The sequence below is a fragment of the Ewingella allii genome (genome assembly GCF_044430645.1).
GTDB classification, from domain to species: domain Bacteria; phylum Pseudomonadota; class Gammaproteobacteria; order Enterobacterales; family Enterobacteriaceae; genus Ewingella; species Ewingella allii.
In genome coordinates this window covers 57672-115342 of the sequence record NZ_JAWUDN010000009.1, presented here as the reverse complement: position 1 = coordinate 115342, position 57671 = coordinate 57672, and the positions used below count along the sequence as shown (strand labels likewise).

At 54.7% G+C, this 57671-nt stretch carries 52 protein-coding genes and 1 other RNA gene (2 of these 53 cut by a window edge); 12 read left to right on the top strand and 41 right to left on the bottom strand.

Features of this window, described 5'->3' with window-relative positions:
- Together nrdB and yfaE are read left to right on the top strand one after the other, a co-directional pair.
- Positions 1-801: the 3' portion of a class Ia ribonucleoside-diphosphate reductase subunit beta gene (nrdB, locus tag SBO83_RS17915; RefSeq protein WP_034791704.1), read on the top strand. It extends 330 nt beyond the left edge of the window; the window shows 801 of its 1131 coding nt (coding positions 331-1131); its start codon lies beyond the left edge, outside the window; the stop codon is at positions 799-801.
- A 1-nt stretch (position 802) separates the two neighbouring features.
- Entirely contained in the window at positions 803-1063 is a 261-nt protein-coding gene (gene yfaE, locus SBO83_RS17910; protein ID WP_353502753.1) for a class I ribonucleotide reductase maintenance protein YfaE, read from the top strand.
- Between the two features lie 249 nt (positions 1064-1312).
- Here yfaE and SBO83_RS17905 read toward each other — a convergent pair whose 3' ends face one another.
- Positions 1313-2518, bottom strand: coding sequence for a nicotinamide mononucleotide deamidase-related protein YfaY (locus tag SBO83_RS17905; RefSeq protein WP_396132425.1), 1206 nt, complete (start codon positions 2516-2518; stop codon positions 1313-1315).
- Between the two features lie 377 nt (positions 2519-2895).
- Complete coding sequence (locus tag SBO83_RS17900; RefSeq protein WP_353502755.1) at positions 2896-3441, bottom strand: YfaZ family outer membrane protein; 546 nt, start codon at positions 3439-3441, stop codon at positions 2896-2898.
- A 346-nt stretch (positions 3442-3787) separates the two neighbouring features.
- Here SBO83_RS17900 and SBO83_RS17895 point away from each other — a divergent pair, with 346 nt between their 5' ends.
- Positions 3788-5221, top strand: a complete 1434-nt coding sequence (locus tag SBO83_RS17895) for a catalase (RefSeq protein WP_396132424.1) — start codon at positions 3788-3790, stop codon at positions 5219-5221.
- A gap of 94 nt (positions 5222-5315) precedes the next feature.
- On the opposite strand, the gene menE is transcribed toward SBO83_RS17895, so the two are convergent.
- The 22 genes from menE to lrhA all read right to left on the bottom strand — a co-directional run bounded on the left by menE (position 5316) and on the right by lrhA (position 30502).
- Positions 5316-6686: an o-succinylbenzoate--CoA ligase gene (gene menE, locus SBO83_RS17890; protein WP_396132423.1), complete on the bottom strand. Its 1371-nt coding sequence runs from the start codon at positions 6684-6686 to the stop codon at positions 5316-5318.
- Complete coding sequence (gene menC / locus SBO83_RS17885; RefSeq protein ID WP_396132422.1) at positions 6674-7651, bottom strand: o-succinylbenzoate synthase; 978 nt, start codon at positions 7649-7651, stop codon at positions 6674-6676. Before menC ends, menE begins: the two co-directional genes overlap by 13 nt.
- A complete protein-coding gene (gene menB / locus SBO83_RS17880) occupies positions 7651-8508 on the bottom strand; it encodes a 1,4-dihydroxy-2-naphthoyl-CoA synthase (protein WP_396132421.1) in 858 nt (285 codons plus the stop codon). The genes menC and menB overlap by 1 nt, the downstream gene beginning before the upstream one ends.
- Positions 8495-9289, bottom strand: a complete 795-nt coding sequence (menH, locus tag SBO83_RS17875) for a 2-succinyl-6-hydroxy-2,4-cyclohexadiene-1-carboxylate synthase (protein ID WP_396132420.1) — start codon at positions 9287-9289, stop codon at positions 8495-8497. Before menH ends, menB begins: the two co-directional genes overlap by 14 nt.
- Positions 9289-10974, bottom strand: coding sequence for a 2-succinyl-5-enolpyruvyl-6-hydroxy-3-cyclohexene-1-carboxylic-acid synthase (menD, locus tag SBO83_RS17870; RefSeq protein ID WP_396132419.1), 1686 nt, complete (start codon positions 10972-10974; stop codon positions 9289-9291). The genes menH and menD overlap by 1 nt, the downstream gene beginning before the upstream one ends.
- Positions 10975-10997: 23 nt before the next feature.
- Positions 10998-12371: an isochorismate synthase MenF gene (gene menF / locus SBO83_RS17865; protein ID WP_396132418.1), complete on the bottom strand. Its 1374-nt coding sequence runs from the start codon at positions 12369-12371 to the stop codon at positions 10998-11000.
- A 241-nt stretch (positions 12372-12612) separates the two neighbouring features.
- The gene (elaB, locus tag SBO83_RS17860) at positions 12613-12921 is read right to left on the bottom strand and encodes a stress response protein ElaB (protein WP_034791744.1); all 309 of its coding nucleotides are present in this window, start codon (positions 12919-12921) and stop codon (positions 12613-12615) included.
- A 103-nt stretch (positions 12922-13024) separates the two neighbouring features.
- Complete coding sequence (locus SBO83_RS17855; protein WP_396132417.1) at positions 13025-13552, bottom strand: DUF1097 family protein; 528 nt, start codon at positions 13550-13552, stop codon at positions 13025-13027.
- A gap of 217 nt (positions 13553-13769) precedes the next feature.
- Complete coding sequence (nuoN, locus tag SBO83_RS17850; RefSeq protein WP_396132416.1) at positions 13770-15230, bottom strand: NADH-quinone oxidoreductase subunit NuoN; 1461 nt, start codon at positions 15228-15230, stop codon at positions 13770-13772.
- Between the two features lie 6 nt (positions 15231-15236).
- The gene (nuoM, locus tag SBO83_RS17845; protein ID WP_353502764.1) at positions 15237-16766 is read right to left on the bottom strand and encodes an NADH-quinone oxidoreductase subunit M; all 1530 of its coding nucleotides are present in this window, start codon (positions 16764-16766) and stop codon (positions 15237-15239) included.
- A gap of 37 nt (positions 16767-16803) precedes the next feature.
- Positions 16804-18651, bottom strand: coding sequence for an NADH-quinone oxidoreductase subunit L (gene nuoL, locus SBO83_RS17840; RefSeq protein ID WP_154146993.1), 1848 nt, complete (start codon positions 18649-18651; stop codon positions 16804-16806).
- Positions 18648-18950, bottom strand: coding sequence for an NADH-quinone oxidoreductase subunit NuoK (gene nuoK / locus SBO83_RS17835; protein WP_004936014.1), 303 nt, complete (start codon positions 18948-18950; stop codon positions 18648-18650). Before nuoK ends, nuoL begins: the two co-directional genes overlap by 4 nt.
- On the bottom strand, positions 18947-19504 hold the full coding sequence (nuoJ, locus tag SBO83_RS17830; protein ID WP_353502765.1) for an NADH-quinone oxidoreductase subunit J: 558 nt from the start codon (positions 19502-19504) through the stop codon (positions 18947-18949). Before nuoJ ends, nuoK begins: the two co-directional genes overlap by 4 nt.
- Before the next feature lie 12 nt (positions 19505-19516).
- Positions 19517-20059: an NADH-quinone oxidoreductase subunit NuoI gene (gene nuoI / locus SBO83_RS17825; protein WP_034791754.1), complete on the bottom strand. Its 543-nt coding sequence runs from the start codon at positions 20057-20059 to the stop codon at positions 19517-19519.
- A gap of 14 nt (positions 20060-20073) precedes the next feature.
- Complete coding sequence (gene nuoH, locus SBO83_RS17820) at positions 20074-21051, bottom strand: NADH-quinone oxidoreductase subunit NuoH (RefSeq protein ID WP_396132415.1); 978 nt, start codon at positions 21049-21051, stop codon at positions 20074-20076.
- Positions 21048-23774 (bottom strand): NADH-quinone oxidoreductase subunit NuoG, encoded by a 2727-nt coding sequence (gene nuoG / locus SBO83_RS17815; RefSeq protein ID WP_353502766.1) that lies wholly within the window; start codon positions 23772-23774, stop codon positions 21048-21050. Before nuoG ends, nuoH begins: the two co-directional genes overlap by 4 nt.
- 143 nt (positions 23775-23917) lie before the next feature.
- Positions 23918-25288 carry an NADH-quinone oxidoreductase subunit NuoF gene (gene nuoF, locus SBO83_RS17810; RefSeq protein ID WP_396132414.1) on the bottom strand — a complete coding sequence of 457 codons (1371 nt, stop codon included), beginning with the start codon at positions 25286-25288 and terminating at the stop codon, positions 23918-23920.
- Positions 25285-25824, bottom strand: coding sequence for an NADH-quinone oxidoreductase subunit NuoE (gene nuoE, locus SBO83_RS17805; protein ID WP_154146995.1), 540 nt, complete (start codon positions 25822-25824; stop codon positions 25285-25287). The genes nuoF and nuoE overlap by 4 nt, the downstream gene beginning before the upstream one ends.
- Positions 25825-25826: 2 nt before the next feature.
- Entirely contained in the window at positions 25827-27626 is a 1800-nt protein-coding gene (gene nuoC, locus SBO83_RS17800) for an NADH-quinone oxidoreductase subunit C/D (RefSeq protein ID WP_396132413.1), read from the bottom strand.
- A 90-nt stretch (positions 27627-27716) separates the two neighbouring features.
- A complete protein-coding gene (locus SBO83_RS17795) occupies positions 27717-28391 on the bottom strand; it encodes a NuoB/complex I 20 kDa subunit family protein (protein WP_140470293.1) in 675 nt (224 codons plus the stop codon).
- A gap of 19 nt (positions 28392-28410) precedes the next feature.
- Complete coding sequence (locus tag SBO83_RS17790; RefSeq protein WP_396132412.1) at positions 28411-28848, bottom strand: NADH-quinone oxidoreductase subunit A; 438 nt, start codon at positions 28846-28848, stop codon at positions 28411-28413.
- Positions 28849-29557: 709 nt separating this feature from the next.
- On the bottom strand, positions 29558-30502 hold the full coding sequence (lrhA, locus tag SBO83_RS17785; protein WP_353502768.1) for a transcriptional regulator LrhA: 945 nt from the start codon (positions 30500-30502) through the stop codon (positions 29558-29560).
- Between the two features lie 981 nt (positions 30503-31483).
- Here lrhA and SBO83_RS17780 point away from each other — a divergent pair.
- Both SBO83_RS17780 and yfbR read left to right on the top strand, forming a co-directional pair.
- Positions 31484-32698: a pyridoxal phosphate-dependent aminotransferase gene (locus tag SBO83_RS17780; protein WP_353502769.1), complete on the top strand. Its 1215-nt coding sequence runs from the start codon at positions 31484-31486 to the stop codon at positions 32696-32698.
- Between the two features lie 130 nt (positions 32699-32828).
- Positions 32829-33428 carry a 5'-deoxynucleotidase gene (gene yfbR, locus SBO83_RS17775; RefSeq protein WP_353502770.1) on the top strand — a complete coding sequence of 200 codons (600 nt, stop codon included), beginning with the start codon at positions 32829-32831 and terminating at the stop codon, positions 33426-33428.
- 4 nt (positions 33429-33432) lie between these two features.
- Here the strand turns inward: yfbR and SBO83_RS17770 are convergent, their stop codons facing one another.
- The 4 genes from SBO83_RS17770 to yfbV form a co-directional block, all read right to left on the bottom strand.
- The gene (locus SBO83_RS17770; protein WP_353502771.1) at positions 33433-35265 is read right to left on the bottom strand and encodes an SLC13 family permease; all 1833 of its coding nucleotides are present in this window, start codon (positions 35263-35265) and stop codon (positions 33433-33435) included.
- 133 nt (positions 35266-35398) lie between these two features.
- Entirely contained in the window at positions 35399-36052 is a 654-nt protein-coding gene (locus tag SBO83_RS17765) for a sugar phosphatase (protein ID WP_396132411.1), read from the bottom strand.
- Positions 36053-36125: 73 nt separating this feature from the next.
- The gene (locus SBO83_RS17760; RefSeq protein ID WP_396132410.1) at positions 36126-36620 is read right to left on the bottom strand and encodes a YfbU family protein; all 495 of its coding nucleotides are present in this window, start codon (positions 36618-36620) and stop codon (positions 36126-36128) included.
- Positions 36621-36815: 195 nt separating this feature from the next.
- On the bottom strand, positions 36816-37271 hold the full coding sequence (yfbV, locus tag SBO83_RS17755; RefSeq protein ID WP_353502774.1) for a terminus macrodomain insulation protein YfbV: 456 nt from the start codon (positions 37269-37271) through the stop codon (positions 36816-36818).
- A 471-nt stretch (positions 37272-37742) separates the two neighbouring features.
- Here yfbV and ackA point away from each other — a divergent pair, with 471 nt between their 5' ends.
- Complete coding sequence (gene ackA, locus SBO83_RS17750; RefSeq protein WP_396132409.1) at positions 37743-38945, top strand: acetate kinase; 1203 nt, start codon at positions 37743-37745, stop codon at positions 38943-38945.
- A 157-nt stretch (positions 38946-39102) separates the two neighbouring features.
- Complete coding sequence (pta, locus tag SBO83_RS17745) at positions 39103-41244, top strand: phosphate acetyltransferase (RefSeq protein ID WP_353504000.1); 2142 nt, start codon at positions 39103-39105, stop codon at positions 41242-41244.
- A 64-nt stretch (positions 41245-41308) separates the two neighbouring features.
- Here pta and SBO83_RS17740 read toward each other — a convergent pair whose 3' ends face one another.
- From SBO83_RS17740 to SBO83_RS17720, 5 genes are all read right to left on the bottom strand, one after another.
- On the bottom strand, positions 41309-42262 hold the full coding sequence (locus tag SBO83_RS17740; protein ID WP_396132408.1) for a transketolase C-terminal domain-containing protein: 954 nt from the start codon (positions 42260-42262) through the stop codon (positions 41309-41311).
- Complete coding sequence (locus SBO83_RS17735) at positions 42255-43088, bottom strand: 1-deoxy-D-xylulose-5-phosphate synthase N-terminal domain-containing protein (protein ID WP_396132407.1); 834 nt, start codon at positions 43086-43088, stop codon at positions 42255-42257. Before SBO83_RS17735 ends, SBO83_RS17740 begins: the two co-directional genes overlap by 8 nt.
- 101 nt (positions 43089-43189) lie before the next feature.
- Positions 43190-44566: a PTS ascorbate transporter subunit IIC gene (locus SBO83_RS17730; protein ID WP_034791785.1), complete on the bottom strand. Its 1377-nt coding sequence runs from the start codon at positions 44564-44566 to the stop codon at positions 43190-43192.
- A gap of 33 nt (positions 44567-44599) precedes the next feature.
- Complete coding sequence (locus tag SBO83_RS17725) at positions 44600-44878, bottom strand: PTS sugar transporter subunit IIB (RefSeq protein WP_034791787.1); 279 nt, start codon at positions 44876-44878, stop codon at positions 44600-44602.
- A gap of 108 nt (positions 44879-44986) precedes the next feature.
- The gene (locus SBO83_RS17720) at positions 44987-45430 is read right to left on the bottom strand and encodes a PTS sugar transporter subunit IIA (RefSeq protein WP_353502778.1); all 444 of its coding nucleotides are present in this window, start codon (positions 45428-45430) and stop codon (positions 44987-44989) included.
- 395 nt (positions 45431-45825) lie between these two features.
- Between SBO83_RS17720 and SBO83_RS17715 the strand changes: the two genes are divergently transcribed.
- A complete protein-coding gene (locus SBO83_RS17715; protein ID WP_353502779.1) occupies positions 45826-46842 on the top strand; it encodes a LacI family DNA-binding transcriptional regulator in 1017 nt (338 codons plus the stop codon).
- 70 nt (positions 46843-46912) lie between these two features.
- On the opposite strand, the gene yfcD is transcribed toward SBO83_RS17715, so the two are convergent.
- Positions 46913-47554 (bottom strand): NUDIX hydrolase YfcD, encoded by a 642-nt coding sequence (gene yfcD / locus SBO83_RS17710; RefSeq protein ID WP_396132406.1) that lies wholly within the window; start codon positions 47552-47554, stop codon positions 46913-46915.
- 292 nt (positions 47555-47846) lie between these two features.
- On the opposite strand from yfcD, the gene yfcG reads away from it, so the two are divergent.
- The 3 genes from yfcG to SBO83_RS17695 all read left to right on the top strand — a co-directional run bounded on the left by yfcG (position 47847) and on the right by SBO83_RS17695 (position 50068).
- Positions 47847-48476 carry a GSH-dependent disulfide bond oxidoreductase gene (yfcG, locus tag SBO83_RS17705; protein WP_396132405.1) on the top strand — a complete coding sequence of 210 codons (630 nt, stop codon included), beginning with the start codon at positions 47847-47849 and terminating at the stop codon, positions 48474-48476.
- Between the two features lie 184 nt (positions 48477-48660).
- The gene (locus SBO83_RS17700) at positions 48661-49560 is read left to right on the top strand and encodes a TIGR01777 family oxidoreductase (RefSeq protein ID WP_353502782.1); all 900 of its coding nucleotides are present in this window, start codon (positions 48661-48663) and stop codon (positions 49558-49560) included.
- A 378-nt stretch (positions 49561-49938) separates the two neighbouring features.
- A non-coding RNA gene (locus SBO83_RS17695) (RtT sRNA) lies at positions 49939-50068 on the top strand.
- A 242-nt stretch (positions 50069-50310) separates the two neighbouring features.
- Here SBO83_RS17695 and SBO83_RS17690 read toward each other — a convergent pair.
- Positions 50311-51906 (bottom strand): ABC transporter substrate-binding protein, encoded by a 1596-nt coding sequence (locus tag SBO83_RS17690; RefSeq protein ID WP_353502783.1) that lies wholly within the window; start codon positions 51904-51906, stop codon positions 50311-50313.
- A 137-nt stretch (positions 51907-52043) separates the two neighbouring features.
- Between SBO83_RS17690 and pepT the strand changes: the two genes are divergently transcribed.
- A complete protein-coding gene (pepT, locus tag SBO83_RS17685) occupies positions 52044-53276 on the top strand; it encodes a peptidase T (protein WP_396132404.1) in 1233 nt (410 codons plus the stop codon).
- An 82-nt stretch (positions 53277-53358) separates the two neighbouring features.
- Here the strand turns inward: pepT and hisP are convergent, their stop codons facing one another.
- From hisP to purF, 6 genes are all read right to left on the bottom strand, one after another.
- Positions 53359-54132 (bottom strand): histidine ABC transporter ATP-binding protein HisP, encoded by a 774-nt coding sequence (hisP, locus tag SBO83_RS17680; protein WP_353502784.1) that lies wholly within the window; start codon positions 54130-54132, stop codon positions 53359-53361.
- 27 nt (positions 54133-54159) lie between these two features.
- The gene (locus tag SBO83_RS17675) at positions 54160-54873 is read right to left on the bottom strand and encodes an ABC transporter permease (RefSeq protein WP_034791809.1); all 714 of its coding nucleotides are present in this window, start codon (positions 54871-54873) and stop codon (positions 54160-54162) included.
- Entirely contained in the window at positions 54870-55556 is a 687-nt protein-coding gene (locus tag SBO83_RS17670) for a histidine ABC transporter permease HisQ (protein WP_034791811.1), read from the bottom strand. Before SBO83_RS17670 ends, SBO83_RS17675 begins: the two co-directional genes overlap by 4 nt.
- Before the next feature lie 166 nt (positions 55557-55722).
- Positions 55723-56505, bottom strand: coding sequence for a lysine/arginine/ornithine ABC transporter substrate-binding protein ArgT (argT, locus tag SBO83_RS17665; protein WP_034791813.1), 783 nt, complete (start codon positions 56503-56505; stop codon positions 55723-55725).
- A 339-nt stretch (positions 56506-56844) separates the two neighbouring features.
- The gene (locus SBO83_RS17660; RefSeq protein ID WP_353502786.1) at positions 56845-57417 is read right to left on the bottom strand and encodes a UbiX family flavin prenyltransferase; all 573 of its coding nucleotides are present in this window, start codon (positions 57415-57417) and stop codon (positions 56845-56847) included.
- A 139-nt stretch (positions 57418-57556) separates the two neighbouring features.
- Positions 57557-57671, bottom strand: the end of a protein-coding gene (gene purF / locus SBO83_RS17655; protein ID WP_034791819.1) for an amidophosphoribosyltransferase. The gene runs 1403 nt beyond the window's last position; only the last 115 of its 1518 coding nucleotides appear in the window; its start codon lies off the right edge, out of view; its stop codon occupies positions 57557-57559.

Sequence of the window (57671 nt, the reverse complement as noted above, 5' to 3'; positions counted from 1 at the left end):
ACCTGGGCGTTCTCTGAAACCATCCACTCACGCTCTTACACCCACATCATCCGTAACATCGTGAATGATCCGGCGCTGGTGTTTGACGACATCGTCACCAACGAAGAGATCCTCAAGCGCGCCAAAGACATCTCTGGCTACTACGACACGCTGATTGAAATGACCAGCTACTACCACCTGCTGGGCGAAGGTACGCATCAGGTTAACGGTAAAACCGTGGTCGTAAACCTGCGTGAGTTGAAGAAGAAACTCTACGTCTGCCTGATGAGCGTCAACGCGCTGGAAGCCGTGCGTTTCTACGTCAGCTTCGCCTGCTCCTTCGCCTTCGCCGAGCGCGAACTGATGGAAGGTAACGCGAAAATCATCAAGATGATCGCCCGTGACGAAGCCCTGCACCTGACCGGCACCCAGCACGCGCTGAACCTGCTGCGCTCTGGATCTGATGATCCAGAAATGGCGGAAATCGCCAAAGAGTGCGAGCAAGAGTGCCACGACCTGTTCGTGCTGGCCGCGCAACAAGAGAAAGATTGGGCAGAATACCTGTTCCGCGACGGCTCTATGATTGGCCTGAACAAAGACATTCTGTGCCAGTACGTCGAGTACATCACCAACATCCGTATGCAAGCGGTTGGCCTGACTGCGCCATTCAAAACGCGCACTAACCCAATCCCATGGATCAACGCATGGCTGGTGTCTGACAACGTGCAGGTTGCGCCACAAGAAGTGGAAGTTAGCTCTTACCTGGTCGGTCAGATTGATTCAGAAATGAATGCTGACGATTTGAGCGATTTCGAGTTCTAAGATGAGTCAGCCAACCGTAACGCTTTCAGCCAACGGTAAGCGGCTGGCCTGTCTGGCCGGCCACAAAAACCTGCTGGAAGTGTTCGAGCATCACGAAGTGCAAGTGGAATACCAATGCAGGGAAGGCTACTGCGGCTCCTGCCGCATGCGCCTGGTCAGCGGTGAAGTCACCTACAGTGAGAAACCTCTGGCATTCCTGCTGGAAGGCGACGTCCTGCCCTGTTGTTGCCTGCCGGTGGGGGACGTCGAACTGGAGTTTTGATGTGGGGGTGTGCGGCCCCCACTTGGCCGCTTTAAATTCAACTTCAACTTCAACTTCAACTTCAACTTCAACTTCAACTTCAAGACCTTGCGTTGCCACGCAAACTGGCCTTTAAGGTCAAAACCGTGCGCTGCCGCCACACCGGCCTTAAGGGGCGCCTATCGCCGCCCCCTTGCCGGTGTGGGCCGGTACCCACGGTTTTGAATTTAAAGATTTAAAAGCGGGCCTTGGGCAACCCGCCCCAAAAAACTACGCCTTAGCCACACGCTCCAACCACGGGTAGTCCGCCACCGGATCCCAGCCATTCAGATACCGCCGCAGCATATCCATTGCGACCATCGCGATAGTCTCTTGGCGCAGTGCTAAAGCATGGCGGCTGGCGGTATAGCGGATGGTGAGGCCACTGGTGCCAGCCGGTGTGTGCAGCGCGAGGCTCAGCTCCTCGCCGGACATGGCGCCGACGGCTAAAGCCAGCTGGACCTGATTCTTCTCGGCCAGTTGCTGGGCGCGGGCCAGAATGCTCTGCAGCGATTTCTCCGGGGCCGGTTCGGCATCATCAGGCAACAACTCACCCGCCGCCAGTGGCACATCGGCGCTTTGCAGACGCCAGTTGAGCAGGCCGCCGGTGAAGCTCTCGCTGACCGAAAGACGCAAGCCCTGATCCAGCAAATGCTCGGCAAGACGCGCCGGCAGGCCGCCAAAACCTTCGAAAATAGTGCTTTCACCCGCCACTTCGCGCACGCGCTCAAACGCCTTATGCATCGCCGCTTCTTGCGAACGCGGGCCGGTGACTTTCAGCTCGATGATTGGCGAAGAAGAGCGATAGCCCAGGGTGACACCCTCAGGCAGCACCATCTGATCTAGCTCATTGGCAAGGTCACTTTCACCACGGCCAAAGGTGGTCAAACGCAGACACAGCGGGGCTTCCAGCGATGGGTGCTTCTTGTGTAAACGCGGAACGATTTGCTGCTCCACCATCACTTTGAATTCGGAGGGTACGCCGGGGGTGAAGAAAATCTGACAGCGGTTCAACGTCAGGCTGAATCCACAGGCGGTGCCTACGGGGTTATCCAGCACTTCGGCGTTGGCAGGAATTTGCGCCTGCTTGCGGTTGGACACCGCCATTGGGCGGCCGCGCTGCGCGAAGAAAGCTTCCATGGTGGCAATCCAGTCGGCATCCTCCACCAGCTCGCCCCCACAGGCGATAGCCGCCGCCTGTGCGCTTAAATCATCACTGGTCGGCCCTAGACCACCGTTGACGATCAGCACGTCGGCGATGTAGCTGCGCTCTTTCAACACGCTCACCAGCTCATCCAGACTATCGCCGACCGTTTCGCGACTGGTCATCGGCAACCCCTGCTCGAACAGATAGTTCGCCAGCCACGCCGCGTTGCTATCTACTATTTGCCCATGCAGCACTTCTTCGCCCGTACTGAGCATCTCGACCCTAAGCATTCTTTTCTCCTCTTATTTGTCCTTCCACTGTAGAAAGCCTGAAGCCGAAAAACAATTGCCGGGGCACAAAGTGATATTCCAAACGAAAAAAGCCTGCTATATGCAGGCTTTTAAATTTAAAGCTGGATATCCCTAAAGATTTCGCTCTGTAACAAGGCGGCAACTGAGCAAATCCCCAGAAGCTTACATCAGTAAGTGACTGGGGTGCGCGAAGGCAGCCAACACAGCTACAGCATGAAAGATGACGGGATATATCCCTAAAGATTTCGCTCTGTAACAAGGCGGCAACTGAGCAAATCCCCAGGAGCTTACATCAGTAAGTGACTGGGGTGCGCGAAGGCAGCCAACGCAGTTACAGTGCGAAAGATGACGGGATATTAGAAGTTAACAGCACCGCCGAGATATGCCCCATCCGCCAGGATGTTGTCACGCTTACCGTCTTTATTATCCAGCGCCAGATAGCGGTAACCCACGCTTACCGTCACCAGAGGGATGGCGGTCAAACGAATACCGGCGTCGCCTTCTTTGTAGTTAGAGATGCCGCTAGACAGGGAATCTGGAGAGTAGTAGTAGCTGCCGTACAGGCTGAACAGGCTACCTACTGGCAGCTGCAAGCCACCGCCGACTGCCGCCGCGTAACCTTCGTCGCCCTGTTTAGGATTGGTATACAAACCTTTGCCGCCAACGGTCGCCATGAATGGACCCAGTGGGATGTTGTAACCCAGACCCAGACCAGCTACGTCGCCGTCATCGTCGTTGTGGGTCCAATCGCCGCTCAGCGCGATACCCGGAGTGGTGGTACCGAGGCCCACACCGAAATTGGTGTAATGTTCGCCAATTTCACCGTTGACACTGATGGCGCTGGCAGAGGCCGCGACCAACATCAAACTGGCAGCAGCGCCAGCGACTAAAAGTTTTTTCATTTTCATTCCCGAATGTTCATTAAACGACAGATAAACCATCCCGCGAAGTCTAAAGCAAATCAGCGTCATGCAACAACCTTGAATGTTTTAAACCTCCGTTTTAAATAAAAAAAAATGTAAGAAACAACCACAAAGTTTATGCGCGTAACGTTCCTGATTGAAATGATAACTCCTGCCTATTTGCCCAGTATCAACATCAAGGCTAAAAGATGGGGGTAGAGTTTACTGACCTAAGGAAAGGCAAACTCGCGAAGGGAAGCCGTACCGCAATACCTTTTTGAGGAATGGGCACCGCCCTTTTTAGCTTTAAACACCCACCGATTAATTGACTGGAAGGATCTAACCAATGAGTAAAAGAGGACTCACAACCGCCGCTGGAGCACCGGTTGTAGATAACAATAACGTGATCACCGCAGGCCGCCGTGGCCCCTTGCTGCTGCAAGACGTCTGGTTTCTGGAGAAGCTGGCGCATTTTGACCGCGAAGTGATCCCAGAGCGTCGCATGCACGCCAAGGGTTCAGGCGCCTACGGCACCTTTACCGTCACCCATGACATCACTCAATACACCCGCGCAAATATCTTTGCCGAAATCGGTAAGCAAACTCCGATGTTTATCCGTTTCTCCACCGTAGCGGGCGAGCGCGGCGCAGCAGACGCCGAGCGCGATATTCGTGGCTTCTCCATCAAGTTCTATACTGAGCAGGGTAACTGGGATTTGGTTGGCAACAACACCCCTATTTTCTACCTGCGCGACCCGCTGAAATTCCCAGATTTGAATCACGTGGTTAAACGTGACCCGCGCACTAACCTGCGCAATCCGGCTTACAAATGGGACTTCTTCTCCCATCTGCCTGAAGCACTTCACCAGCTAACTATTGACGCCAGCGACCGCGGCCTGCCTAGATCTTATCGCCATATTCACGGTTTTGGTAGCCACACCTTCAGCTTTATCAATGAGCAAAACGAGCGTTTTTGGGTGAAATTCCACTTCCGCTGCCAGCAGGGCATTCAAAACCTGATGGACGACGAAGCGGAGAAACTGGTGGGAAGCGATCGCGAAAGCTCGCAGCGCGACCTGTATGAGGCCATTGAGCGCGGCGACTTCCCTCGCTGGAAACTCTTTGTTCAAGTCATGCCCGAAAAAGAAGCTTCCGAGCTACCTTACAACCCATTCGACCTGACCAAAGTTTGGTTACACAGTGACTATCCGCTGATTGAAGTGGGCGAGTTTGAGCTGAACCGCAATCCAGAAAACTACTTTGCCGAAGTTGAACAAGTGGCGATGAGCCCGGCCAACGTGGTGCCGGGTATCGGCTTCTCCCCTGACCGTATGCTGCAAGGCCGTCTGTTCTCTTACGGCGACGCGCACCGCTACCGTCTGGGCGTGAACCATCATCAAATCCCAGTTAATGCACCAAAATGCCCGTTCCACAACTACCACCGCGACGGCGCGATGCGCGTTGACGGTAACAGCGGCAACGGCGTGACCTATGAGCCAAACAGCGCAGGTTTGTTCCAAGAGCAGCCGGACTTCAGCGAACCGCCGTTGACTATCGAAGGGGCGGCGGACCACTGGAATCACCGCGAAGATGATGATTACTTCACCCAGCCACGCCTGTTGTTCAACCTGCTGTCTGCAGATGAGCAAGCACGCCTGTGTGGCCGTATCGCCGGTGAGCTGAAACACGCTTCGCCAGACACGCAAAAACGCCAACTCGATCTGTTCTACAAGGTTGATCCGGCCTATGGCGCAGGTGTGGAAAAAGGCCTTAAGGCGTAATACCTGACGCTTGGGTTTTAGATAAGCGTCATAAAACAAGGGCCGCCCTGTAATGCAGAGCGGCCCTTTTTATTAGCGATAATGAACTGAAAGCTCAGGCAGTTTGCTGTGAAAGCCACTCCTGAAGATGGCGACGCGAGATTTTAATCCCCCCCTGCGCAATGTCCGCAGGCAGGTCGAAATAGCGCACCGGCTGCTGGAAACGCGCCAGTTTGCCCTCCAGCCATTGGGAGAGCATCTCAAACGGCATCTCTGCTGAGCGATCAATCAGCGCCACCGGCCTCTGGCCAAATTCGGCGTCAGCCATCGGCAACACGAAAGCGCGCTCAACGCGCGGATGCGCCGCCAACACGCGCTCGATGTCCTCGGGCTGAATCCCCTCCCCGCCGCTGAAAAACAGATTATCCAGCCGCCCGGCGACGTGCAGCTCATCGCCCCGCCACGCGCCTCTGTCTCGAGTATGCAACCAGCCGTCGGCGTCGGTGAGCTGAGTCAGCTTGCCCTGCCACCAATAACCGGCTGCCAGACTTTCGCTGCGGATCAGGATTTCATCCTCGACGATCATCACTTCCCGCCCGGCCAGAGGCTCGCCGACGCCCGCCGAACCGTCGGCGCGTTTGGCCGTCACCGTCGACGCCGTTTCCGTCATGCCGTAACCACACCAGCAGCGAACTCCGGCGCGTTCGGCGCGCTGGGTTAACTCGAGGGGAATGTCCGCCCCACCGAGCAGCACGTCGGTTAACGAGGCGGGCAACTGCTGCTGGTTGAGCAGCCGCCAGAGCTGGGTCGGCACCAGCGAGGCGTGACTGCAGTCTTGCAGCGCCTCAGCGAGCGGCCGCTCTTCGGCCACCACCAGCTGGGCACCGGCGGTCAGCCAGCGCCAGACAATGCCCTGCCCCGAGACGTGAAAAAGCGGCAGGGAAAGCAGCCAGCCGTTATTGGCGTTGAAAGGAATGAGGCCCAGCACCCCGCGCGCGCTGGCGAGATGCGCCGCGACGCTGTGCGCGGCGGCTTTAGGTAGCCCGCTCGAACCCGAGGTTAACGTCAGGGTGGCAATCCGCTGCGGCGGATAATTTGGTGTCACCCCGCCATGGCCGTGGAACAGGCTCAGGGCAGGGATTTCAGTGACCAGCGGCTCATCGCTCAGGTCGAGAATAAAGTCGATATCCAACTGGGGTAATAGTGGGTCACACAAGGCGGCAGGCAGCTGCGGGTTCAGCGGCAGAAGCCTGGCTCCGGCTTGAATCAGCGCCAGATAGCATAACAGCGCGTTAAGGCTATTTTTGCCACGCAGCGCCACGCCACGGCCTTCGGCCACGCCCTGCTGGACGAAACCGGCACTAAGTGAGTCAACGCGCTGCTGCAAGTCTTGCCAGCACCAGGCTTTCCCCGCCGATTTAATGGCAATGGCAAAGGGCGTTTTGCTCGCCCAGGCGTGCCACGGCCACTGGGTTAATTCTGCCATACCACCTCCAGCGCGGATTCATCCAGCAGGGGTTGGTCGGCGTCAGGCCAAGGGCGGACCAGCTGCGACTGGATGAGATCCAGCGTGTCGAGGCCCGGCTGGGTGTCGGGCGTCAGCCACGCGGCCATGCGCGCCAGCTGGGTTAAACCGAGGCTGGACTCAATACTTGAGCTGATCACCGCCTCAAGCCCGGCGCGATGGGCTTTGGCAATCAGTTCGCGGCAGCGCGTCAGGCTGCCGGTCAAGGTCGGCTTGATAATAATCGCCGCCAGCCCCTGTTCGGCGCGAATTTCAAAGCCCGCCTCGCGCACGCTTTCATCCCAGGCAATGGCAATCCCGCTGGCGCGGGCAAACTCGCGCGACTGTTCGCGGGTCTGACAAGGCTCTTCGATAAAGGCGATGCGCGAACGCAGCGCGGGGGCCACGTAACGCGCAAAGGCGTCGGCCTTGGCGGGCGTCCAGCTGCGGTTGGCGTCCAACCGCAAACGCAGGTGCGGCAAGGCTTCGAGCAGCATGCTGACATTCAAACCATCCCCCACCGCCTCGTACAAACCGACTTTCACCTTGGCAATCGGCTGGTGGGCAAGTCGCTGATAGAGCGCGTCCGGGTCGCCCTGACACAGGGGCGCGCAGGCGTAATTCCCCGTCTGCGGCAGTGCGTCGCGCAATTCGGCATCCGCCATGCTCAGACCAAAAGCCACCGACGGCATGGCATTGAAGGCCGATGCCAGCGCGCCGAGCGAAGCCCCTTGCAGCCACTGGGCCAGCGCATGCTGCACGCCCTGCTGCGCCTGTTCCACGCTTTCCAGACTAAAGCCCGGCAGCGGCGCAATTTCCCCCCAGCCGCACTTTTCGTCCTGCCACAGCTGCACCAGCAGGCCGTCGCGGGTCTTCAGACGTTGATTTCTCAACACAATGCCCGCCTCCATCGGCAGGCTATAACGGTACAGCGTAGCGCGGCGCATTAAGGATTACGCTTGAATTTGCTGAAGTCCGGCTGGCGTTTTTCGTTAAACGCGTTGCGGCCTTCCTGACCTTCGTCGGTCATGTAGAACAGCATGGTGGCGTTACCCGCCAGCTCCTGCAAACCGGCCTGCCCGTCGCAGTCGGCGTTAAGCGCGGCTTTCAGGCAGCGCAGCGCCATTGGGCTGTTTTGCAGGATTTCGCGGCACCAGCGCACGGTCTCTTTTTCCAAATCAGCCAGTGGCACCACGGTGTTGACCAAGCCCATGTCTAGCGCGGCGGCGGCGTTATACTGGCGGCAAAGGAACCAGATTTCGCGCGCCTTCTTCTGGCCGACGATGCGCGCCATGTAAGAAGCGCCCCAGCCGCCGTCAAAGGAGCCGACCTTCGGCCCGGTCTGACCGAACACCGCGTTGTCTGCGGCAATGGTCAGGTCACACATCATGTGCAGCACGTGGCCGCCGCCGATGGAGAATCCGGCGACCATCGCCACTACTGGCTTTGGACAGGTACGGATTTGGCGCTGGAAGTCGAGCACGTTCAGGTGGTGAACGCCGCTGGCGTCCTGATAGCCGCCGTAGTCGCCGCGCACTTTCTGGTCGCCACCGGCGCAGAAGGCTTTGTCGCCTTCTCCAGTCAGCACAATCACGCCAATGTTGTCGTCATAGCGCGCATCTTCCATCGCGCGGATCATCTCTTTGACGGTCAGCGGGCGGAAAGCGTTGCGCACCTGCGGGCGATTAATGGTGATTTTGGCGATGCCGTCCGCCGACTTGTGATAGCGAATATCTTCGAATTCGCCGCTGCAATCGAGCCACTCAATCGGGGCGTACAGCTCTTTTTCATCAGGATAAATCATGTTCAACTTCCTTTAAGACAGGTGAAGTAATGAATGCCAGCGCCTGACGGGCAAACTCAGTCGGATTCGCGCGATGGGCGTTATGCCCGGCATTGGCGATGGTGCGCAGCGGGAAACCGGCCTGCTGCGCGAGAAGGGTAAATTTCTGATCCAGCGCGCCGCATAGCCATACCACCGGCAGCGCGAGTCGCGACAAGGGCTGGCGCAGGTCGGGCTGTACCGCCAGAGAGGTCGCTCCCAGCATGGTGGCAATCGCCGGACCGTGGTTGCTGGCGCGTAAATCCACCAAGCGCTGGCGCTGGGCGTCGCTCAGGTCGCCAAATACCGGTTGGCGATACCAGAGTTGCAGCACCTGCTCGATGGGCTGGAAGCGAAAACGGGTGATCCACAGCTGGTCGTGATGACGGCGCTGCTGGCGATCGCGCAGGGTTTTCAGACCGGGATTGGCCCCTTCCACCAGCACGCCTCGCAGGCCACGGCTATCACCATAGCAGGCGTGATAAAGGCTGATTCGCCCACCGAGTGAATAACCGAGCAGCCAGTAGTCGTCAATTCCCAACTGCTGCAAGGTGGCGGTGAGTTGCTGGCTGACGTCGGCAAAACCGGCGGCGGTAATACTGGCGGAACGGCCGTGACCGGGCAGATCGACCAGCAAACAAGGCCACTCGCCGAGGTGCGGCAACAGTGATTGCCAATCCTCGCCGCTACCCAACAGGCCGTGAAGCAGCACCAACCAAGGGCGTCCGCTGAGATGAGTATTAACTTGCTGGCAATTGAGCATCAGAGCGCCCCCGCCTCAGCCACCAGCTCGCGCAGCATCGCCGCGCCGTCGCCGCTGGCCACTTTTAGCTCGACCAGCGTCGCGCCTTGGCGCTGCCAGCCGTTTTGCACCGCGTCGGTTAGCTCATCCATGCTGGCCGGGCTGATATAGTGCAGGCCGAACATCGCCGCCGCGTGGCTAAACTCCACGTCTTGCGGCATGCAGTAAAAACGCTGGCGCTGCTCCTCTGGCGTCGGCAACAAAGAGAAAATCTGCCCGCCGTTGTTGTTTACCACCACCATCACCGTTGGCGCGGAGCATTGGCGCAGCAGGGCCAGCGCGTTTAAATCGTACAGCGCAGAGAGATCGCCAATCAGGATGAGCGTCGGTTTCTGCGTGGCGCGTTGCACTCCGGCGGCGGTAGAAATCAGCCCGTCGATGCCGCTGGCCCCGCGATTGGCAAACAGCGGATAACTCGCCGGAAGCTGCGCCAGCGAGTCCACCAGCCTGACCACCAGACTGTTGCCGACAAACAGCTGGCCGTTGGCTGGCAGCAAGGCCGGTAAATGACGCGCCAGAGAAGCTTCGCCAAAATGGCTCGCCAGACGGCTTTCGACCAGAGCCATCACGCGTTGAGAAAGAGAATTTAGCGCCCTGGCCCAAGGCTGTTGAGGCTCGGCGGGGTGCAGCTTCAGCCATTCGCTGACGGCGATTTGGATGCGCCGCCCTTGATGCTGCGCCGGGTCGAGGCGGCCGGGCATCGGGTCTATCAGCCAATACTCCTGAGGCTGGCAGGCGGCCTGCCACTGCAACAGGCGTTTGCCGGTCAGGCTGCCGCCAAACTGAATCACTAATTCCGCCTGAGCCAATGTCTGTCGGGCCTCTGGGTGCGCCAGCCACAGGTCGGCACAGGGCAGCGGGTTGCCGGTTTGCGATTGCACGTCGCTGATTAGCGGCCAGCCGAGGATTTTAGCCCACCGCGCCAGCTGTTCGCCCTCTTCGGCGGCGATGCGCCCAGCGATAATCACTCCGCGCTTTTGCCGCCACTGCGGCCAGTCGGCTTCAACCGGCTGACGCAGAGTTGGCGGCGTGCGCAGCCAAGGCTGGCGGCCCTGCCACCATTCGCCCAGCGCCTGCGACCAGTCGAGATAGTCATCCCCCTCCTCGCCGTACAGCGGCTCGGCGAACGGACAGTTGATGTGCATGGCACCGTGCTCCAGCGCTGACAGGCCGTTGTCGATAGCCGATACCAGCCAGCGTGCGCTGATGTTCGGCGTCGGTCGCGGTAGATTGAGGTTTTGCCGTGGGTGGCTGGCAAACAGTTCTGGCTGGCGAATGGCCTGATTGGCGCCGCAGTCGATAAGCTCCGGCGGGCGATCGGCGGTGAGCATGATCAGCCGTTCGCCGGTCAGCCCGGCTTCGATAATCGCCGGATAGAGATTCGCCACCGCCGTGCCGGAAGTGACAATCACCGCCACCGGCTGGCCGCTGGCCTTGGCTAAGCCGAGGGCCAGATGCCCCAGGCCGCGCTCATCAAAATGGGTGTGGCAAATCAGCTTGGAGTTGCTCGCCGCCGCCAGCGTCAGTGGGGTTGAGCGCGAGCCGGGCGCGATGCAGACGTGCTGCACCTGATGGCGGGTTAAGGCTTCTAATATCAGCGTGGCCCAGCGGCGATTAAACATGGCGGTAGCTTGTGTTGATGGCATGGATTGACTCCGGCGAACCCGATTCAGCCCGCCCTAACGGCAGGCAGTTCATGGTACTGCTGTCCGGCGGACTCGGCCGAGTGCGCCCCCTCGTCTAACAGGGTGCGCAGCCCTGCGGCTTTATTTTCTATCTCCCGCCACTCCTGCGCGGCGTCTGAACCGGCGACAATTCCCGCCCCGGCAAACAGCTCGAGTTGGCTGCCCTTCACGGCGGCTGAGCGCAGCGCCACGGTGAATTCGCTGCGCGTCAGGCTGAGATACCCCGCCGAACCGGCGTACCACTGGCGGTCAAAAGGTTCGTGGCGAGCAATAAATTCTCGCGCGGCCTGTCGCGGCAAGCCGGCCACGGCGGCGGTGGGTTGCAGGCGTTGCAGGCAGTCGGCGTCGTCAGCCTTCGCCAGCACGGCCTGAATACTGCGGCGCAGATGCTGCACTTTGCGCAGGCGAAGGATTTCGGCGGGCATCACGTCCAAAGAGCGCGCCCCGCCCTGCAATCGCTGGCAAATGTCGTCAACCACCAGCATATTTTCGCGCTGGTTTTTAGGGTCGTTGAGCAGCCACTGGCCAAGGGCGCGGGCCTGCTGATGGTCATCGGCGGCGGCCACGGTTCCGGCCAGCGCTTCGGTAAAGAGTTGGCGCTTTTCGCGCAGGAACAGCCGCTCAGGGCTGGAGCCGAGGAATGCCTGCTGCGGCGCAAACGCTAGCATGAAGTGGTAACAGTGATGATTCACCGCGCGGCTGGCGGCCAGAAAAGAGGCCGGATTCAGCGGCTGGCTGAGGGCCAGCGTGGTTTTGCGCGCCAGCACCACTTTGTCGAACTGGTTATGCTTAATCCCCCTGAGCACGGCGTCGATCATCCGCGCCCACTGCGGCTGAGTGGGCAAATGTTGGTAGCGCACCACCTGAGACTTCAGCGCCGGTAAGGCGCGAGCGCTGACCAAGGTGCGGAGAAAGGCGCGCACTCTATGGGCTTCTTCGCGCAGAGAAACCGGGCTATAAAGCTGGCAACGCAAAATGCACTGGCCGTCGCGACGGCTGATTTCAATACGCGGCAGAAACAGCGCGTGGCTGGCCTGTGCGCCGCCCATGCCGTCGTTGAAGGCGTTCAGCCCCCAAATGCGCAGTTCAGGAAAGTCCGGATATTGCTGTAAGAAGTGCTGGGCGGAAGGCATGTCATCGAAGTTTGCCGCGTCGCCGCACAGCACCACTTCTTCGGCGTCGTCGCGCTGCTGCCAGTAGAATTTTGGGTAACAAGGCTGGGCGTCGAGCCATTCCAGCATGCCGCCGTGGGGTTGTTCAGGGAGTCGATAAGTGAACTGCCGGAGGCCAGCCATGTCGGGAAAACTCCCCAACAGCGCCGAATCCAACTGGTCAAGAATTGCTGAAATCTGTTTCACCGCCACCTCAGCCGCATCCGAATGGTTTGATGTCAGGCAGAATGCCCTTCTGGATCAAAAAACGGGTTAGATCAAGTACGGGTGAATTATGCGGCGTTAGCGGGATTTAAAATATGCGGCAGATCAAGGCAGAGCCAGAGCCTATAGATATGAAGGGGTAGTGACTCATTCAGAGGGGTTATAAGGCAGAAAACAGAGAGGCAGCCGAAGCTGCCTCTGGGACGATATTGCCGAGCTTAGCTTAGCGACGCAGCAATAAGCCGATCACCAAACCCACGGCTGCACCGGCACCTACGCCGTGCCACGGGTTTTCGCGCACGTAGCTGTCGGTTTGCTCAGCCACCTGACGCGCCTTGGCGCAGTAAGAGTTCGCACCGTTGCTCAGGCGAGATTTTACCTCTTCCAACGCCTGCTCCGCGCGGCTTTTAATCTCGATATATTTTTCATCTGCTTTGTCACCGGAGGATTTCAGCACCTCTTCCAGCGTTTCGGAAAGCATTCTTAAATCATCGTCCAGTGACGCCTGCTGCGGTTCAAATTGGTTCGACATGGTTATCTCCTTATTTTGTGATTATCACGATACCCATTAACCCTAGCGCAGATTTGCCATAAACGCAGGATCAAAAACGGAGAGAACCGCTGTCGCAGGTCTTTTAAGAACCTTCTGACCGCGTCACCGGCGGGAATGGCGGCTTATCGCTCGCCAATTGTTGAGCCGAAGCACGCTGCTTTTCACGACGCTCCGCCAGCCACAGGCCGCTATTTTTCATCGCATAGCCAAACAGCAGGCCGACCAGCAGGGATAACACCACCTGACGCCAGTCGCCTTGGGCAGCGAAAGTGGCACAGGCGCCGATGAAAGTCCCCGGCACGAAGGCAAGCCACTGTTGCCAGGCTTGGATACACATCAGGAAGGCCACCACGCCGGTGAGCATGTAGCCCAGCAGCGTCCACTCAGGGCGCAGCGAGCTGCCAGCAATAATCACTTCGGCCCAGAACACGCCACTCAGGCAGGTCAGCGTGCTGATGACCAGACCGCGCAACCCGCCCTTCGGGCAGGCGAAATAAGCCGTGCAGCCGAGGAAGCCAGCCCAGCTAATCAGTCCCAGACTGATAGCCACCCAGCCCCAGATGCCGGAGAGAATGCCGGTAGTAATGGCGATCATCACCAATACGTTCATGATGTGTAAATCCTGTGCGATTCTGAACAAGCGCGCAGTTTACGCATCGGCAAAAATAATGGAATGGGTTAGATCACAATATCGATGTAATTTATTGTTGAACGTACATACAAACGTGATTTTCATCACACTATTGCAATGAATTGTACAAATAGTGCCCATAAAAAAACCGCCCATCGAAATGAGCGGTTTTCAGTTTTGCTACTGCGTCAGGCTATCAGAACAGCGGTTGCGCCATCTGAACTAGCGTGATCAGCGGCTGTGGATAGATACCGAGCAGCAGAACCAAGATCGCCGAAATCAGCACAACCACACCACCCGCAGTCAACGCCCAGTTGTTTGGCGTATCGCGAACCAGCTTGTCAGGTGCGCTCAGATACAAGCTCACGGTCACGCGCAGGTAGTAGTAAAGACCAATCGCCGAACCCACCACCACGGCACCGGTCAGCCACCACAGATGCGCGGTCACGCCGGTCGCAATCACGTAGAACTTACCGATAAAGCCTAAGGTCATTGGGATACCGGCCAGTGACAGCATCATCACGGTCATTACCGCAGACAGGATTGGCTTGTGCCAGAACAGACCACGGTAAGAGAACAGTGATTCTGCGTCCGGACCTTTGTACGGGCTAGACATCAGGCTAACCACGCCGAAGGCACCCAGGCTGCTGAACAGATAACCGGCCAAGTAAACCCCGACGGTTTCCATCGACAGCTGGTGAGTCTGTACTGCAATCAGTGCCACCAGCAGGTAACCCAAGTGCGCGATTGAGGAGTAACCCAACAGGCGCTTGATGTTGCTCTGGCTGATAGCCATCAGGTTACCGACCAGAATCGAGCAGAAGGCGATGATGCCCAGCACGACGCGAATCGCTTCGCTGTCGGCCACCGGCGCGTACAGGAACAGACGCATAACCACGGCGAAGATAGCAATCTTGCTGGCAGTGGCCAGGAAGGTTGAAACCGGAGCCGGCGCGCCCTGATACACGTCTGGTGTCCACAGGTGGAAAGGAACCAGTGACAGTTTGAAGCCCAGACCCACAATCATCATGCCCAGACCTGCCAGCAGCAGCGGCTGGTGCAGCATCACGCCGTCGGCCAGGTTTTTACCCAGCGCCACGAAGCTCAGATCACCAGACTGCGCGTAGATCAACGCCATGCCGAACAGCAGGAATGACGACGCCGCAGCGGACAGCAGCATGTATTTGATGCTGGCTTCCAGTGAGCGTTTTTGACGGTAGGCATAACCAATCAGGCCGAACAGTGGCAACGAAATCAGTTCGATTCCGAGGAACATTGACGCCAGATGGTTAGAGCATGCCAGCAGAATGCCACCCAGTGCGGCAATCAGCACCAACAGGTAGAACTCTTCCCGGTTGTCCGGATAACCGGCCAGCCAAGGATAGGCAAAGGTGCTGGTAGCCAAGCTCGCTAGCAATACCAACCCAATGTAGAACATTGAGTAACCGTCAACACGAAGCAGTGGAGTGACGTCCTGCGGCCCGACCTGCCCTACATAGTAGAGGGAAAGCAGAGCCACGTTCAGACCGATAACTGTCAGTGTGGCATTCAGGAAATGGTCGCGTCGCCACGCAATGGACAGCATCACCACCACCACTGTCAATCCGACGATCATCAGCGGTAACAGTGCGATCAGATTTTGAAGTGTAAATGTCATGGCGAGTTACGGCCTTGTCGTTGAAATTGTTGAAACTGATGATCCGAACCAGTGCTGCACGTTAGCCATCGCTGCGCTAGAGGTATCGAGGATTGGCTGAGGATAAACACCCAGCGCCACCAGCAGTACCACTAACAGCAGAATGATAGACAGTTCGCGTGCGGTCATGCCCTGCAGCGGCTCTTCTGATTTTGCTTTGCCGTAGTAAGCGCGCTGCATCATCACCAAAGAGTAAACCGAAGCAAAGACCAGACCGAAGGTCGAGATGACAGTGATCACCGGAACAATCGGGAAGCTGCCAAATAGGATCATGAATTCACCGACGAAGTTACCGGTGCCCGGCATACCCAGTGTTGCCACTGCGAAGAACAGCGACAGCGCAGGCAGGTACTTAATCCGCCCCCACAGTCCGCCCATCAGACGCATGTCGCGGGTATGCAGACGCTCGTATAACTGGCCGCAGATGATGAACATACCTGCCGCAGACAGGCCGTGAGCAATCATCTGAATCACAGCGCCCTGGTAAGCCAGTTGGCTGCCGGTGAAGATAGCAATCAGTACAAAGCCCATATGCGAAACAGAGGTGTAAGCAATCAGACGTTTGATATCGGTCTGAGAGAACGCCATCCACGCACCGTAGAAGATACCGATAACGCCCAGCCACATAGCGATTGGCGCGAACTCATGCGACGCATTCGGGAAGAATGGCAACATGAAGCGCAACATGCCGTAGGCTGCGGTTTTCAGCAAGATACCTGCCAAGTCAACAGAACCCGCCGTTGGTGCCTGACTGTGTGCATCTGGCAACCAGCCGTGCAATGGCACGACCGGCATTTTCACCGCGAAGGCGATGAAGAAGCCCAGCATCAGCAGGTATTCAACGTTGTGCGACATCGGAGTCTTCAGCAAGTCAGCGTAGTTGAAGGTCCAGGTGCCGGTCGCGTTGTAGTGCACGAAGACCAGACCGAGGATTGCAATCAACATCACCAGACCGCTGGACTGGGTATAGATGAAGAACTTGGTTGCTGCGCTGATACGTGTTTTACCGTCTGACGCTTTGTGTCCCCATAAGGCAATCAGGAAGTACATCGGCACCAACATCATTTCCCAGAAGAAGAAGAACAGGAACATGTCGATTGCCAAGAACACGCCGATCACGCCGCCGAGGATCCACAGCAAGTTCAGGTGGAAGAAACCCTGATACTTCTGGATTTCACGCCATGAACAGAGGATAGCCAAGACGCCGAGTAACCCGGTCAGCACCACCATCAGCAAGGACAGGCCGTCCAATGCCAAGTGGAAGCTGATACCAAAGCGCGGGATCCACGGCACAGAGAACTCTGACTGCCATTGTGGAATGCCGGTCGGGCTAGTTAATGAATAACCACCCTGCAACCACAGTTGCAGGGACAGTGCTAAGGTCAACCCCATCGAGATCAGCGCAATCCAGCGCGGTACTTTGCTGCCGAAACGCTCAGTCTGCCAACACAGCAGCCCGCCGATAAAGGGGATAAGAATTAGCCAAGGAAGTAGCATGGCGTTTTGTGTCCCTATTTGTTCGTACTATCTGTTCTTAAAGAATCAGCAACAGTGCCAAAACAACCACTGCTCCCAAACCCATGGACGCGACATACCAGCGTGTCTGACCGTTTTCACTTAGCGTCAAGCCACGGTTCCCCAAACGGGAGAACACAGCAGGCAGATTCATCAGTGAATTCAGTGGATCACGTTGCAGCAGCTTAGCGATGGCCAGATACGGCTTGACGAAAATCATGTCGTATAACCAGTCGAAGCCCCACGCGTGGAACCACCAGACCGTGAAGAAGCGGCCAATGGCGCTTTTCGCGATGCTGTTTACCAGTGAGCGTTTGCCAAGGTACAGCGCGGCTGCCAGCAAGATGCCAACAATCGCCACAACGCCCGAGGTGATTTCCAGGGTCAGTACACTGCCGTGCGCCAGCTCAGTCGTCTCAGGCAGTACGCCTTTCAACGGTGGCACGATCATCGCACCGATGAAGGTGGACAATACCAACAGCACCAGCAGTGGCAGATGGTGAGTAATGCCTTTGCCCGCATGCGCTTTAATCTTCTCTTCGCCGTGGAACACGATGAAGATCATGCGGAAGGTATATAGGGAAGTCATAAACGCCCCGACCAGACCTGCAATCATCAGATTGAGATGGCCGTTTGCCCATGCACCCGCCAGAATTTCATCTTTACTGAAGAAGCCCGCAGTGATAAGTGGCAAGGCAGATAGGGCTGCACCACCGACCAGGAAGCAGACATACACCAGAGGAATCGATTTACGCAGGCCACCCATCTTAAAGATGTTCTGTTCGTGGTGGCAGGCCAAAATGACCGAACCAGACGAAAGGAACAGCAGCGCTTTGAAGAACGCGTGCGTCATCAGGTGGAAGATGGCGGCATCCCACGCCTGCACGCCCAATGCCAAGAACATGTAGCCAATCTGGCTCATGGTGGAGTAAGCGAGAACGCGTTTGATGTCGGTCTGAACCAGTGCGGCAAAACCTGCCAGAACCAGCGTCACTGCGCCAACAATACCTACCAGGTGCAGCACTTCAGGCGCCATCAGGAACAGGCCATGAGTACGTGCAATCAGGTAAACACCGGCGGTAACCATGGTCGCGGCGTGGATCAACGCAGATACCGGCGTTGGACCAGCCATGGCGTCAGCCAACCAGGTTTGCAGCGGAAGCTGTGCAGATTTACCCACTGCCCCACCGAGCAACATCAGCGTCGCCCAAGTGATAGCGGTGTCGCCAACGGCCAGTTTCTGCGGAGCCAGTACCATCAGCTCGCGGAAGTTCAGCGTACCCAGTTCGCGGTACAGGATGAACAGTGCGAAGGCTAAGAACACGTCACCAACGCGGGTCACGATGAAAGCTTTCATCGCAGCAGCGCCGTTGGCTGGGTGGGTGTAGTAGAAACCGATCAGCAAGTAGCTGCACAGGCCCACGCCTTCCCAACCGAGGTACATCAGCAACAGATTATCTGCCAGTACCAGAATCACCATGCTGGCGATAAACAGGTTGGTGTAAGCGAAGAAGCGCGAGTAGCCCTCTTCACCGCGCATGTACCAAGACGCGAACATGTGGATGAAGAAGCCAACGCCGGTCACCACGGACAGCATGGTCATCGACAAGCCATCCAGCGTCAGGGTAGCGGCGATGTTGAAGTCGCCCACTTGCATCCAGTTCCACAGGTTCTGGTTGAAAACTTCATGGCCAGCAGCGCGCTGGGTCATGAAATCAATACCGACATATAGGGTCGTCAGCGCAGCCAGACCAATAGAACCCACACCTACGGTGGCGGAAGTATTCTCAGACCAGCGACCGCGTGAGAAGGCCAGCAGAACGAAGCCAATCAGCGGGAACAGAATTGTTAAATATAATAGGTTCATCCGCGCATCTCACTGACAGTGTCGATATTCAGGGTGTGGCGACGGCGATAGAGTTGCAACAGCAACGCCAGACCGATACTGGCCTCAGCCGCTGCCAGACTGATTGCCAGGATGTACATCACCTGACCATCAGCTTGCCCCCAATAGCTCCCAGCCACGATGAACGCCAACGCCGCTGCGTTGATCATCACTTCCAGACTGATCAGCATAAACAGCAGGTTGCGACGGACAAGCAGCCCGGTCAGCCCCAAAACAAACAGAATTGCGGCCAGGATCAGGCCATGCTGTAGAGGGATCATGCTCTCTCCTCCGTTTTTCTTTTCGCCATCTCAGTGGTCGCTGGTGCGTCACCGAACACTTCGCCCGGCTTGCTTTCGCGGCCAATGTGGAAGGCAACAACCAAACCGGCGAGCAGCAACATAGATGCCAATTCAACCGCCAGAACGTAAGGGCCAAACAGCGCGATGCCTACTGCCTTCGCGTCTACCATGGTGCCTTCGATGCCGTGAGTGTGCAGACCAAGAATCGAGGTGATCATCACGCCCAGCAGGACCAGCGACAGGATGGAAGGCCCAATCCAGGTCGCCGGTTTCAGCCATGCACGTTCTTGTTCTTCGACATTGCCCAAGTTCAGCATCATCACCACGAACACGAACAGCACCATAATGGCACCGGCATAAACGATGATTTCCAACGCACCGGCGAAGTACGCGCCCAGCGAGAAGAACACCGCGGCGATCGCCAGAAGCGAGACGATCAGATACAGCAATGCGTGAACCGGGTTGGTGTGCGTGATAACACGCAACGTCGCCAACACGGCCACCACGGCTGCAATGTAAAATGCAAATTCCATGCTTGCGGCTCCTTAAGGCAACAGACCTTTGACGTTGATCGGTTTGGCTTCGTTTTCAGCTTCGCCTTTCGACTTGCCGTCAACTGCCATACCGGCCATCCGGTAGAAGTTATATTCCGGATATTTACCCGGACCCGAGATCAACAGATCTTCTTTCTCATACACCAGATCCTGACGTTTGAACTCACCGAGTTCAAAGTCCGGCGTCAACTGAATGGCCGTAGTCGGGCAAGCTTCTTCACACAAACCGCAGAAAATGCAGCGCGAGAAGTTGATGCGGAAGAACTCCGGATACCAACGACCGTCTTTATGTTCAGCTTTTTGCAGCGAAATACAGCCTACTGGACAGGCTACCGCACACAGGTTACAAGCAACGCAACGCTCTTCGCCGTCCGGATCGCGCGTCAGCACGATACGTCCACGATAGCGCGCAGGGACGTTAACTTTCTCTTCCGGGTACATCTGGGTTTCGCGCTTGGCGAAGGCATGCATGCCTATCATCCACAAGCTGCGAACCTGGGTGCCGAACCCGACAACTATCTCTTTCAATGTCATGGCTAAATCACCCCTTATTGCGCGTTGTACAAGATGACCGCAGCGGTCGCCAACAGGTTAAGTAAGGTCAACGGCAGGCAAACTTTCCAGCCGAAAGACATCACCTGGTCGTAGCGGGGACGCGGCAAAGCAGCACGGATCAAAATGAACATCACCATGAAGAAAGCGGTTTTCAGCGCAAACCAGATAAACGGCGGCAAGAATGGACCCTGCCAGCCACCGAAGAACAGCGTCACAATCAGCGCTGACACGGTAACGATACCGATATATTCGCCCACGAAGAACAGACCGAATTTCATACCGGAATATTCAATGTGGTAACCGTCGGCCAGCTCTTGCTCAGCTTCCGGTTGGTCGAATGGGTGACGGTGACATACCGCAACGCCGGCAATCGCGAAGGTCACAAAGCCGAAGAACTGCGGAATGATGTTCCACATGTGGGCCTGTGAGTTAACGATGTCCTGCATATTGAAGGAACCCGCCTGTGCTACCACGCCCATCAGAGACAGGCCGAGGAACACTTCGTAGCTCAGGGTCTGGGCCGACGCACGCATTGCCCCCAACAGGGAGTATTTGTTGTTACTGGACCAGCCAGCGAACAGCACGGCGTAGACGGTCAAACCCGCCATCATCAGGAAGAACAGGATGCCGATGTTCAGGTCGGCGGCGAACCACGTTGAGCTCACTGGCACGATAGCGAAAGAGATCAGCATTGAGCTGAACGCAATCATTGGCGCCAAAGTGAAGATCGCGCGGTCGGTGAAACGCGGAACCCAGTCTTCTTTAAAGAACATTTTGATCATGTCAGCAACGAGCTGCAAAGAGCCGCCCCAGCCAACACGGTTCGGTCCGTAACGGTTCTGGAACAGACCGAGCAGACGACGTTCGCCGAAGCTCATGAATGCGCCACACACCACCACGACCAGCAAGATCACGACGGCTTTCAGAACCGCAATCAGCACCTCAACAACTTCAGGTGTAAACCAGCTCATCGTGTTGCCTCCCGCAGATTTTCAACCGTTGCGCCCACCAGAACCGGAGAAATTCCCGGCAAGCCCAGTGGCAGACCAACCTGTCCCTGATGCAAGGTTTCGCTCAGACGAACTGGCAGAGTCAGGGTCTGGCCGCCGCAGGTGAATTCCACCTGAGCACCGGCGTTAACGCCCAACTGCGCCGCATCGGCTGGGTTAACCATCACGTAAGGCTGTGGCATACGCTGCTGGATCACGTGCGAACGCTGGCTCATCTCTTCACTACCAAACAGGTGGTAGTAAGGAGCAACGCGCCATTGGTTGCTTTCCGCCGCGAAGGCCGCAGGAATGGTGGTGAAGTAGTCAAGGCTGCCCTCGCCTGCTTCAATCATACGCACGCCCGGATCGCCAAAACGCAGACTGCCACCGACTTCGCTCTGGAACTTGTTCCAGGCTTGTGGTGAGTTCCAACCCGGCGCCCAGGCAAACGGCACCTGATTACGTTCAGCTAACGGGTTGTTGTTCCCTTCCATGGAGAAGGCGAACATGGTGTCTTTATCTTGCGGCTGACGTGGTTCATGCACGCTGATGTTAGCGCGCATCGCAGTACGGCCACTCGAACGGTGCGGAGAACGCGCCAGTTTCTGACCGCGAATGCGGAAGCTGGCGTTTGGTGCAGCTTCAACCATGCCTTTCAGCTGTGGCAGAGCGGCGACGCAGGCTTCGATCACGTGGTCTAACTGAGTCCAGTCAACGTGACGGCTGTTAAGGGTTGAGTGCAGCGAGTGCATCCAACGCCAGCTTTCAAGCATCGCAACAGAAGTGTCGTAATAAGCCGGGTCATAAACCTGGAAGAAGCGCTGGGCGCGGCCTTCCTGGTTAACCACGGTACCGTCACTTTCTGCGAAGCTGGCCGCAGGCAGGATAAGCGTCGCTTTGTCCATGATGCGGGTACGCTGATGGTCAACAACCAGCAGGTTTTCAACTTTAGCTAATGCTGCATCAACTTTGGCTTCTGGCGCCTGACGGTAAAGGTCATTTTCCATCACGATTGCGCTGTCTGCGCCGCCGTTAGCCAACAGTTCGAGCGCGGCGTCCAAAGTACCGCCGCCAATCATTGACAGACCGATGCTGTTAGAAGAAGTCGCGACGAAGGTGATACCTACATCGCTGCCGCGCACTTTCAAAGCTTTCGCCACGTTGGCTGCCGCTTCGATGATGGCGTCGCTACCCGCATTGCTGCCGGTAATGATCAGCGGTTTACGTGCACCGGCCAATGCCTGCACGATCACGTCGATTTTCTTGTCGAGGCCTTCAGCCAGGTCGGTGACAGCCGGAGCAGACTCGTCCAACCCGTGGGCGATAGCGAAGCCGAAGCGGGCTTGCTCATCTACCGGCGCGCGGTAGTTGTATGCCGCGATGTCATCGAGCTTGGTGTTATCAACGTTGGTGATGAACAGCGGGTGCTTAGCGTGCTGACCGATGTTCTGTACCGCCGCGATTTGCCAGTCGGCAACGCGCTGTGCCGCAGCCATTGCGCGAGCTTTGCCTTTTACTGCCTGACGAACAGACAAGGCAATGCGCGCGCCGGTTTGGGTCAAATCTTCACCCAGCACCAGTACGGCGTCGTAGTCTTCGATTTCACGCAGGGCTGGCGTGTGAACGCCGCTGTTGCGCAGAACGTTGAGCATCAGCTCAAGGCGGCCTTGTTCGGCTGCGTTGATACCGGTGTAGAAGTTCTCTGCGCCGACTAGCTCGCGCAGCGCGAAGTTGCTTTCGAGGCTTGCGCGCGGAGAACCAATACCGATGGCTTTTTTCGACTGACGCAGAATATCTGCCGCGCCCTGCATCGCTTGTTCAGCGTTCAGTTCGATCCAGTCGTTGCCACGCAGCTGCTGTGGTTTCTTCGGACGGTCTTTGGCGTTGACATAGCCATAACCGAAACGACCACGGTCGCAGAGGAAGTAGTGGTTCACGGTGCCGTTATAACGGTTTTCGATACGACGCAGTTCGCCATAGCGCTCACCCGGGCTGGTGTTACAGCCGACGGAACACTGTTGGCAGATGCTTGGCGCAAACTGCATGTCCCATTTACGGTTATAACGCTCAGAGTGCGTTTTGTCGGTGAACACGCCGGTCGGGCAGACTTCTACCAGGTTACCGGAGAACTCGCTTTCCAGCGGGCCATCTTCCGGGCGACCGAAGTAGACGTTGTCATGTGCGCCGTAAACGCCCAAGTCTTTACCATCCGCGTAGTCCTTGTAGTAACGGACACAACGGTAGCAAGCGATACAGCGGTTCATTTCGTGAGAGATGAACGGGCCGAGATCTTGGTTGTTATGAGTACGTTTGGTGAAGCGATAGCGACGCATGCTATGACCGGTCATGACCGTCATATCCTGCAAGTGGCAGTTGCCGCCCTCTTCACACACCGGACAGTCGTGTGGGTGGTTAGTCATCAACCACTCAACCACGCTCTCACGGAACTCTTTGGCTTCGCCGTCATTGATGGAGATAAACGTGCCATCGGATGCCGGTGTCATACAAGACATCACCAAACGACCGCGCGTATCTTCCGCGTTTTGGTATTGCTTAACCGCACATTGGCGGCAAGCGCCGACGCTTCCCAGCGCCGGATGCCAGCAAAAATAAGGAATATCGAGGCCAAGAGAGAGGCAAGCCTGCAACAGGTTGTCCGCTCCATTTACATCGTATTCTTTGCCGTCTACATGAATCGTAGCCATAGTCAGCATGCTTCCACGTGGCCCACCTTTCAGCGGGCGTTAATCAAAAATTCTTGCCGGGTTGGCGTATATCGTTCGACAGCGCGTCCCTTGTTCTGGGATTTCGCGCGCAGCGGGCTCACGTCCGCCGCTTGGTGCCTTCACTACCAGCGCTGTTTCAGCAGGTTGTTTGGCTGAATACCGCCAATCGCCCGCGCATTGCTGTAATGCTGCTTGGCGATGCCCGCCTCAAACTCGTCCCGGAAATATTTAATCGCACTCTGCAGTGGCTCCACGGCACCCGGCGCGTGTGCGCAGAAGGTTTTGCCCGGACCAAGCTGGCGGCAAAGCTGCTCGAGCGTTTCGATATCGCCCGGTTGGCCTTCGCCACGTTCCAGCGCGCGGAGGATCTTAACGCTCCACGGCAAACCGTCACGGCATGGCGTACACCAGCCGCAAGATTCACGAGCGAAGAACTCTTCCAGGTTACGCACCAGGGAAACCATGCCAATTTCGTGGTCAACGGCCATTGCCAGCGCAGTACCCATACGGCTACCCGCTTTGCCGATGCTTTCGAAATCCATTGGCAGGTCGAGGTGGTCGCCGGTCAGGAAGTCCGTCCCTGCCCCACCCGGTTGCCAGGCTTTGAATTTCAGACCATCGCGCATGCCACCGGCATAATCTTCGAGGATTTCACGTGCGGTGATACCAAACGGCAGCTCCCAAACGCCCGGATTTTTCACTCGACCGGAGAAGCCCATCATTTTGGTACCGGCATCATTACTTTTGCCTGCGGAAATACCTTTGTACCAATCCACGCCGTGCTCAACGATAGCCGGCACGTTGCACAGGGTTTCAACGTTGTTGACACAAGTTGGCTTGCCCCATACGCCAGACGATGCTGGGAAAGGTGGTTTGGAACGCGGGTTAGCACGGCGGCCTTCAAGGGAGTTAATCAGCGCGGTTTCTTCACCACAGATGTAACGCCCTGCGCCGGTGTGCACCACAAGTTCAAAGTCAAAACCGGTACCGAGGATGTTTTTCCCCAGGAACCCAGCGGCTTTGGCTTCTTCAATGGCTTTACGCAAGTTCACTGCTGCTTCGATGTACTCGCCGCGCAGGAAGATGTAACCACGGTAGGCTTTCAACGCGAATGCGGCGATCAGCATGCCTTCCACCAGCAGGTGTGGCATTTGCTCCATCAGCATACGGTCTTTATAAGTGCCCGGTTCCATCTCATCGGCGTTACAAAGCAGATAGCGGATATTCATGCTTTCGTCTTTCGGCATCAGGCTCCACTTTAAACCGGTGGAGAAGCCTGCGCCGCCGCGGCCTTTCAGACCTGCGTCTTTGACTAGCGTGACCACGTCATCCTGAGCCATACCTTTCAGCGCTTTCTCAGCACCGGCGTAGCCATTTTTGCTACGGTATTCGTCGAGGAAAACCGGCTGCTTGTCATCGCGCATACGCCAGGTCAGCGGATGCATCTCTGGCGTGCGGATAATCTGTTTTGGCGTAAATCCCTGGAATGTCATGAGTAACGCTCCAATAATTCACCAATGTTTTCCGGCTTCAGGTAGCTGTGAGTGTCCTCGTCGATCATCATCGTCGGGCCTTTGTCACAGTTACCCAAACAGCAGGTCGGCAGCAGGGTGAAGCGACCATCTTCAGTCGTTTGGCCCGGCTTGATGTGCAGCTGTTCTTCGATTGCCGCCTGAATGCCTTGATAACCGGTGATGTGGCACACCACGCTGTCACAATAGCGAATCACGTGGCGGCCCACCGGCTGGCGGAAGATTTGGCTATAAAACGTTGCCACACCTTCAACGTCACTGGCAGGAATATCGAGGATTTCAGCGATCGCGTAAATGGCACCATCTGGCACCCAGCCACGGTGTTTTTGCACGATTTTCAACGCTTCGATAGAGACCGCGCGGGCATCTTCGTAGTGATGTTTTTCGTGCTCAATCGCTTCACGCTCAGCGTCGTTAAGCTCGAACGCAGCAGGTTTTGCGGTCGGCTCGGAGACGTTGATGTACTGAACCTCTGAGTCTTTATTGATATCTGTCATCGTTAGCGGTCCACATCTGACATTACAAAATCGATACTGCCCAGGTAGACGATCAAATCGGATACCAGGCTGCCACGGATAACTGACGGGATCTGCTGCAAATGCGGGAAGCTAGGCGTACGAACGCGGGTACGGTAGCTCATGGTGCTGCCGTCGCTCGTCAGGTAGTAGCTGTTGATCCCCTTGGTCGCTTCAATCATCTGGAAAGATTCTTGCGCAGGCATGACAGGACCCCAAGACACTTGCAGGAAGTGCGTGATCAGCGTCTCGATATGCTGCAGCGTGCGTTCTTTCGGTGGCGGCGTGGTCAGCGGGTGATCGGCCTTGAACGGGCCTGCTGGCATATTGGCGTAGCACTGTTCCAGAATGCGCAGACTCTGACGCAGCTCTTCTACTTTCAGCATCACGCGCGAGTAGCAGTCGCTGACGCCGTCGCCCACTGGCACTTCAAAGTCGAAGTTTTCGTAACCAGAATATGGACGCCATTTACGCACATCGAAATCAATACCGGTAGCGCGCAGACCTGCACCCGTGGTACCCCATGCCAACGCGTCTTCCGCGTTGTAAGCCGCAACGCCTTTCGAACGACCAATCAGAATGGTGTTTTTCAGGGCAGCTTTAACATAAGAGTCCAGACGAGCAGGCATCCAGTCGAGGAATTCGCGCAGCAGACGTTCCCAGCCTTTCGGCAGGTCGTGTGCAACACCGCCGATACGGAACCAGGCCGGGTGCATACGGAAGCCGGTAATAGCTTCGATCAGATCGTAAATTTTCTGACGGTCGGTGAACGCGAAGAATACCGGGGTCATCGCACCGACGTCCTGAATGAACGTACTGATGTACAACAGGTGACTGTTGATACGGAACAGTTCAGACAGCATCACGCGGATGGTGTTAACGCGGTCGCCTACGGTAATGCCTGCCAGTTTCTCAACGGCCAGCACGTAAGGCATTTCGTTAACGCAGCCGCCGAGGTATTCGATACGGTCGGTGTACGGAATGTAGCTGTGCCATGACTGGCGCTCGCCCATTTTTTCCGCACCACGGTGGTGGTAACCCACGTCCGGCACGCAGTCGACAATCTCTTCGCCATCAAGCTGCAAGATGATGCGGAACGCACCGTGCGCAGACGGGTGGTTTGGACCGAGGTTGAGGAACATGAAGTCCTCGTTTTCGGTACCGCGCTTCATGCCCCAGTCTTCAGGCTTGAAAGTCAGTGACTCCATCTCCAGATCTTCTTTCTGCTTAGTCAGCTCGAAAGGATCGAATTCGGTAGCACGGGCCGGATAGTCTTTACGCAGCGGGTGCCCTTCCCACGTCTGAGGCATCATGATGCGCGTCAGGTGCGGGTGGCCGTCGAAGGTAATACCGAACATTTCCCACGTTTCGCGCTCATACCAGTTGGCGTTCGGGAACACCTTGGTGATGGTCGGAAGGTGCAGGTCGTTTTCTGACAACGCCACCTTAAGCATAATGTCGCGATTACGCTCAACGGAAATCAGGTGATAGAAAACGGAAAAATCCGCGGCCGGTAAACCGTCGCGGTGAGTACGTAAACGCTCATCTACGCCATGCAGGTCGAACAGCATGACATAAGGCTTTGGCTGTTTTCGTAAAAAGGTGATCGCTTCCAGTATCTGTTCGCGCTTGATCCACACCACGGGTATGCCGGTACGGGTCGGTTGAACAGTAAAGGCCTCAGGCCCAAAACGGTTACGCAATTCGCCGATGACCGGATCATCAAGATGATCTCGGGTTTGCCATGCTGGCTGAGCGGTGTCTTGCGTCGTCAAATCTGTCATTTTATTTTCACCACACTAAATGGTCATTTATGCCGTAAGGGGGTGTATCGCTACCAACCGCCCCTCAGGGTTGACTCTCAGACCGCAGTGTTAAATCTCGTCAGGAGACTTCAGATTCGTCACGGCGATACGCTCTGCGCGTTTACGCTCTTTCTCAGATTGCATATTCGCGCGGTAAACGCCCTGATCCCCAACAACCCACGACAGCGGGCGACGTTCTTTGCCGATAGATTCTTGCAGCAGTAACAGGGCCTGCATGTAAGCTTCCGGGCGCGGCGGGCAACCTGGGATATACACATCAACCGGTAAGAACTTATCTACACCCTGAACCACGGAGTAGATGTCGTACATACCACCGGAGTTGGCACATGCGCCCATCGAGATAACCCATTTCGGCTCAAGCATTTGGTCATACAAACGCTGAATAACCGGGGCCATCTTGGTAAAACAGGTTCCTGCTACTACCATGAAATCGGCCTGGCGCGGAGAAGCACGGAGAACTTCAGCACCAAAACGAGCAACGTCGTGTACCGCAGTAAACGACGTCACCATTTCAACGTAGCAGCACGAAAGGCCGAAGTTATACGGCCAAAGGGAGTTTTTGCGACCCCAGTTCACCATCCCATGCATCGCCTCTTCGAGGTTCCCCATGAAGACGCTGCGCTTTACCTGTTCTTGCAGAGGATCACCGACGATCTCTTGCTTTTGCAGGGGGTAACGGTCGTTCTCACCGTCCGGGTCTATGCGGGTGAGCGTATAGTCCATCTTATTGCCTCGCTATTACTTACTGCGGATGACTGTTGGTGTTAATCGCTGGGCTCGGTTTAACAGGTCCTTTCGAACGTGTTGGTGTCCAGTCCAATGCGCCAATACGCACTAGATAAAACAGACCGGCTAACAGGACTAAAATGAAAATGGCGGCTTCGACGAACCCGACCCACCCGCTTTCACGGATAGAGGTTGACCATGCATAGAGATACAGGGCTTCCACGTCGAAAATGACGAAAAACATCGCGACTAGATAGAATTTGGCGGAAAGACGCATGCGGGCGGTACCCACGGATGCGATACCAGATTCGAAAGGCGTGTTTTTGTATCGCGCTCTGGCTCTCCCGCCAAGGAACGCTGCACCCAGTAACATGAGGCAACAAAGACCTATTGCGACGATCAGAAATACCGCGAACGCCCAGTGTTGAGCGATAACTTCAGTGGTTGTTGACATACTCTTAGCTTACTCATCAAAAGCGGCGCAATTGCATCTGCTCTTTAACGGCAGCTTGCACACCACATCGATTCAAGGGAAGGATTAATAACCACACCGTTTCACGGCTTATAAACGGTTTAAGCCAGTGATTTACTGTGGGCTTTTTACTCCTTTCTATAACCTTTTGTCAACTTAGACAAAAGTATCTCCACATTAATTTACATGCTTATCATTTTATTAACATATCATGCGACGTCGATGTGCTAAATCGAGTCAGTAAAATAGTTTGATAGAACAAAGGCATGTTCTCGGGATTTAATGCTTCGAGCCAAACAATAGCATTGTCGCAGGAATAAGCGTTTCTTCCACTCACTAAACAAGGTTATTTTTTTGATCCAGGACACAGTTTGGGCAAGTTTGATGGTAAAAAGCGCAGCGATTTAACAACTTTTTTTGAAAAACTTAAATTCCAAAGCAGTTTTTCGCTAAGGATTAGGATCGAAAACAGAGGCGTTTTAGCGCGTTTTTAGGCTTTCTGGATCGAAGAAAAGAGAGGCATTCTGGCAGGGGAGTGCTGAGGTTTAGCGAGAAAAATACGCATCAGCATTAAAAAATTCGACAAAGCCTTTATTTTGGTTACTTTGACTACCTCTTTATAAGCACAACACTTTACCCCCCATCCCCGATAAGCTTCAGGGGTGGGGGTAAAGTGGCGCAGAAGATCTGCTTAGAGTTTAGGCTCGGCAACCACGCTGCGGTCATCGTCAGCCACTGAGCTTTGAGCATAGGCGCTCAAAGAGTAAGGGTCATTCCCCTGCTCCACAGCATTAAAAATCGCCATCGCTAACTCGTTTTCACTGTGTGAGTTCTTATACAGCACGTACTGAGTGTCAGGCAGGCGCGGTAGGCCTTCCTGCTCGCCCAAAACGCGCAGTTCAGGACTCATCATCTCAATTGGCCGTGCCGTCACCCCTAAACCTGCTCTTACCGCCGCACGAATGGCAGACAGCGTAGAAGCCACGTAAGCAATACGCCATGGAATACCGGCTTGGTTCAGGTAATCGATTGCCATGGTACGGTAAGGGCTAGGTTCATCGAGCACAACTAAGGGCACGCTGTCGCCAGACGGGTATGAGAAGTCAGCGGAGCAATACCAAAGCGTTGGCGATGTACGCAACACAATATGCGGATGATCGGTGCTGGTCACCGTGGTGATCGCTAAGTCAATTTCTTCATTTTCGAGCATAGACAGCATAAACGGACTACGCTGTACTCTGACGTCGATAGATAACTTGGGATAAATCGATGTCACCCGGCTCAGCAAAAACGGCAATATGGTGTCAGCAGTGTCGTCTGATGCGCCAATGGTGATGCCACCCTGTACATTGCTGTACATAAGGGAGGTACAGGCTTCATCGTTGAAGCGCAGAATTTTCCGAGCATAGCCAAGCAGTTGAATACCGTGTTCGGTCAATAACTTATTACGTCCGTGTCTGGCAAACAGCTCTTTACCTACCAGTTGTTCGAGACGCTGCATTTGTTGACTGACGGCTGATTGTGTACGGCATACGGCGGCTGCGGCTGCGGCAAACGTATTTAAATCAGCAACTGCAACAAAAGTCCTCAGCAGATCAAGGTCAAGATTGAGGATTGGACGATTTGCATTTGTCATAGTTTTTCTTCACTTTTAAAATCTAATAACAAGCTACCCTGATTGATGCGGCAAAGTTCCCGCAAAATGCAGAATACCAGATATGACGCATACTCACTCATTAGATAAGCGGAAATGAGAAATATTTCTGCAATACGAATCCATTTTATAGGAACAATTCCCTTTTTTATGCTCTAAATGACCAATTATCTGCTCAACCTAAATTAATAAAAATGATTAGAACAACTAAATTGAGATTTTTTAGTCATATTTATCTGAGAGTTTTTATTGCGTCACAGAGCCGCAGACAGCAAGCCCTGCGGGGAAAAACCGCATTAAACTCACACAGAAATATAAGCATTATTAATTAATGTATTTGACCTAAAGAAATATAATTCAATAAATTCATTGATTCACACTCGAAGACATACTTTGTATGGGTCTAATGAGTTAAACCAACCTTAAGAATTTTCCCACAAATTTTAGAATGAAGTTTGTATCTCAATAGAAATATATTCGTTAGCTGAACTTACAGAGTACTGACAAAAGCATTGGCAGAAAATGCGAATCAGCTCTGTTAATTTATCCAGTCTCAGTAAACAATACATTGAGGTCTATTAGGATATCTTTTATACACTAAAGAGACACCTAAGAACCCAACTCAGTTCAATTTTTTAAATTTCTCTTATTATCCGGTGACTTACAAAGTGATCTTTGAGCATTAATGGCTCTTTCTGTACTCCCTGCATTACGCCTATGGGCAGTAAGTGCATCCACACAGAGCATCCATCTAGAAAAAAGTGAAAATGTAGTGTTTAACTCCACGTTAAAAATACAACGCCTCTACTTACTTCACTAACCACAGGGTGAGTAATGTTTTGCACCAAAGCTGGGCACTGCCCTTCAAAAGAGGTCTGAGTGAGAGTAAATTGGCTGCTTCGCTTTGTTCCACGGCATTGGCGCCAAGGAAGAACAGGCTTTACATAAAAGGCTCACCATTACATGTCCCCGATTGAAAAATCCCGCAAACTGGACAACGTCTGCTACGACATTCGCGGCCCGGTACTCAAAGAAGCAAAACGTCTGGAAGAAGAAGGTAATAAGGTCCTCAAACTGAACATCGGCAACCCTGCCCCGTTCGGTTTTGACGCGCCTGATGAGATTCTGGTCGACGTTATCCGAAACTTACCGACCGCTCAGGGTTACTGTGACTCGAAAGGCCTTTTTTCTGCCCGTAAAGCCATCATGCAGCATTATCAGGCGCGCGAAATGCGTGATATCACCGTTGAAGATATCTATATCGGCAACGGCGTGTCTGAACTGATCGTGCAATCAATGCAGGCGCTGTTGAACACCGGCGACGAAATGCTGGTTCCGGCTCCTGATTACCCACTGTGGACCGCCGCAGTTTCGCTGTCCGGCGGTAATGCCGTGCACTATCTTTGCGACGAAGGAGCAGACTGGTTCCCGGACCTCGACGACATTCGCGCCAAAATCACCCCGCGCACTCGCGGGATTGTGATCATCAACCCGAACAACCCGACGGGCGCGGTTTATAGCAAAGAGCTGCTGCTGGAGATCGTCAAGATAGCTCGCGAGCACAACCTGATCATCTTCTCTGATGAAATCTACGACAAGATTCTGTATGACGACGCCGAGCACATTTCTATCGCTTCGCTGGCGCCGGACTTGTTGACCGTTACCTTTAACGGCCTGTCGAAAACCTACCGCGTGGCGGGTTTCCGTCAGGGCTGGATGGTGCTGAACGGGCCGAAAAAACACGCCAAAGGCTATATCGAAGGTTTGGAAATGCTGGCGTCGATGCGCCTGTGCGCCAACGTGCCGATGCAGCACGCCATTCAAACCGCGCTGGGCGGCTACCAAAGTATCAGCGAGTTTATTCAGCCGGGCGGTCGCCTGTATGAACAGCGGGACAGAGCCTGGGAGTTGATCAATCAGATCCCGGGGGTCTCCTGCGTCAAGCCGAAAGGCGCGCTGTACATGTTCCCTAAAATCGACGCCAAGCGTTTTAATATTCACGATGACCAGAAGATGGTGCTGGATCTGCTGTTACAGCAAAAAGTCCTGCTGGTTCAAGGCTCGGCGTTCAACTGGCCGTATCCTGACCACGTGCGCATCGTCACCCTGCCGCGCGTCGACGAACTGGAAATGGCCGTGGGTAAACTCGGTCGCTTCCTCGAAACCTATCGTCAGTAAGTTCGTCCATCAAGGGCGTCGCGCCGCCGACGCCCTGCTCCTTCCCAATGATTTTTGTTGTTATCAGGGTGACACAGCCTCGTTCCATGCTCACAATAGTGTTCATTCGCCGTAGATATTTGAGAGTGTTATGAGCCAAAGCCACTTCTTTGCCCACCTGTCTCGTTTGAAATTGATTGGCCGCTGGCCGCTGATGCGCAATGTGCGTACTGAGAACGTCTCTGAGCACAGCCTGCAGGTGGCTTTCGTCGCCCACGCCCTGGCCCTGATCAAAAACCGCAAGTTTAATGGCAACCTCAATGCCGAGCGCGTCGCTCTGCTGGCGATGTACCACGACGCCAGCGAGGTGCTGACCGGCGACATGCCGACGCCCATCAAGTATTACAACCCGCAGATCGCCCACGAATACAAAAAGATAGAGAAAATTGCCCAGCAGAAGCTGATCGAGATGCTGCCGCTGGAGCTGCAGGATGATTTCCGTTCATTGATTGACGAGCACTATTACAGTGAAGAGGAAAAACTGACGGTGAAACAGGCGGATGCCCTATGCGCCTATTTGAAATGTCTGGAAGAGCTGTCGGCGGGTAATAACGAATTCAAGCTGGCGAAGGCCCGTCTGGAGAAGACGCTGGCGCTGCGCCAAAGCCCGGAAATGGACTACTTTATGGAGGTCTTCATTCCGAGCTTTAGCCTGTCACTGGATGAAATCAGCCTCGACTCCCCGCTTTGAGTGCTTAAAACGGAAACAGCAGCGGTACAAGAAACACGCTGATGGCCATCACCATCAGCGTAAAAGGCACGCCAATGCGAATAAAGTCGCTGAAACTGTAATTGCCCGGCACCATCACCAGCGTATTCACCGGTGAAGAAACCGGCGTCATAAAGGCCGCCGAGGCCGCAATCGCAATGATCATGGTGAAGGGATAAGGCGACAACCCCATTTGCTGGGCCGTGGCAATGGCAATAGGCGCCATCAGCACCGCCGTGGCGGTATTGGAAATAAACAGGCCGATGGTCGCGCAGAGCACAAACAGGCTGAGCAGCATGATGTGCGGGCCATAGCCGCCACTGACGTCCATCAGCCCTTTGACAATCAGCGCCACCCCGCCGGTTTTCTGCAATGCCAGCGCAAAGGGCATCATCCCCACGATAAGCAGCAGGCTCGGCCAGTGAATGGATTTATAAGCCCCTTCCATGGTGATACAGCGGAATTTGCCCATCAGCAGGCAGGCAACAATGGCGGCAATCACGTTCGGCACTTCATCCGTCAGCATCAGCGCCACCATCAGCGCCAAGCAGAACAACGCGTGCGGGGCCTGACTGACGGCGGGCGCGACGTCATCCACCTCGGCGGGCAGATTCAAGACAATAAAATGATGAGTTTGCTGCTGAAGCTGGCGGATAAGCTTCCAGTCGCCGATAACCAGCAAGGTATCGCCCAGCTGAAGTTCTTCGTCGATAAGCTTGCCTTCAAGGGCTTCGCCGTTGCGGCGAATGCCAACCACGTTAAGCCCGTAACGCGAGCGGAAACTCACCTGCTGCAAGCTTTTGCCCAGCAGCTCGGAATCGGGAATTAGTGACACTTCCGCCATACCTACGTCGCGCGACTGCTCGGAGAAGTAGTCGCCGCGCAGCACCATCGGCTCGAGTTTTTCATCGGTCAGAAATTGCCTGACCGAAATTTCGCTGTCCGCCATATCAATGAGCAGCACGTCTCTGGCCCGCAGCTCGGTGCTGCCGGTGGCGCTGACCATGATGCGGCGGAATTTGCGCCAGCGCTCAATCCCCACCACGTTGGCGCTGTAGCGCGAACGCAGGTGCACATCATCCAGCGTTTTACCCACCAGCGGAGAATCCGGGCGGATCGCCATGCGCCTTGCCCTGCCGGTTAAGCGATAATCGCGGATCAGGTCACGGAAAGTACGGCGCTGCCAGTCCTCTTTTTTAGCGCCGCTGTTTTCGCCAGAAAGCCAGCGGCGGGCGATAAGCATGTAGCCAACGCCCATAATCAACACCACCAGGCCAATCGGCGTCACGCCAAAAAAGCCAAAACCGTCAAAGCCTTCGCGCAGTAACTCGCTGTTAACCACCATGTTAGGCGGCGTCGCGACCAGCGTCATCATGCCGCTGATAAGCCCGGCGAAGCTCAGCGGCATCATCAGGCGGGCGGGAGACGTTTTCATTTTAGCGGCGACGCTTAACACCACCGGGATGAAAATCGCCACCACGCCGGTCGAGCTCATAAAGGCCCCCAGCCCGGCGACGGTGATCATCAACAGCACCAGCATGCGCGTTTCGCTGTTGCCCGCGACCTTCATCAGCCATTCGCCAACTTGATAAGCCACGCCGGTTCGCACCAGCCCGTGACCAATGACAAAGAGTGCGGCAATCAAAATAACGTTCGGATCGCTAAACCCGGCCATGGCCTCGTGCAGCGTCAGGGTGCCACTCATCACGAAGGCGACAATCACCAGTAAAGCCACGACGTCCATGCGCAATTTATTGCTGGCGAACAGCACCATTGCGACAATTAAAAGCAACAACACCCATATCAGTTCACTGGTCAAAACAAGGCTCCGTTTGTGATGAAAAGTAAAAGGCCGCAAGCTGAGACACCATGCCTGAAAGCATGCCATAAAAAAACCCCGCCGAAGCGGGGTTCATATCAACGAAATCGTCGTTTTTATCAGCAATATGCTATTAACGCAGGCCAACCATCACTTTCTGGCCGTCAGCTTCCACCACGATAACTTCAAGGGTGCTCAGATCCATATCGACCTCTTCGATCCCCGGAGTGTCTGAAGGCGCGTTAACCGCAATCACTTTACAGCCTGCCGCCAAGCCCGCCATCACACCGGCGGCGGCGTCTTCCACCACTACGCAATCTTCTGGCGCTAAACCAAGAAGCTCGGCACCCAACAGGTAAGCATCAGGCTGCGGCTTTCCGTGTTTAACTTGTTCCGCGGTGACAAACACTTCTGGCTTCGGCAAATTGGCCGCCGCGTGGCGGGCATGGGCCACGGCCACGGTGCCTGACGTGACAATCGCCCAAGGAATATTGTGGCGATTTAATTCGCTAAGCAGTAAATGCGCCCCCGGCAGCGCGGTGACGCCTTCAGTGTCGGTGGCTTCAATCTGCTCGAGCTTTTGGAATTCGCGCTGGATGTTCTCTTCACTTTCGCCCGGCATAAAATGACGCAAAGAAGTGATCGCCTGCTTGCCATGAATAAACGCCAGCACCTCTTGCGGGCTGATGCCGCGACTCAATGCCCAATTAATCCAGGCGCGTTCTACCGCAGGCAATGAATCGACTAACGTTCCATCCAGGTCGAACAAGAAACCTTTACACTCCACAATCAACTCCTTATCCCCTTTATGCGTGAAGCCGCAGCTTTATTGGCTACGGCTTCTTCATTCGGGTTGCAATTTAGGCATTAATAATCTGCGCGATCTCGACCGCGCTTAGATGATATTGGCGTGGACATGCCTGCCAGACGGCGAGCATACGCTGGTATTTTTCCCACATTTTGGTCTGTGAGTTGAACCCATGGGTTCCTGAATCGAAGTCAGTATAGCGGCCTTCGGTGTTCACCATAAAGCGAACATAGCTCAAATAGCGGGATTCTGTTGCAGCGTCGAAGCCAAGGAAATCCAGACGGCGGCGATCCAGACCTTGAGTGTCTTTAAGATTGGTCCATGAAACCTGCATCGCGTGGTGCATTTCCATGATGTTGATGACAGTACGGCAAGTTTCTTCCGACAGTTCGCCAAAGTCGCGATCCAGCTCGCGCATTTGCAGACCAAAGCCGCGCTCAATTACCGTTTGTAACCGGCGATAGCGATCGGCATTTTCCGAGTCCAGCATGGTCATCATTTTATATTGATTGGATAAAATCAGGCGTTGGGCGTTGGTCATTTCCATCGTGAATTTCCTCAAGTATGCATAATGAACAAAGCATGACACAGGGCAAACTAGCGTGAAATCTCAAGCTGACCATTCTTTGATTTAGACACATAAACTGAGTGGAAATGAAGTGGATTCACTATTGATGGCTACTATGGATGACAGCGCGGTAAGACAAAAAATGGGCAAAGTAAAACGGATGCCCGGCATCCGTTAAATATCATCGAGGAAGGTTTTGTCCAACTGCTTGAAGGCGCGTTTTAACACGTCGGCCAGAGACTGATAGGTCGGGGTACCTTCTACCGGCGCCAGCGCCTGCCCTGCTTCGGCCAGCTTATTACGCACATCGTGGAACCAGCTCAGCAGCGTTGGTGGCAGCGGCGTTAAAGAGCGGCGTCCTAACCACCACAGACCTTGCATCGGCAAGCTACAGGCAAAGATAGAGGTGGCCACCGCCGGGCCGAGCTGGCCGCCGAGAGCGATTTGCCAAGTTAAGGTGAAGACGGCCAAAGGCGGCATAAAGCGCACAGCAAAACGCGTCGCCGTCGAAATTCGGTTCTCGGGGAATACCGGCGCCAGACGCTTATCGGCTGGCCAGGTCTTCATATAATGTTGCCCGCGCTGGAATACCTGAAACCAACTGACTGAACCTGATGGCTTACTGGTCATGGGTGCACCTCAACTTCACATATAATAATTAAAAAATAGTTGTAAATAACAAACGGGATTTTAGCACGATTAAATATATTTTGTTTTTGCAGGCACCAGTGGGTATCCTGTCCCCGCAAATTCGGGGCGTTGCTTCATCTTGCCTCCGCTTGGTGCCTTTTGTAATTAATTATTGTCTTATTTGTTAGCGTTTTTACCGATTAAAGCCCTAATAAGTAGCATTCTGAGGGGTCTGACGCACTCATTGAGAGATGTATTGTCAGCATAAGAGGTGATTAATCACCGCCCGGTTTCGGCCGTTGGCTGAAGATTCCCCAGCTTTATCACTGTCATGCCGCTTTTCTTCGTTGGCATGATGTTAATCATAATTGTCACCGCCATTATGCGCTACGCTTGATGTCTGATTGACGATTTATTAACCACGTGTTTTGTTTTTATCTTAAACAGCACCAACAATAAATAGGTACTTCCATGTCGAGTAAGCTAGTTCTGGTTCTTAACTGTGGTAGCTCTTCCCTTAAGTTTGCCATCATTGATGCTGCGAATGGTGAAGAGTACATCTCAGGTTTAGCCGAATGTTTCCATCTGCCAGAAGCCCGCATCAAATGGAAAATGGACGGTGGTAAAGAAGAAGCCGCACTTGGCGCTGGCGCTGCGCACAGTGAAGCTCTGAAGTTCATTGTTGACAATATCCTGTCCAAAAAACCTGAACTCTCTGCTGAGCTGGTGGCTATCGGTCACCGTATCGTTCACGGCGGCGAAAAACTGACCAAATCAATGCTTATCGATGATGCAGTCATTCAGGGTATCAAAGAATCTATCCCGTTTGCACCGCTGCATAACCCAGCACACCTGATTGGTATCGCCGAAGCGTTGAAATCCTTCCCGAAACTGGCTGATAAAAACGTGGCAGTGTTCGACACGGCGTTCCACCAGACCATGCCGGAAGAGTCTTACCTCTACGCTCTGCCGTACAGCCTGTACAAAGATCACCACGTTCGTCGCTACGGCGCACACGGCACCAGCCACTTCTACGTGACGCAAGAAGCTGCGAAAATGCTGAATAAGCCAGTGGAAGAAGTAAACCTGATCACCTGCCACTTGGGCAACGGCGGTTCTGTTAGCGCAATCCGTAACGGTAAATGCGTGGACACTTCCATGGGTCTGACCCCGCTGGAAGGTCTGGTAATGGGTACCCGCAGTGGTGACATCGACCCGGCTATCATCTTCCACCTGCACGACGCACTGGGCATGAGTGTTGACCAGATCAACAAAATGCTGACCAAAGAATCTGGCCTGCTGGGCCTGACTGAAGTCACCAGCGACTGCCGCTATGTAGAAGATAACTACGCGACCAAAGCTGACGCTAAACGCGCCATGGACGTCTTCTGCCACCGTCTGGCTAAGTACATCGGTTCTTATGCAGCCCTGATGGAAGGTCGTCTGGACGCCGTGGTCTTCACCGGCGGTATCGGTGAAAACGCCGCGATGGTTCGTGAATTCACACTCGACAAACTGGGCCTGCTGGGCTTTGAAATCGACCACGAACGTAACCTCGCAGCGCGCTTTGGCAAGTCTGGCGCTATCAACAAAGAAGGCACGCGTACCGCGCTGGTCATCCCGACCAACGAAGAGCTGGTTATCGCTCAAGATGCGGCTCGCCTGACCGCATAAGATGCATCCCACTGCCAGCGCCTGCTGGCAGTTTTCTTTAATTAGGCGAGCGTAGCCAGTCTGGAAGCAGCCGCGTTAAGCAGTCATCGCACCTTCCTTACTCAAGTTCTACGTCCGTCTGGCATTCCAGAGAGGTTTAGCCGTGTCCCGTACAATTATGTTGATCCCTACAGGCACCAGCGTCGGTCTGACCAGCGTCAGCCTTGGCGTGATCCGTGCCATGGAGCAAAAAGGCGTTAGCCTAAGCATCTTCAAACCTATCGCCCAGCCGCGCACCGGCGGCGATTCGCCAGACCAAACCACCACCATTATCCGCGCCAACTCCAGCGTACCTGCTGCTGAGCCGCTGAAAATGAGCCACGTGGAAAACCTGTTGAGCTCTAACCAACAGGACGTACTGATGGAAGAGATCATCGCCCGTTACCACGAAAACACCAAAGATGCAGAAGTCGTGCTGGTTGAAGGTCTGGTGCCAACCCGCAAGCATCAGTTCGCCAACGCCCTGAACTACGAAATTGCCAAAACCCTGAATGCCGAAATCGTCTTCGTCATCGCGCTGGGCAATGACTCTCCGGCACAGCTGAAAGAGCGCATTGAGCTGGCACGTAGCAGCTTCGGCGGCAGCAAAAACAAAAACATCACCGGCGTTATCATTAACAAACTGAACGCCCCGGTTGATGATCAAGGCCGTACGCGCCCTGACCTGTCTGAAATCTTCGACGACTCCACCAAGGCAAGCGTTGCTAACGTTGACCCAAGCCAGCTGTTCGCTAACAGCCCGCTGCCGGTGCTGGGCTGCATTCCTTGGAGTTTCGAGCTGATCGCCACTCGCGCCATCGACATGGCAAAACACCTGAATGCCCGCGTTATCAATGAAGGTGACATCCAGACTCGCCGCGTGAAATCCGTAACCTTCTGCGCGCGCAGCATTCCGCACATGCTGGAGCACTTCCGCCCGGGTTCACTGCTGGTGACCTCTGCTGATCGTCCAGACGTACTGGTTTCAGCCTGTCTGGCGGCGATGAACGGCGTGGAAATCGGCGCTATCTTGCTGACTGGCGGCTATGACATCGACGATCGCATCAACACCCTGTGCGAGCGCGCATTCAAAACTGGCCTGCCGGTCTTTATGGTGGATACCAACACGTGGCAGACTTCCCTCAGCCTGCAAAGCTTCAACCTTGAAGTGCCTGCTGATGACCACCAGCGCGTTGAGAAGCTGCAACAGTACGTGGCTTCCCACATCAACAGCGACTGGATCAACTCCCTGAGCGCCCACTCCGAGCGTTCACGCCGCCTGTCTCCTCCGGCGTTCCGCTATCAGCTGACCGAACTGGCGCGTAATGCGAAAAAACGCATCGTGCTGCCAGAAGGCGACGAGCCGCGTACCGTGAAAGCCGCGTCGCTGTGTGCTGAACGTGGTATCGCAGAATGCGTGCTGCTGGGTAATCCAGAAGAGATCCAACGCGTTGCCGCTGCTCAGGGTATCGAACTGGGCAAAGGCATCCAGATTGTTGACCCGGTTGTGGTGCGTGAAGAGTACGTGGCCCGCCTGGTTGAGCTGCGTAAAAGCAAAGGCATGACCGAAGTGGTTGCCCGTGAGCAGTTGGAAGACAACGTGGTTCTCGGCACCCTGATGCTAGAAAAAGGCGAAGTTGACGGTCTGGTATCCGGCGCGGTTCACACCACGGCGAACACCATCCGCCCACCATTGCAGCTGATCAAAACGGCGCCGGGCAGCTCGCTGGTTTCTTCCGTGTTCTTCATGCTGCTGCCTGACCAAGTGCTGGTTTACGGCGACTGCGCCATCAACCCGGACCCAACGGCTGAACAGCTGTCTGAAATCGCTATCCAATCTGCGGATTCCGCCGCGGCCTTCGGTATCGAACCACGCGTGGCAATGATCTCCTACTCCACCGGTAACTCGGGTGCAGGTAGCGACGTTGAGAAAGTGCGTGAAGCGACTCGTCTGGCGCAGGAAAAACGCCCGGACCTGATCATCGACGGTCCACTGCAATATGACGCCGCAATCATGGCTGACGTGGCGAAGTCCAAAGCGCCAAACTCGCCGGTAGCGGGTAAAGCGACCGTGTTCATCTTCCCAGACCTGAACACCGGTAACACCACCTATAAAGCAGTTCAGCGTTCGGCTGATTTGGTCTCAATCGGGCCAATGCTGCAAGGCATGCGTAAGCCAGTCAACGACCTGTCTCGCGGCGCGCTGGTTGACGATATCGTCTACACCGTGGCACTGACTGCGATTCAATCTGCACAAGCTGAAGCAGCAGCTAAAGCTTAATTTCCTGCCTGCTCAGAATGCAAAACGCCGACATTACGTCGGCGTTTTTTTGGGCTTCATTCCGTTACAGCAGCTGTTTCGCCGCCTCCAGAATGTGCTCGGCGGTCAGGCCGTACTCCTGCTGCAAGAAATCCTGCGTGCCTACTTGGCCGTAGCGCTCCTTCACGCCCACGCGGCGCATCGGCACCGGCGCATGTTCGACCAGCACTTCCGCCACGGCTGAACCTAGCCCGTTATGGATGCTGTGGTTCTCACAGGTGACGATTTTGCCGGTTTTGGCGGCGTACTGCTGAATGATCTCTTTGTCGATAGGTTTCAGGGTGAACATGTCGATAACCGCCGCGCTGATGCCGTCACGAGCCAGCATCTCCGCCGCTTTTAAGGCCTCAGCTACCATAATACCGTTGGCAATCAGAGTGATATCATCGCCGTCGCGCAGCAGGTTGGCTTTACCGATGGTGAAGGTGGAACCCTCTTTATACACCTGAGTCGCCTGTTTGCGGATGGTGCGCACCCAGTAGAAGCCTTTCAGATCCACCAGCTGCTGTAAGATATCGCGGAACATCACGGCGTCGGTGACTTCCAACACAATCGAGTTCGCTAAGCCCCGCACAATGCCCATGTCCTCGAAAGACATGTGCGTGCCGCCATTGTGGCAGGCGGTGACACCGGCGTCAGAGGCGATCACCTTGACGTTATTCTTCTGGTAATCCAAAGACATAAACAGCTGGTCGAAGCAGCGACGGCTGGCGAAGGCGGTGAAAGTGTGCACGAAAGGCACGCGCCCGGTCAGAGACAGGCCAGCGGCGACGCCAATCACGTTGGCTTCCATGATGCCGCAGTTAATCACGTGCTGCGGATGGTCACGATGCACGCCGTCCATCGCCATGGCGCTCATCAGGTCAGCTTCGAGAGCGATAATTGGCGTGTTCTCAACGATTTTTTCCCGCACCACGTTGCCGTAGACTTTGCGCATTTCGATGTTGTCGGGTTTCATTTCCAGCGTAACTTCAAACATGGGCGGCCTCCAGTTCAGCAATTGCGTTTTCGATTTCCAGTTTCACATCCGGGGTTAATCGCAGGTGGTGCGAGTTAGCCAGTGATTCCAGATACTTCACGCCCTGTCCTTTCACGCTGTCGAGCACGATGGCCAGCGGGCGCTGCTCGCCCTGACGTACCGGCGTCAGCGCGTTTTGCAGGGCCACAATGTCATCGCCTTTGATGGTCAACACGTCAAAGCCAAAGGCGCTGAACTTACCGGCTAAATCAAACGGCTTAATCACTTCATCCAGCAAACCGTCGAGCTGCTGCTTGTTGTAGTCGATAAACACCGTCAGGTTGTTGAGGTTGTGGTGAGCAATAAACTGGAAAGCCTCCCAGCACTGGCCCTCATTCAACTCACCGTCGCCCACCACGCAGAACACGCGATTATCGCGTTTCGCCAGTTTGTGCGACAGCGCCATGCCGGTGGCAATGGACACGCCCTGTCCCAGAGATCCGGTCGTTGCATCCACGCCAACGGTGCGCAGGCGATCAGGATGGCTCGGCAGCTTGGTGCCATTCTGATTTAGCGTTTTCAAATCGTCCTGCGGGAAGTAGCCTTTCAGCGCCAGCGTGGCATAAAGCGCCGGGCCAGCGTGGCCTTTCGACAGAACAAAATAATCACGCTCTTGCCAGTCTGGCTTGGTCGGGTCGATACGCATCACGTCGCTATACAGCACCGCCAGCGTTTCGACCACCGACATGCTGCCGCCGTAGTGACCAAAGCCTAATCCGGTGAGCATTTTTAGGGTCTCAATACGGATTTGACGAGCAAACTCACGAACCTCTTGGACATCTTTCATGTTTATTGGTCCTTATTTTAGTGAGCACTTGGCTCGGCCTGTTAATGACTAACAGGCCTTACCTTGTGCTTTCCCGGATGGTTAGTGGTACTTAGGAAGAATTACTTTTCGCTTACTGCTTTTTCTGCGGCTGGCTTTTTCGCCAGATAGTTGTAGGCCACCAGCGCGGCGAAGATAGCCACGATCAGCGCCATAATGGCTTCTTTCGACATAAAGCGAGCCAGGTTGCCGAGCAGGATACCAATGACGCCGAAGTCAGCATCGGAGAAAGTGGCGTTGGCGAAGCCCAGCGCACCCAGTACCGGCAGTAGCAGAACTGGCAGGAAGGTGATCAGCACGCCGTTGGCAAATGCGCCGACCATCGCGCCGCGGCGACCGCCGGTGGCGTTACCGAACACGCCCGCCGTTGCGCCGGTGAAGAAGTGCGGAACCACGCCCGGCAGAATCAATACCAGATTGAATTGACCCAGCAGGAACAGGCCCACCAAACCGCCGAGGAAGCTGAACAGGAAACCAATCAGCACGGCATTTGGCGCGTAAGGATAGACGACCGGGCAGTCCAGCGCCGGGCGAGCATTCGGCACCAGCTTCTCAGAGAAGCCGACGAATGCCGGAACTATTTCCGCCAGAATCAGACGCACGCCTTGCAGGATGATGAACACGCCCGCCGCAAAGGTGATAGCCATGATGATGGAGTACACCAAGTAGTTCTGGCCCGCGCTGTAAGTCTGCTCAACGAATACTTGGCCCGCGAACACCGCGAGGATCAGGTAGATGATGATCATGGTCAGCGAGATAGAAATCGAGCTATCGCGCAGGAAGCTGAGGTTCTTCGGCAGGTTCATCTCTTCGGTTGAGCGCGAACCTTTACCGACCTTGCTACCAATCCAGCCGGACAGCACATAACCGATAGTGCCGAAATGGCCGAATGCCACGTCGTCATTGCCGGTGATGCGACGCATATAGCGCTGCGCCAGTGCCGGGAAGAACGCCATGATAAGACCCAGCGTCAGGGAACCGGTGAACACCAGACCCACGCCTTCAAAACCAGCAACGGTGAGGATAACGCTGATCATACAGGCCATGTAGAAGGTGTGGTGACCAGTCAGGAACACGTATTTCAGGCGAGTGAAACGCGCAACGATCAGGTTGGCCACCATGCCGAACGCCATGATCAAGGCAGTAGGCGCACCGAATTTCTCCAAAGCGATAGACACAATCGCTTCGTTATTTGGAATGATCCCCTGAATACTGAAAGCATGTTCAAACATGCCGCCTAAAGGATTGAGTGCCCCGACTAATACCGTGGCACCGCCCGCCAATACCAGAAAGCCTAATATTGTTTTTACCGTGCCTTTCACCACATCGGAAAAGTTTTTCTTTTGTGCGACCAGACCGATCAACGCAATAAGACCGACCAAAATAGAAGGCACTTTTAATATATCAACCACAAACTTGAGCGTTTCCTGGATAAACATATACACCTCTTTATTTTTAGAATAATCGTCTTATCACACAGGATATTTTTCGAAGTGGGCGACTAACTTGGTTTCCAGCTCATTAATATCCACAATGTTAGTAATGACCACTAACTGATTCTCTGGAATGCTGGCGCTGGCGGCGATGTCTTTCGCCATCACGAAGAGATCCGCTTCGCCCGGAATGGCAGAAGAGAGATCTGAATGCTCAACCACGGCCTGAATATTCAACTTTTTCAGCACTTTCTTGATGTTCATCTCCACCATAAAGCTGCTGCCTAAACCTGAACCACAAATCGCCATAATTTTCATGTTATTTACCTGTGTTTTAAAGTTTGTAGGGTAATTCACCAGTATTAGCCTGATGTATACCGTATTACGCATCCATGATGAACTGACGTTATTCCATTGGTTCAGGAATTAGAATTTAGAGATAATGTCCTGAATAGTTTTAATGTCTTTCGCTGCAAATATTTTTTGCATTTCATCTTCGCTGGAAAATAACTCAGCCAGCTCAGAAATTAATTCGATATGGCTGTGTTTATCCGGTGCCGCTAACATCACTACGCTATAAACCGGATCATTATCTTCTGAATTGAATTTCACGCCGTGAGGCAGTGTCAGTAAAGATAATCCTAGCCCCTTGGCACCCTCTTCAGGACGGGCGTGCGGCATGGCAATACCCGGTGCCAAAACGTAGTACGGACCCAACTTCTCATGCTGTGCAAAAATCGCCTCAACGTAATCAGCGGTGATGGTGCCATTCGCCAGTAGAGGTTCAGCACTGGCTTTCACGGCGTCGCGCCAGTCAGTGATGTCGTGTCTAATGTGAATCGTATCTGGTGTCAGCCAATCATTAAGCATTGCAACTCCTGACTCTTATTTTTGGAATTCTTACTTGGTGTGTCAGTGGGCCTAAAGGTCGCCATAGTTAAAAGCATTAACAACCTCCCCCGATCCCATTAACGATCCAGACTCTACTCAGCGATAGCGTTAACATCTGTGATGCAACTCACAAAGGTAGCGCTACCAAACTTCTATCATTTGATTCTGTGATAGCGCTATCAAAAATAATCACCCTCGGGTATCAGACAACATTGGAGATGAGAAATAAGGATATACTTTGTCCACGATTTGCCGATAATTCATCACATCTGCCGCTGTTACCCCTGCCGTTCTTGCGGGAACCCTCCGGTTTGCGGCCCATTTTAGATTGCGATGCCCTGCGCGAGATGCGCAGTTGAGAGTCAGGATAGTGAATGTCGATTAACAAAAAACGACGCAGTACCGGAAGAGTGACGCTGGCCGATGTCGCGCAACTCGCGGGGGTCGGGAGTATGACCGTGTCCCGGGCGCTAAGAACGCCGGAGCAGGTTTCGGATAAACTGCGTGAAAAAATTGAAGAAGCCGTCAGCCAGCTCGGCTATTTACCCAATCAGGCCGCCAGCTCGCTCGCTTCCGCCTCTTCCTACACTATTGCGATGATTGTCCCAAGCCTGTCAGAGCCGGGTTGTGCCGAGATGTTCGCCGGGTTGCAAAAAATCCTGCAACCCGCCGGCTATCAAATCATGCTGGCGGAGTCGCAGCATCGTCTCGATCGCGAAGAGAAGCTGCTCGAAACCCTCCTGTCTTACAACTTAGCCGCCGCCATTTTGCTTAGCGTCGAGCACTCGCCGAATGTGCGCAATTGGCTGGATAATACCTCGATCCCGGTGCTGGAGATTGGCGCGCTGACCGAGTCGCCCATTGATATGAATATTGGCATCGACAATGTCGAAGCCATGTATCAACTGACCAAAACGGTGATCGACCGCGGCTATAAAAACATTGGCATGCTGTGCGCCAATCAGGAGCAGTGGATTTTCCAGCAGCATCTGCAAGGCTGGCATAAAGCCATGCTTAAGGCACACATGTCGGTGCATCGGGTGATCAATTCCGCGGAACCGGCCAGCTTCACCACTGGCGCGCACCAGCTGCCGGAGTTCTTGCTGGCGTGGCCTGAAATCGACGCGCTGGTGTGCGTTTCCGACGAGCTGGCCTGCGGCGTGCTGTACGAATGCCAGCGCCGGAGAGTGAAAGTACCGGATGATTTAGCCGTGGTGGGTTTTGGTAACAGTGACGTGAGCAAGGTATGCCAGCCGCCCTTGACCACCATTGCCATTCCACACAAAGAGATTGGCATCCGCGCGGCGCAGGCCCTGCTGGCGCGCATTAACGATGAAGAGTGGGAAGAGGTCGCGATTGCCTCATCACTCTGCCGTCGCGATAGCTGTTAAAACATGATTTATCTGCAGAAATGCAGAGGGCGGCCCAAGCCGCCCCTTGGTGCATTTTACTCAGAAGCCATTAAGCTCCGTCAGCGTTTTTGCTTTCCTGAACATCACCCAGTGAGAAGGAAGAGGTTTCAACCGGCAGCGGATCGCCCGGTAAGATTTTCTCTTCGCGAACCAACGGCTTACCGTGTTCTTTCTCATTATTGCGGGTCATCCACAGCGACAGCGCTTTCAGCGAGTCTGGGGTGAATTCGTCACAACGGGCAGTGATCTCTTCTGGCGTCATCCAACTGACTTCGTCGATCTCTTCTTCCTGCAAGGCAAAAGGACCGTGGGAAACACAGCTAAACAACGCGCCCCACACGCGGCACTTGTTTGGCTCTTCGAAGTAGAACATGCCGTGCTCAGCAAAAGGCACGCCGGCAATACCCAGCTCCTCTTCTGCTTCGCGACGGGCGGAATCCAGCACAATCTCCCCACTCTGCACCACGCCGCCGGCGGTGGCATCTAACCAACCAGGGAAGAAATCTTTGGTCTCGGTGCGTCTTTGCACCAGGATTTTACCCATGCCGTCGTGAACCACGATGTAGCTGGCACGATGGCGCAGGCACTGAGCTCGCATCTGTTGACGGCTAGCCTGGGCTATAACTTCGTTCTCTTCGTTGACGATATCAACCCATTCGCCGGTGCCGGTGTTCTGCTCTTGTTCCGCCATCCTATGAAACCTTCTAAGGGTAAAATTGAGTATCCGCTGATTCTATCTGTCTCTGCGGGGGCGCTTCAATAGCCAGAGTGGCATTGTTCCACGCTTAAAGCTAAGACAGTCCGGGCCGGAAACCATCAGACTAGTCTCACAGTGCCAACCAAGCTTAACTGATATGTTAACCTAAAGTTGATAGTTTGCGGATGTTGCACCCGAGTCAGTAAGAATTCAACGCTATTCTTTGATTATCAGAATCCCGCTCTGCCGCATGTCGGCCACAAAATCTAATAACGCAGGAGGCATTATGATTGATTTATATTACGCGCCAACACCCAATGGACACAAAATCACGCTCTTTCTGGAAGAAGCCGAAATACCCTACCGAATTCAACGCATTAACATCAGTTCCGGCGACCAGTTCAAACCCGAATTTCTCGCCATCTCGCCCAATAATAAAATTCCGGCCATTGTTGATGACCAGCCGGTCGATAACGGCGCGCCGATTAGCGTGTTTGAGTCCGGTGCCATCTTGCAATATCTCGCCGACAAAACCGGCAAACTGCTCAGCCAAGAGCTACGCGAACGCACCTTGACCCTCCAGTGGCTCTACTGGCAAGTCGGCGGATTCGGCCCGATGTTGGGGCAAAACCACCATTTCACCCACTTCGCCCCGCAGCCCGTCCCCTACGCCATCGAGCGTTATCAGCAAGAAACCAAACGCCTGTACAACGTGCTCAATACCCAGCTGGAGAAAAACGCCTATATTGCTGGCGAAAACTACAGCATTGCCGACATCGCAACTTACCCATGGGCGGTATCCCACGAGCGGCAACGTATTGATCTGGCGGACTATCCTGCCGTGCGCAACTGGTTTGAACGGATTAAGAATCGCCCTGCGACGCAAAAAGCCTACGCCGTGGCCGACAACAAGTAGCTCACGCTCAGCCGTTCTTATCCCCAATGCGGTGAGTTTTGCCGATACCCGCGCGGGCTATCGACGCATCGGGGATAATAAATATTCACTCAGGATGTGCTCCATATCGCGGGTTTAGTGCGAGGAGTAACCTATGCTAAAAAGAAGCCTTCTAATGGGCATTCAATAAGTTAAGGAGCCAGCCATGAAAATCTTGATAACCGGTGCCACCGGCCTTATCGGGCGCCGACTCACCGAACGCCTGCTCGGCCAGTCGCACCATATCACGGCGCTGACTCGCTCCCCCTCTCGCGCCGCCAAAGTGCTCGGCCCGCAGGTGCTGCTGTGGGAGTCGCTGGAAGATAAAACCTCTTTAGACGGTTTCGACGCGGTGATCAATCTCGCCGGTGAGCCAATTGCCGATAAGCGCTGGACCAAAGATCAGAAGCAGAAGTTATGCGATAGCCGCTGGCAGGTCACCGAGCGACTCGCCACCCTGATTAACGCCAGCCAGAAGCCGCCGTCAGTCTTCATCTCAGGCTCCGCAGTGGGCTATTACGGCGACCAAGGTCAGGCGTTAGTACCCGAAGATGAGCCGCCAAATAAGCAGTTCACCTGGCAGCTCTGCGCCCGTTGGGAAGCCCTGGCTTTAGCCGCAGAGAGCGACCGCACCCGAGTCTGCCTGCTGCGCACCGGCGTAGTCTTAGCCCGTAAAGGGGGCGCGCTGGCGAAAATGGTGCTGCCCTTCCGCGCCGGTCTCGGCGGCCCGTTCGGCGACGGCCAGCAATATATGCCGTGGATCCACATCGACGACATGGTCAATGGCATCATTTTTCTGCTAATGCACGAAACCCTGAGTGGCCCTTTCAACATGGTTTCCCCTTACCCCGCCCGCAACGAACAGTTCAGCGCCTTGCTGGGTGAAGTGCTCCACCGCCCGGCCTTTATGCGCGTGCCTGCGGGCGTTGTGCGCCTGTTGATGGGTGAGTCTGCCGTTCTGGTGCTAGGCGGCCAGCGAGCCGTACCGAGAAGGCTCGAGGATGCAGGTTTTACTTTTGGGCATCAGGAGTTGAAGGAGGCGCTGGAGAACGTTCTGAAGGGGTGATTGGGATGGGCTTCCCAAGCGAGCCTTTTAAAATCTTTAAATTCAAATTCAAGGTCGTGGGCATCGGCCCACACCGACCAAGGGAGGCGTAAACGCGCCTCCCTTGGAACCCTGCGTTTTTTCTCGCTGAGAGATCGAGGCTGCGCAGGGTCGGAATGGACGTGTTTCAGCGGCCACGGCGTTCGTCGCGAAGTGCCGCCGCTTAGGCGGTTCCCTCGCTGCGGGATTACAACCCGCGTAAAATCACGCGGTTTTCCACCTCTTGCTCGGCGTCACTTCTGAACGCGACCTACTGGCATTTACGCCGTGCCGTTCCATTCCACCTCGCAAAAAATATAAGAAACCCACTGAAACGGCACGATTGAGAAGCCTCAAAACCGCAGTCAAAAATGGCGCTGAGCGAGAGGTTCGAGACCTATGGCTCGAGTCGAGCGAAGCGAGACTGCGTTGCAAAGCAACGACCCGAAGGGCGAGGTCAGAGGCCGAGTAATCCCGTGGCGAAGGAACCGCCTAAGCGGCGACATTCTTTATTGATAGGGAGGGCGGTGGATAACAGGTGTACCTGAAACACGTCCACCCAACGAGCGGAGCGCGCAGTAAAGAGCCGGGGATTCTCAAGGGGCGCGGCGATAGGCGCCCCTTGAGGCCGGTGTGGCGGCAGCACACGACCTTGACCTTAAAAGCCAGTTTGCGTGGCAGCGCACGATTTTGAAGTTGAAGTTAAAAGCGCCCCGAAAGCCGCCCTCTTTCCTACTCCTTGATGTCCGTCTGGTAGAAAATATGTTTCCCAAACGGGTCGACTTCATACCCGGTCACTTCTTTGCGAACGGGTTCGAAAATCGTCGAGTGGGCGATAAACACTGCCGGAGCCTGATCGTGCATCACTTGCTGCGCCTCTTCGTACAGCGCGACGCGTTTGTCGTGATCGGTGGTTTCTTTTGCTTCGGTGATTAACTTGTCGAATGGCGGATAGCACCACTTGGCCGAGTTAGAACCGCCTTTGGCTGCGTTACAGGTGTAGAGCGGGCCGAAGAAGTTGTCCGGGTCGCCGTTGGCGGTGGTCCAGCCCATCAGCGCGGCCATGTGCTCGCCGTTGCGGATGCGGGTCTGATACTCGCCCCACTCATAGCTCACAATATGCGCCTTCACGCCAATTTTCGCCCAGTCGGACTGAATCATCTCGGCCATGCGGCGGGCATTTGGGTTGTACGGACGCTGAACCGGCATCGCCCACAGATCGATATCAAAACCATTCGGGAAACCGGCTTCGGCTAATAGCGCTTTGGCTTTTTCTGGTGAGAAATCGTAATCCACCACTTTATCGTTATAGCCCCAGACGCCGGTCGGCAGCAGCGTTTTAGCTACTGTCCCGGTGCCCTGAAACACGGCTTCGATGATTTGTGGCTTGTTGATCGCCATGCTCAGCGCCTGGCGCACTTTCACATTGTCCAACGGCGGTTTTTGAGTATTGAAGGACAGGAAGCCGGTATTCAACCCGGATTTGCTCATCAGATTAATGTCTTTATTGGCGCGCATACGGTCCAAGTCAGCCGGATTCGGGAATGGCATCACCTGACACTCATTCTTCTCCAGCTTGGCGAGGCGCATCGAGGCATCAGGCGTGATGGTGTACACAAGACGGTCAATTTTCGACTTGCCCTGCCAATATTCCGGGAAAGCTTTGTACAGCAAGCGCGTGTCTTTCTGGTACTGCACCAGCTCGAACGGGCCGGTGCCGATAGGATTCATATCCACTTTTTCTGGCGTACCGGCTTTCAGCATCTGGTCGGCATATTCCGCCGAGAGGATTGAGGCGAAATACCATGCCAAATCAGCAACAAACGGTGCTTCAGGGCGCGTTAGATTGAAGCGAACCGTATAGTCATCCACCTTGTCGATGCTGCCAATCAGGTCCCCCATCTTCAGGCTATCGAAGTTGAGATAAGTCCCGCCCGACACCTTGTGGTAGGGGTTGTTTTCGTCTTTTTGGCGCATGAAGGAGAAAATCACGTCGTCAGCGTTGAAGTCACGGGTTGGCGTGAAAATCTTGCTGCTCTGGAATTTCACCCCTTTGCGCAGATGAAAAGTGTAGGTTTTGCCGTCCGGGCTGATGTCCCAGCTTTCGGCGAGGCTCGGCACTAAGTCGGTGGTGCCAGCTTTGAAATCGACCAGACGGTTATAGATAGGCACCGCGCTGGCGTCTACCGAGGTGCCCGAGGTGTAAAGCTGCGGGTTGAACTGCTCTGGCGAGCCTTCGGAGCAATAGACTAAGGTCTTGGCGGACACGCCGCCCGTCACTGCCAGGGCCAGTAAACCGGCGCTTATTTTGAGGATGTTGTGTTTCATAGTTTTCCCTGTCGTTGTGTTTAATAACGCTTATTCTTCGTGGTGCATCTTTTAAAAACAGATTAACATTCAGGCAACAGTTAGTAATACTCTGTTATATATGAAAATCTTCTATGTAAGCAAACTTAGGGGTCATAATGTCGACAACAATCGAAAAACAGCTTACCGAACGTTTCTTTCGCTACCTGTCAGTGAGCACGCAAAGTGATGCCCACGCCACCACCCTACCCAGCACGCCGGGCCAGCACACACTGGCGAAATTACTCGCCGACGAACTCAAAACGCTGGGGCTGCAAAACATTCAAATTGATGAACACGCCACCGTCACCGCCGTGAAGCCGGGTACCAAGCAAGGCGGGCCACGCATCGGCTTCATCACCCATATTGATACCGTGGACGTCGGGCTCAGCCCGGACATTCACCCGCAAACCCTGACCTTCACCGGCGATGACCTCTGCCTGAATAAAGAGAAAGATATCTGGTTGCGCCCGTCAGAACGCCCGGAGATTTTGCCCTACAAAGGCCAGGAGATTATTTTTAGCGACGGCACCAGCGTGCTCGGCGCGGACAACAAAGCCGCCGTCACTGTGGTAATGACCCTGCTGGAAAACCTGCGCGACGACCAGCAGTATGGCGATATCGTCGTGGCCTTCGTGCCCGATGAGGAGATTGGCCTGCGCGGCGCGAAGGCGCTGGATCTGGCACGTTTCGACGTAGACTTCGCCTACACCATCGACTGCTGCGAATTGGGCGAAGTGGTGTATGAGAACTTCAACGCGGCGGCGGTAGATATCCGCTTCACCGGCGTGACCGCCCACCCGATGTCTGCCAAGGGCGTGCTGGTCAACCCACTGTTAATGGCCCACGACTTCATCAGCCAGTTTGACCGCGCCGAAACCCCGGAAAACACCGAAGGCCGCGAAGGCTATGTCTGGTTCAACGGCATGAGCGCCACCCAGCAAGGCGCAGAGCTTAAAGCCTCTATTCGCGACTTCGACAGTGACAGCTTTGCGGCGCGCAAAGTCAAAATCCAGCAAGTGGCGAAAGAGATTCAGGCCAAATACCCAACGGCCAAAGTCTCGGTGGAAATCAGCGATACCTACAGCAATATCAGCAGCGCCATTGGTGAAGACCGTCGGGCGATTGACCTGATTTTCGGGGGCTTACAGCAGATTGGCGTGGAGCCGAAGGTGATCCCAATGCGCGGCGGTACCGACGGCGCGGCGCTGTCGGCGAAAGGCTTGCTGACACCAAACTACTTCACCGGCGCGCACAACTTCCACTCTAAGTATGAGTTCCTGCCCGTCAGCTCCTTCGTGAAGTCTTATGAACTGACCGTGCAGCTCTGCCTGCTGGCCGCCAAGGGCTAATGCAGTAAGGTCCTCCCCTTCAACCGGGGAGGACGCTTTTGTTGCTTCTTTTTTCTTACTTCTGTTTTCTTACTTCCAGCTATTACTTCAAAGCACCTGACAAGAACTGCTGCAAACGCGCCGATTTCGGGCTGCCGAACACTTCTGCCGGATTGCCCTGCTCTTCAATCACACCCTGATGCAGGAAGATCACATGGCTGGAAACGTGACGAGCAAACTCCATCTCGTGCGTCACCACCACCATAGTTTTGCCCTCCTCCGCCAGCTTCTGCATGATGCGCAGGACTTCCCCCACCAGCTCGGGGTCCAGCGCCGAGGTCGGCTCATCGAACAGCAATACTTCAGGCTCCATCGCCAGCGCACGGGCGATAGACACGCGCTGCTGCTGGCCGCCCGAAAGGTTAACCGGGTATTTCCCCTGAGCGCGGGCGTCGATACCCACTTTGTCGAGATACTTCACCGCGCGCTCGCGGGCTTCGGCCTTGCTCAGCCCCAGCACCTGAATCGGCGCCTCCATGACGTTTTCCAGCACCGTCATGTGGCTCCACAGGTTGAAGTGCTGAAACACCATGGTCAGCTTGGTGCGCAGCAGCTGAAGCTGCTTCTTGTCGAAGACTTTCAGCTGCCCGTCGGTGTCGCGCACCATACGGATGTCCTGATTATTAACGCTGATAGAGCCTTCGCTCGGCTTCTCAAGGAAGTTAATGCAGCGCAGGAAAGTACTTTTACCGGAACCGGAAGATCCAATAATGCTGATCACATCACCGGCGTTGGCGGAGAGCGACACGCCTTTCAAAACTTCATGTTCGCCGTAACGTTTGTGCAGGTCGATAACCGCTAATTTGTTGTCTGGCATAGTGTTATATCCGCAAAATAATACTTATTAATGAGCTTGAGGCTTAACGTGCGCCAGCCAGCGTCTTTCCGCCAAACGGAACAGACCAATCAATACAAAGGAGATGCACAGGTAAATCACCGCCGCGATGCCGAACGCGTAAAACGGCTGATAGGTTGCCGAGTTAATGTCGCGGGCAATCTTCAAGACATCCGGGACGGTGGCGGTAAACGCCAGCGCCGTGGAGTGCAGCATCAAAATCACTTCGTTGCTGTAGGCAGGCAAAGCCGTGCGCAGCGCCGAAGGCAAAATGATGCAGGTGTAGAGCTTGAAGCGCGAGAAGCCGTAAGCATTGGCAGCCTCAATCTCGCCGTGCGGCACTGCGCGGATCGCACCGGCGAAAATCTCGGTGGTGTAGGCGCAGGTGTTGAGGGTCAGCGCCAAAATCGTACAGTTCAAGCCGCTACGGAAGAAGGCGTTGAGGAAGTCCGTGCCGCGCACGATCTCCAGACTGTACATGCCGGAGTAAAACACCAGCAGCTGCACATAGAGCGGCGTGCCGCGAAACACATAGGTGTAGAGCCAGATAGGCAGACGAATAAATTTATTCGACGACACGCGCCCGACGGCCATCGGCACCGCCAGCAGCCCGCCCATTACCACTGAGCTAATCAGCAGCCACAGCGTCACCGCCAGCCCGGTAAAACGGTAGCCATCGCTGTAGAGCAGCGACATGCCATATTGTTGCAGGATCTCAATCATAGGTCCGCCCTCTTCACACCCAGCGAATAGCGGCGTTCCAGCCAGAGCAGCACACCGTTAGAAACCGTGGTAAACACCAGATAAATCACCCCGGCAACGATGGCGAAATAGAAAGGTTGATAGGTGCCCTTGCCCGCCAGCACCGTGGCTTTCACCACGTCATTCAGGCCAAGCAGGGAGACCAGCGCGGTAGCCTTGAGGATAACCTGCCAGTTGTTGCCAATGCCCGGTAAAGCAAAGCGCATCATGGCGGGGAACAGGATCCGGCGAAAAATCTGCCCGCCGCTGAAGCCAAAGGCGGTGGCTGCTTCAATTTGCCCGCGCGGCACGGCCATAAAGGCCCCACGGAAGGTTTCGGTGAAGTAAGCGCCATAGATAAAGCCGAGCGTGATGATACCGGCGCTGAGCGGATCGATATCAATCTGCGCCATGCCCAGTGATTCCGTCAGGCTGTTGAGGACGATTTGTAACCCGTAGAAAATTAATAACATCAGAACCAAGTCCGGCACACCGCGGATGAGCGTGGTATAGCAGCCGAAGATCCCGGAAATCAGACGACTTTTTGAGAGCTTGCCACCGGCACCGATAAGGCCGATAACCACCGCCAGCAGAACTGAGGAGATCGCCAGCTCAAGCGTAACTAAAGTGCCCTGAATGATGACTTGGGAATACCCATATAGCATGCTTTTTTCCTGTCTTTGACCGACATCTGTCGCAGGTTATCGTTATGCTGACACTGTTACGCAGACAACTGTGATACAGACAACTTTTATACAGACCAAAAATACAATTTTATGGCTGAGTGCGGCCTACCCTGACGGCAGGCCGCGAGCATCATCAGGCTAAGAGTTAGTCGCCGTAGACGTTGAAGTCGAAGTATTTCTTCGCCAGTTTGTCGTAAGTTCCGTCTTTACGCATTGAGTCAAAGGCTTTGTTCAACGCGGCTTTCAGGTCGCCATCGTCTTTACGCAGGCCCATACCGGTACCCACGCCAAAGAATTTGTCATCTTTCACTGATGGGCCAGCGAACACGTAATCTTTACCCGGAGCCTGTTTCAGGAAGCCTTCGCTGCCTGCCACTTCGTCTTGGAATGCGGCGTCAAGGCGGCCTGAAGCCAAGTCTGCATAGATCAGGTCTTGGTTCTGGTAAGCCACCACGTTCACACCTTTTGGCTGCCACTCGGCGTTAGCATAGGCTTCCTGCGTTGAGCCTTGCAGCACGCCAACGTTTTTGCCTTTCAGCGCGTCCAGAGTAGGAACCAGCTTGGTGCCTTTTGGCGCGATCAGACGGGCGTTAGCCGCGTAGAGTTTCTCGGTGAAGTCGATCTCCAGTTGGCGTTTTTCGGTAATCGAAAGTGAAGAAATGATGGCGTCGATTTTCTTGGCTTTCAGCGATGGGATCAGCGCATCAAAGTCACTTTCGACAAAAGTACATTTGATTTCTGCGCGTTTGCACATCTCATTGGCTAAATCGATGTCGAAGCCAACCAGTTTGCCGCTGGAGTCTTTGGATTCAAACGGGGCATAAGTCGGGTCTGTGCCGATCTTGATTGCTGTCGGAGCAGCTGCGAAAGCGCTACTTGCGCTGGCTAAAACCAAAACCAGAGGAAGAACTTTGAACAACTTTTTCATACATTAGCCTCAGTCATTAATCGTCTGTTGTGGTTGGTCGTTTCTGTTGTGATTGAACGTCTTTTTATTATGTTTGCAGCTTATTTATCAGGCGGGGAATATGAATCCCCCTGATTTTACTATGCAGTTTTCATGCCTATTGTGTCTCGGCTGGGTTAACCGGTCATTGCTCGCCCGATGCGATTAAAAATGCATCAAGATAGTTCTGCAAATCAGCAAGATGAATAAAGCACAGGAACAGATTGCAATAAAAATGCACCAAAATGAAACAGGCAATGTTTGATTTTGGTGCAATGTTATCAATTTGTGCAAAAGGTGGGCGTAAATGGTGAAGAACGACTAGCGACTGCCCTGCCATCGAACAAAAAGATCTTCCGGCAGCTCTATGTCAAATTGATCAATGACCCGATTCACGGTCTGATTGATGATGTCATCGACGCTGGTTGGGCGATGATAAAACGCCGGCACCGGCGGCATGATCACCGCGCCAAGCTCGGCGGCTTGCGTCATCAAGCGTAAATGCCCAAGGTGCAGCGGGGTTTCTCGCACGCAGAGCACCAGACGGCGGCTCTCTTTGAGCACCACGTCGGCGGCGCGGGTCAGCAGGCCGTCGGTGTAGCCATTGACGATGCCAGATAGGGTTTTAATCGAGCACGGCAGGATAACCATCCCTCCGGTGCGAAATGAGCCAGAAGAGATGCTGGCGGCAATATCACGGGAATCATGGACGACGTCGGCCAGTTGCTGCACGTCGCGCAGCGTCAAATCGGTTTCCAGCGTTAAAGTCTGGCGGGCGGCATTGCTCATCACCAGATGGGTTTCGATCTCCGGCACGCTTTGCAGCACCTGAAGAAGTCGAACACCAAAAATTGCGCCACTCGCGCCGGAAATGCCGACAATAAGTCGTTTCATGAGACTGCCTCTGAAAAGTTGCACTGAATTCAGCGCCAATACTGACATAAAAAAACGCACCCGCCCAAGATGAATTGGACGGGTGCGTGATAGCGGCGACAACTTGGCATATCTCTGTTAGAGCTTACCTTGGCGAAACTTAGCCTTCGTTGTGCATTTCCAGATTTTCAGCTTCCTGCTGGCCGCGTAACGCCTGGGCGTCGTCGTTGCGCAGGGCTTCGAGATATTCGAGGTAGTTCTGATCCACGTCTTTG

Coding starts and splice junctions, on each gene's coding strand:
- yfaE (WP_353502753.1), top strand. CDS start 803: ATGAGTCAGCCAACCGTAACGCTTTCAGCCAACGGTAAGCGGCTGGCC.
- SBO83_RS17905 (WP_396132425.1), bottom strand. CDS start 2,518: ATGCTTAGGGTCGAGATGCTCAGTACGGGCGAAGAAGTGCTGCATGGG.
- SBO83_RS17900 (WP_353502755.1), bottom strand. CDS start 3,441: ATGAAAAAACTTTTAGTCGCTGGCGCTGCTGCCAGTTTGATGTTGGTC.
- SBO83_RS17895 (WP_396132424.1), top strand. CDS start 3,788: ATGAGTAAAAGAGGACTCACAACCGCCGCTGGAGCACCGGTTGTAGAT.
- menE (WP_396132423.1), bottom strand. CDS start 6,686: ATGGCAGAATTAACCCAGTGGCCGTGGCACGCCTGGGCGAGCAAAACG.
- menC (WP_396132422.1), bottom strand. CDS start 7,651: ATGCGCCGCGCTACGCTGTACCGTTATAGCCTGCCGATGGAGGCGGGC.
- menB (WP_396132421.1), bottom strand. CDS start 8,508: ATGATTTATCCTGATGAAAAAGAGCTGTACGCCCCGATTGAGTGGCTC.
- menH (WP_396132420.1), bottom strand. CDS start 9,289: ATGCTCAATTGCCAGCAAGTTAATACTCATCTCAGCGGACGCCCTTGG.
- menD (WP_396132419.1), bottom strand. CDS start 10,974: ATGCCATCAACACAAGCTACCGCCATGTTTAATCGCCGCTGGGCCACG.
- elaB (WP_034791744.1), bottom strand. CDS start 12,921: ATGTCGAACCAATTTGAACCGCAGCAGGCGTCACTGGACGATGATTTA.
- SBO83_RS17855 (WP_396132417.1), bottom strand. CDS start 13,552: ATGAACGTATTGGTGATGATCGCCATTACTACCGGCATTCTCTCCGGC.
- nuoN (WP_396132416.1), bottom strand. CDS start 15,230: ATGACATTTACACTTCAAAATCTGATCGCACTGTTACCGCTGATGATC.
- nuoM (WP_353502764.1), bottom strand. CDS start 16,766: ATGCTACTTCCTTGGCTAATTCTTATCCCCTTTATCGGCGGGCTGCTG.
- nuoL (WP_154146993.1), bottom strand. CDS start 18,651: ATGAACCTATTATATTTAACAATTCTGTTCCCGCTGATTGGCTTCGTT.
- nuoK (WP_004936014.1), bottom strand. CDS start 18,950: ATGATCCCTCTACAGCATGGCCTGATCCTGGCCGCAATTCTGTTTGTT.
- nuoJ (WP_353502765.1), bottom strand. CDS start 19,504: ATGGAATTTGCATTTTACATTGCAGCCGTGGTGGCCGTGTTGGCGACG.
- nuoI (WP_034791754.1), bottom strand. CDS start 20,059: ATGACATTGAAAGAGATAGTTGTCGGGTTCGGCACCCAGGTTCGCAGC.
- nuoH (WP_396132415.1), bottom strand. CDS start 21,051: ATGAGCTGGTTTACACCTGAAGTTGTTGAGGTGCTGATTGCGGTTCTG.
- nuoG (WP_353502766.1), bottom strand. CDS start 23,774: ATGGCTACGATTCATGTAGACGGCAAAGAATACGATGTAAATGGAGCG.
- nuoF (WP_396132414.1), bottom strand. CDS start 25,288: ATGACATTCCAGGGATTTACGCCAAAACAGATTATCCGCACGCCAGAG.
- nuoE (WP_154146995.1), bottom strand. CDS start 25,824: ATGACAGATATCAATAAAGACTCAGAGGTTCAGTACATCAACGTCTCC.
- nuoC (WP_396132413.1), bottom strand. CDS start 27,626: ATGACAGATTTGACGACGCAAGACACCGCTCAGCCAGCATGGCAAACC.
- SBO83_RS17795 (WP_140470293.1), bottom strand. CDS start 28,391: ATGGACTATACGCTCACCCGCATAGACCCGGACGGTGAGAACGACCGT.
- SBO83_RS17790 (WP_396132412.1), bottom strand. CDS start 28,848: ATGTCAACAACCACTGAAGTTATCGCTCAACACTGGGCGTTCGCGGTA.
- lrhA (WP_353502768.1), bottom strand. CDS start 30,502: ATGACAAATGCAAATCGTCCAATCCTCAATCTTGACCTTGATCTGCTG.
- SBO83_RS17780 (WP_353502769.1), top strand. CDS start 31,484: ATGTCCCCGATTGAAAAATCCCGCAAACTGGACAACGTCTGCTACGAC.
- yfbR (WP_353502770.1), top strand. CDS start 32,829: ATGAGCCAAAGCCACTTCTTTGCCCACCTGTCTCGTTTGAAATTGATT.
- SBO83_RS17760 (WP_396132410.1), bottom strand. CDS start 36,620: ATGGAAATGACCAACGCCCAACGCCTGATTTTATCCAATCAATATAAA.
- yfbV (WP_353502774.1), bottom strand. CDS start 37,271: ATGACCAGTAAGCCATCAGGTTCAGTCAGTTGGTTTCAGGTATTCCAG.
- ackA (WP_396132409.1), top strand. CDS start 37,743: ATGTCGAGTAAGCTAGTTCTGGTTCTTAACTGTGGTAGCTCTTCCCTT.
- pta (WP_353504000.1), top strand. CDS start 39,103: ATGTTGATCCCTACAGGCACCAGCGTCGGTCTGACCAGCGTCAGCCTT.
- SBO83_RS17740 (WP_396132408.1), bottom strand. CDS start 42,262: ATGTTTGAAGTTACGCTGGAAATGAAACCCGACAACATCGAAATGCGC.
- SBO83_RS17735 (WP_396132407.1), bottom strand. CDS start 43,088: ATGAAAGATGTCCAAGAGGTTCGTGAGTTTGCTCGTCAAATCCGTATT.
- SBO83_RS17730 (WP_034791785.1), bottom strand. CDS start 44,566: ATGTTTATCCAGGAAACGCTCAAGTTTGTGGTTGATATATTAAAAGTG.
- SBO83_RS17725 (WP_034791787.1), bottom strand. CDS start 44,878: ATGAAAATTATGGCGATTTGTGGTTCAGGTTTAGGCAGCAGCTTTATG.
- SBO83_RS17720 (WP_353502778.1), bottom strand. CDS start 45,430: ATGCTTAATGATTGGCTGACACCAGATACGATTCACATTAGACACGAC.
- SBO83_RS17715 (WP_353502779.1), top strand. CDS start 45,826: ATGTCGATTAACAAAAAACGACGCAGTACCGGAAGAGTGACGCTGGCC.
- yfcD (WP_396132406.1), bottom strand. CDS start 47,554: ATGGCGGAACAAGAGCAGAACACCGGCACCGGCGAATGGGTTGATATC.
- yfcG (WP_396132405.1), top strand. CDS start 47,847: ATGATTGATTTATATTACGCGCCAACACCCAATGGACACAAAATCACG.
- SBO83_RS17700 (WP_353502782.1), top strand. CDS start 48,661: ATGAAAATCTTGATAACCGGTGCCACCGGCCTTATCGGGCGCCGACTC.
- SBO83_RS17690 (WP_353502783.1), bottom strand. CDS start 51,906: ATGAAACACAACATCCTCAAAATAAGCGCCGGTTTACTGGCCCTGGCA.
- pepT (WP_396132404.1), top strand. CDS start 52,044: ATGTCGACAACAATCGAAAAACAGCTTACCGAACGTTTCTTTCGCTAC.
- hisP (WP_353502784.1), bottom strand. CDS start 54,132: ATGCCAGACAACAAATTAGCGGTTATCGACCTGCACAAACGTTACGGC.
- SBO83_RS17675 (WP_034791809.1), bottom strand. CDS start 54,873: ATGATTGAGATCCTGCAACAATATGGCATGTCGCTGCTCTACAGCGAT.
- SBO83_RS17670 (WP_034791811.1), bottom strand. CDS start 55,556: ATGCTATATGGGTATTCCCAAGTCATCATTCAGGGCACTTTAGTTACG.
- argT (WP_034791813.1), bottom strand. CDS start 56,505: ATGAAAAAGTTGTTCAAAGTTCTTCCTCTGGTTTTGGTTTTAGCCAGC.
- SBO83_RS17660 (WP_353502786.1), bottom strand. CDS start 57,417: ATGAAACGACTTATTGTCGGCATTTCCGGCGCGAGTGGCGCAATTTTT.